The sequence below is a fragment of the Gilliamella sp. ESL0441 genome (assembly GCF_019469185.1).
Taxonomy (GTDB): Bacteria; Pseudomonadota; Gammaproteobacteria; order Enterobacterales; family Orbaceae; genus Gilliamella.
Window position 1 is genome coordinate 1,555,651 of record NZ_CP048264.1, and the last position, 57,671, is coordinate 1,613,321.

The window sequence follows — 57,671 nt, forward strand, 5'->3', positions numbered from 1 at the left end:
TATTTGAGGTAAAGCAGTATTTTCGGCTATAGCTTTAAAATGTTGGTAAAGCCCTTCTTGAGTCGGCTTATTATAATATGGCGCAACCGTTAAACACCCAACCACACCAATATTTTCAACGCGATTGGTTAATTCAATTGCTTCTTTAGTTGCATTTGATCCCGTTCCCGCAATGATATTAATTTTACCATCTGCATAATCAATTGTTCTTTTAATTACATCGATATGCTCATGATGATCAAGCGTTGCTGATTCACCTGTAGTACCAACAGAGACGATCCCTGATGTGCCATTAGCAATATGATATTCGACCAGTTTTTTTAAGCTTACTTGGTCTACATTTCCTTTTGTATCCATCGGGGTAACAAGGGCGACCAGACTTCCTGTAAACATAAAATGACCTCTCATATTATTTATTGATAACTAACTTCAAGAATAAAAAATCTACCGACAAGTATGCGATATTTCTTATTTAAATTCAACTTTTGTTATGCAGGATTATCAATATCAATAAAAATAGTTTCAAGGTCATGTTGCTTGGCTAGCCATTCTCCAAGTTTTTTAATTCCATAACGTTCAGTGGCATGATGTCCAGCAGCATAAAAATTAATTCCATATTCTCGAGCGATATGAATGGTACGTTCAGATACTTCACCAGTAAAAAATGCATCGAATCCTTGTTCTGCAGCAGCTTCAATAAAGTCTTGCCCACCACCACTACACCAGGCAATTCGTTTAATTATTTGAGGGGCATTATCGCCACAAAATAAGACTTCACGATGATTATTATGCAAAACGTTTTCAAGTCTTTTTTTAAATTCTAGAGCGGTTATCGGCTGAGCAAGTGTGCCTTTAAATAAAAGATCGGTGTTATCATCACGTTTATCCACTTCGATTTTGAATAAATCCGCAAGTAATGCATTATTTCCTATAACAGGATGTCCATCTAAAGGTAAATGATATGCATATAAATTGATATTATTTGAAAGCAATGTTTGTAAACGTTTATATTTAATTCCTGTTATCGTTGGAGGTTCATTTTTCCAAAAAAAGCCATGATGAACTAAAATCGCATCAGCATTTAATTTAACGGCTTCATCTAATAATCGTTGGCATGCCGTCACTCCAGTTATCACTTTTTTTATTTGCTTACGTCCTTGTACTTGTAAACCATTAGGTGCATAGTCACGATAGCGTTCAACTTGTAATTCGTGATTGATAATTTGTTGAAGTTCAAAATTTTGCACGTTTTCCTCTCGTATTTTTAATGACTTTTTAAATAACAAAGTGAACTTTTTTTCAAAATCATTTAGTGGATCTCGAACTTATTATAATCGAAATATTGGCAATTTTTTATAATCCTGTCTACATGATTAAGTAGAAACTATTATAAATCATCTCACTTAACGATTCGATCTAGTGACCTTAATGTTAATATTTCAAATAAATTCTTTCATATTTACAAAAGTTTAATAAATAATATTCTGTTTTAAAATGTTTTTTTGATGCTTGAAAACACGAAGTTAAACAAATTAACAATTTTGTTTTTTTTATTATTTATTTGGTTTAGGTTAAATGATACATTACGCAGGTTTATATTAAATGAGGTATAAGATTTGCCATTTTTAGGTATTGGATTAAGTACGATTATCGCTTTATTTTTTGCTGTTCATGCAATAAAAACAAGACAAGAACAATTTTGGTTGTCTATATTATTGGTCTTTCCTTTTATTGGTAGTTTGATTTATTTTTTTGTTATATTTCTACCCGATTTTAGACAATCTCCAGTAGGATATCAAATTGAATCAAAATTATTGAAAGCGTTAGATCCACAACGTGAACTTCGCGAAGCTTTAAGCAATTATGAAATTTCGCCCACTGTTGAAGCAAAAGTCTGTTTAGCTAAAGCATTAATTGATAATGATAGAGCTAACGAAGCATTAATTTATTATCAAGAAGTACTGACTGGCATCTATGAATCTGCACCGGATATTTTATTACAATATGCTTACGCACTCTATCAAGTTAAACAGTACAAAAAGGCAAGAGAAACGCTGGATTATCTAAGAGAAAAAAATCCAAATTATCGTTCAGATGAAGGACACTTACTTTATACCAAAATCTTAGTTGCACTTGAATTAAAAGAAGAAGCTCAAGAAGAATTTAATGCATTAATCAGTTATTATCCAAGTTTAGAAGCCGCTTCTTACTATTTACAAACCTTAATTGAGTGGCATCAAATTTCGCTCGCTAAAGAAGTTTTACAAAAAATTGAATTACGTATAAAGCACTTACCCAAACATGCTAAGCGTATTAATCAGACTTGGATAAAAGAGATTGAAGAAACTAAACAAAAATTAAATAGATAATATTTTTATTGTTTTCGTTAATTATATTTTTTTATGCAATCGACAGTGCTGAATCAAAGGTAAAACTAGGCGAATACGGGAAAAGCTGGCATAATAATTCCATTTTATGCTAAATAAGACCAATATTGTGCCAAATGCAAAATTATGTGAACGTTTCCGTGGTTTTTATCCTGTTGTAATAGATATAGAAACGTCAGGATTTGACCCTAAACTTAACGCAATTCTTGAAATTGCGGCAATCACACTACAAATGACTGATGAGGGTTGGCTAATTCCGGATCAAACCCTTCATTTTCATGTCAATCCCTTTGAAAACTCAATTTTAGAACCAAGTGCCTTAGCTTTTAATGGTATTGATATCGACAACCCATTAAGACAGGCTGTTGACGAAAAAATTGCACTTGAAGAGATATTTAAAATGGTTAGAACAGGGATTAAAGCAAATGATTGCAATCGAGCTGTCATCGTTGCGCATAATGCAAACTTTGACCATAGTTTTTTAATGGCAGCAGCAGAACGTGCCAATATTAAGCGTAATCCATTTCATCCTTTTGCCACCTTTGATACTGCAGCACTGAGTGGTTTAGTCTTTGGGCATACCGTATTAGCAAAAGCATGTGAACTTGCTCACATTCCCTTTGATCACAAGTTAGCCCATTCAGCACTTTATGATACCGAAAAAACCGCTATTTTATTTTGTGAAATAGTAAATCGATTTAAGCGATTAGGAGGCTGGCCATTGCACCAACTGGAGCAAAATCCAATCAATGAGGAATTTCAAAGTAATTAAGAGAGTACTTATACTCTCTTAATTGAATAAAAAATCCATTTTTAAACATGATGTTTTTCAGCTGTTTGTTTTATTAATGTTTGCAGTTCACCTGTTTGGAACATTTCAATCATAATATCACAGCCTCCCACAAGTTCCCCTTCAACCCATAATTGTGGAAAGGTAGGCCAATTTGCATAGTTTGGTAATTCAGCGCGAATATCCGGATTTTGTAAAATATCAACATACGCAAAAGGCTCACCACATTGAGATAATACTTGTACTGCTTGTGCTGAAAAACCACAACTCGGTAATTTAGGCGAGCCTTTCATATACAGAATAATAGGATTTTCTGCAATTTGTTTTTTTATCTTATCAAGTGTTGTCATTTCAGTTGTCATAACGATTTATTCCTTGTTATTTAATAGTTACGTTAACCCATATTTTAACTTAGAATTAAAGCTAGTTATACTATCACCCTTTTAGTTGACGTAATGATAACCTCAATTTTCATCCATTGTTGGTAAGTTACATCAGTAAACAACGGATATATGACTAGATAAATTACTTTAAATTCAGTGAGTAACATCAGTTTATTTTGCATTAAACAAAGCCAAACAAATAAATAAAAGGCTTAACCTATTAGTGTAATAAATGCTTTCATTAATAGCTAAATCTCACTAGTAATGACTTTTTTGTCAATCATCTATTTTGATTTAATTTATTTAACACAAATAATCAAAACATTAATTTTAGCAAGTTGCCTCAGCCCTTTTACAAATTGGCACAATATAGTATGCTACTTACATTTACAGTAACTAACATTCAATTCAAAAAACATCGTGCATCCAATTATCTTAACTTTACGTAAAGTCTTTTATAGTAGTAATCTACTTTTCAGTATTCGTATGTTAATCAGTTTAACAGGTTCAACCTTGGTTCCTTGGTACTTAGGCTATGTGTCGTATGTCATTCCTTTAACACTGGGTGTTGTGGCAGCAGGATTATCCGAAATTGATACACGTTTACTAAGCCGATGTATAAATATTTTATTAACGTTAGTGTGTTTTGCGGTTGCTACTTTTTCTGTTGAGCTATTATTTAATATTCCACTTCTATTCATTATAGGATTAATGAGTTCAACATTTATTTTCATTATGCTTGGTTCTTTGGGGCAACGATATGGCGTTATTGCTTTTGGATCGTTATTAATCGCAGCCTATACCATGTTAGGACATAATTTATTTGATGATAATTACACGCTACCTTGTTATTTATTACTCGGCGCTTTATGGTATAACATTGTTTCTTTGATTGAATCCCTCATTCAGCCAATTCGAACTACCCAACAGACTATTTCAACTTGTTTTGTTAAATTAAGTCATTACCTTGATGCTAAAGCGGCAATGTTTGATCCGGATGAAACTCATGAATTTAAAAGTCAAACATTAGAATTAACCGAATGTAACAATCAAGTAATTAATGTGTTTAATCAAGCTAAACACGCTCTTTTCAATCGATTAAAAGCTTATCAAGGTCAATCATATGTGAAGAAAATGCTTAGTTATTACTTTGTGGCTCAAGATATTCATGAGCGAGCAAGCTCTTCACATGGTGATTATCAAGCGCTAAGTCAACATTTTAAACATAGTGATATTTTATTTCGCTTTGCACGAATTTTGAATTTACAAGCAAAAGCATGTGCCAAATTAGCCGTTTCCATTAAAATGAATCAAACTTATCAGCATGATTCATTATTTGCTCGTCATTTTTCATATTTAGAAGAAGCTATAACCCATTATCAAGCTAAAGATAAAACGGAAGTTTTACTGGTTAAATCCCTGCAAAATCTTTATCAAAATTTGTTATCTATCGACTTATTATTAGCAAATATTGATAATGAACAACATCTATCAAAAGACAAAGAAAATAATGAATTAATTGATGAGGAACTCACAAGTTTCTATGATATCTTTGCTAAAATTAAACATAATTTAACACTCAAATCCGCCCTTTTTCGTCATGCAATACGTATGAGTATTGTTCTGTTTGTTGGCTATATCATCATCTATTTTTCTAATCTTTCTCATGGTTATTGGATTATCCTTACCAGTCTTTTTGTTTGCCAACCAAACTATTCAACGACTAAATATCGACTAAAATTACGTATCATTGGTACTATATTAGGTATTATTGTTGGCATTCCGTTAACCTACCTATTTCCAAGCATCATTGAACAGTTAATTTTAATCATCATAACTGGTTGGCTATTTTTCTTATTTAAAAATTCTCAATATGCTTACGCTACCGCATTTATTACATTATTAGTCTTTTTTAGTTTCAGTTTAATTGGCGAAAACAGTGTAGAAGTTGCTATTTTACGAATTATAGCAACATTGATAGGCTGTTTTATTGCTTGGTTTGCTGTTAGTTTTATTTGGCCAGACTGGAAATTTAGAAATTTAACCAAACTAGTTGATCGTGTTTGCCATGATGATAGTCACTATCTGGCGCTTATTGGAAGTCAATATTTAACGGGTAAAACCAATGACCCAAAATATCGATTAGCAAGACGCGCCGCTCACGATAGTAATGCAGATCTATCGACATTGATTAGCCTGATGACAAAAGAACCTCATGTAAATCGAAACGTGATTGAACAGGGTTTTCGTTTATTAACGCTTAATCACACCTTAATCAGCTATCTTTCAACCTTAGGTTCGCACCGTGATAAGATCATTGCTCGAGATACATTGGATCTATTTGATGATCTATCTGTCTATATCATCAATCTTTTAAACGATAAAAAACTCGATGAAAATGCACAAGTCATGAAAAAAACGATTTCAAATTATATTGAAACCATTTCCATTAATGACGAACAAAACACTAATGATCTTTTGGTTTTACAGCAACTGGCATTAATTTTGGACATTCTACCTGAATTCATTCATTTAGTGGTTCAGTTAGAAGATCCAACCAACTGATTGCTTAGAAAATTTAGATGTTTGAGGATCATTGATGAATCTGGTCAAAATTAATTATATTCTCAAACATCTAATAAAAATTTTTGGTATGCTTCAAGGTAATTTTAATGACTAAATGGATTTTCTTTACCAATGTAAACTAATGGATTGGTAAAATTCTTTAATTTATCAGCATCAATTTCAAATCCAAATATAAAATCGGATTCAAAATAAGGACCACTATCTTCAATAGTGTGATCAGGGCTAATAATCGCTATAGCATTCAACTCATTTAATGCAAATGACTTGAGTTGTTTCGAATCTTTATCGAACACATAGACAAAATCTGAATCTGATAAGCCTGATTTAGCGATAAATATTTCATAATCCCTACCTTCAATACGGTAGTAATTATTTTTATATTCTGCACTTACTGGATCGGTATGATTTTGCTCTGCACGACTTAAGAAGAAAGCGCCAATTGAACGACCACCATGATTAAGTAAATCATCAGTAACAGAGATAAATGCAAAACGTTTTTTTTCTTCTAAATAATCAATATATTTTAATTTATGCAATTCAATATTTTTAGTTATTTGTTTATCATCAGATAGATTTGAAGCTGGGGTAGCTTTTGCATAACACACAAAACTTGACAGTGTAACAACAACTAAAACACCTATTTTTCTAAATGATTTTTTAATACAACTCATACTCCATCCTTGATTATGCGGATATTTAAGTTTATAGGATTAAACTTTATTTTTTATAAAATTATTATTAAACTGTCAAAATACCAAACAATCTAATAAACATATAATAAAACTTTTTGATACCAAAAATAATTGTATTTAATTTTTGGCAATTATACTCTTATTTATGTAACAATAACTCAAAAAAATAAAAAAACTGAATTGTAAATTTTCAATATTCTATATTTTTACCTTTTCAGTTTTAAAATTATCTTACTGATTTAATGAATTTTATAAATATATTATGACCATAAAATGTTTTGAGTGTATTACATCAATTTAATAGTCTGTTAAGTCATATCCAATAAAATCTTGGTGATTATTATTTTTATTTCACTGGTAATACAAGTTTATTAAGACAAATTACTATTCCAGGTTGTCGAGTTCACGGTTTTAGCACATTTAGTGTGCCTTCCTAATACATTTATTTTTATTGTCATTCTTTCAAATACCAACAAACTTTGGTTAAAGTTTAACTGGATAATATCTTGTAAGTCCCATTTAATGACGATTATCACATTTCAATGCTATCCCTTCCTTTTCAGGCACAATAAAATGAAGTTCATCACAGTAAAATGAGAACCATTCAAAGCCAAATACCACTGGCGGTAACGCTTTGAATAGTCGTCCTGCCCATTGGAGTTTGTCTCTACTATCTGTATGAAAATTATTTAATTTAGCAAACATGCCAAGTTCGCCATGATCTAAGTGCTTTTTAAAAATCGTGTGACCTTTATTATCCAAGACTTGTAGTTCTCTTATAGAAGTATCCATATCCGACCCAACAAGATCCTGAACATAAAACGTCATATCATTAGCTTTAGCCATATAGCTTTTTATTAAATTTTTGTCATCACCATAAATTTTATTTGATAATTTATCTGATCCTGTATCCGGATAATTTGCATTTGGAATTAACCGCCAATCAAGTGGTGTAAGTTGTTCTTGTGCAAAAGGATTATCTTTTGTTATAGAAACCAATAAATCATAATCTGAACGAAACCTTGGCAATAATTCTTGCGGTAAGTCGAATCCAATTCGATAATCTTCCGTATCATAAGGAGGCGAACGATCGGATCTAAAAAAATCTAATATCGCCGTTGCTTCTATAGATAAAATTGGATAGGAGTAGAGTTGATTGTTTGTGTAATCATAAATCCAGAAATACGCATCTTCTGCAATCCCTGCCATTTTCATAAACAATTTGCGTTCTTTGTCGGTTAATGTATATTTTTTTGGGGTTAGATTGGCATGTAGTATTTTTTTGTCAGCATCGGGCGGTAAAGTTTCCGATAACGATACATGAAAAAATATCCTATCAGGGTCGAGATATTCGACGCTCTCCACATTATATATCTCGACATCTTTTATTACTTTTATGTTCGATTCAGCAGTTTCAGATTTATCCGAATTGGTGTTGGTGCTGCAATTGCTGAGTAATAACAATGTGATAAAACTCATCAGTAATAAATATAACTGCTTTTTCATTTTATTTCCTATGCACTTTTTATAAGACAACGTTATGCTACTGGTTGTCTGATTCACTGTTTAAGCACATTGAGTGTGCCTTCCTGTTACAGGTATTTTTATTATACCTTTTACTAACAATAAGGCACTTGTGTTAATTTTTACAAGATAATGTCTTGAAAGTTTCATTTAATGGCGATTATCCCCTTTGGTGTTATTTCGTCATTGTAAGGGAAATAAAATCGAAGTCTTCACAGCTAAATGCGAACTATTCAAAGCAAAATACCATTAAAGGTAAATCTTTAAATAGTTGCTCTCCCCATTGGTATTTTTTAATTTAATTTTCTTTACTCTGTGCTTTTAGCCATGCGATTTCTTGTGACCAAATATCCGGATCGATAGTTTCGAGAATCAGCGGGATTTCATCAATTCTTGGATCTTGCATAATATATTTAAAAGCCGTTTCACCTATGTTCCCTTTTCCTAAACTGTTATGGCGGTCAACATGGCTAGCAAGTTCACTTTTGGCATCGTTTAAATGCATGCCTCGTAAATATTTAAAACCAACAATTTTTTCAAATTCGGCGAACGTTTCTTGACAGGCTTTTTCAGTACGTAAATCATAACCAGCAGCAAAGGCATGACAAGTATCGATACAGACACCAACGCGAGTTTTATCTTCCACTTGGTCAATAATTTGTGCCAAATGTTCAAATTTATAACCTAAATTAGAGCCTTGACCTGCGGTATTTTCAATTACGGCAACCACATTGTTAGTTTTATCTAACGTAATATTAATAGATTGAGCAATTCGGCTGAGGCATTCATCAACAGATATCTGTTTTAAATGACTACCCGGGTGGAAATTAAGTAACGTTAATCCGAGTTGCTCACAACGCTGCATTTCATCTAAAAAGGCGATGCGTGATTTTTCAAGTTGTTCACTATCCGGATGACCTAAATTGATAAGATAACTATCATGTGGCAATATCTGTTTACTAGTAAAGCCGTATTTTTCACAGCGCTTTTTAAAGCTATCAATCATAGCGCTTTCAAGTGGCTTTGCATGCCATTGACGTTGATTTTTGGTGAATAGCGCAAAAGCAGTTGCGCCAATTTGATAAGCATTGATTGGGGCGTTATCGACCCCACCAGAAGCGCTGACATGCGCGCCAACATATTTCATACTTTTGAATCCTGATAATTGTGTTAAAAAAGGAATTTATAATTAGTTTGAACCACTATTACGTTGCAACTGATCACGTAAGTTAGGTGGTACACCTTTTATCACTAAAGAATCGGTTTGCGGATCCCATTTAATTCGTTCACCAAGGAGATCGGAATCAAAGCTCAATGTTAATCCCCCGCCACTTCCTGAGAATTTTTTAAGTTGGCGCAAAGCACTACGATCAACGGGAAACGTTTCTTCCAAATCGTAATCACTGTTTTTAACAAATTCCATAAAATTGTTATCACCATTAGTTGGTAATTCATTGGCAAGATTTTTAAGCTCAATTTCTTCACCTGCTTGCAATTGAGCTTGGCAATAATTGTAAACATTTTCACGTGCGTGAACTTTGTCTTGTTTATCAAATTGCATTTCTTGACAATAATCATCAACCGCTTTCACTAAAGTTTTATTTTGTGCTTTAGCATCTAACCCTTCGCTTGCACCTAAGTAATCCATAAAAAAGTCTGATACTTTACGCCCTACTCTTCCTTTTAAAAAGGTCAAATAACGTTTAGAATCATTAGCTGTTTCCCATTCAGTGATATCGATTCGAGCGATAATATCAGCGTGATCAATATCTAAATATTGTGTTTCAGATATATCAAGTTGTTCATTGACTAACATGCTCGAACAACTATTTAAAACCGCAATGATCAGATACTCTACCGCTAAATAACGGTAATGACAAAAAACGACTGTGCCGCCTTCAGCAAAAGGGTATTTAGCAAGTTCATTGCGTAACTGTTTAGTGGATTCTTGACTAAAATGTAAAAAATCTTGGTTGCCAAGCCGTAATTCTTTAAGTGATTGTTCAAATAAACTTTCTTCGTTGAACAGACCGTATGCTTTACTTTTATTATTATAAATACGATTTATATCTTCAATTAAATTAACCACAGCTTGCTGATTACTTAGCATCGAGTCACGCAATTGTAGTTCAATTTCGGTATCGCTTTTTCTAATTAATTTATGCAAGATAACTTTTTCTATTTGTACACTCATTAGGGATTCCTATTTGGATCGCAATATTAAATTATGGTATATTTTACCAAAGCACTGAAAAAGTGCTATCAACAAATGAAAACCTGTTTGACTTATATGAGATAAACATTTCAAAATCGGCAATAACATCTTATCTACTTAAGCTTTCTTACTATTTAAAGCTACAATATATGACGGTGATTCGCTTTCTAAAAATTTTTTTGGCATTAATTGAATATTAATTTTAAATGTTGGTTTGATAAATCTTCAAAGTAACGAATATTGCTAATTCAACTAGCAAACGTCACTGACTTTAAATAATATATCAAACTATATTGTAAACAAATAACCTTTAAAAAAACCTTATGTGGTAATAACAACTATGGCTCACTCCAAAGATATTTATAATGATTTCAGAAATAAAAAAATCAGTTCATTATTTTGGCAATATGCATTACCGGCCGTAATAGGAACTATTGTTAATACGTTATATAACATTATTGATGGTATTTTTATCGGTCATTGGATTGGGCGTGAAGCTCTCAGTGCCGCTGGACTTATTTTGCCAGTCATGAATTTTGCGGCAGGAATAGGTATGTTAGTTGGAATTGGTTCTGCTAGCCGAATATCAATTTTTTTAGGGCGAGGCGAAAATGATCAGGCAGAAAAAGTTGCCGGTACCTCTTTTATGTTAACTGCGCTATTGAGTGGTTTAACATTATCATTATTGCTTTATTTTGTTGATCCCGTTTTACGTTTTGTGGGGTCTAGTCCCGTCAATCACACCTATGCTAGAGAATTTTTAGAAGTCTTTTTACCCGGCAGTATCTTCCTAACATTGACGTTTAACTATAACAATATGATGCGTGCCAGTGGTTATCCGTTTAAAGCGATGGTAACGATGTTTGTCAGCGTGATTGCTAATATAATTTTAGCGCCAATTTTTATCATTGGTTTGGGTTGGGGTATGCGTGGTGCTGCCCTAGCAACGACGCTATCTATGTTGATAAGTTTTCTGTTTGTCATGCAGCATTTTATTAGTAAAAACAGCAATATTAAATTGTATCTACGGAATTTCAGACTCAATTTGAAAATTGTCAAAGCGATCTTATCTATCGGGATGTCACCCTTTGCTATGCAAATTGCCGCTTCCGTTGTGGTTGTGTTTATCAACTGGCAACTCAATCACTATGCACCATTAGCCCATGAATCAAGCGATGATGCTATAGCGGCTTATTCAAATGCAAATCGACTTATTACCTTAATTATCATGATAGTTATCGGCATCAATCAAGGTATGCAACCTATAATTGGTTACAATTATGGTTCTAAAAATTACGCAAGAGTAAAAGCTACGTTTTTTTATGCCGTAAAAGTTGCAACGGTGGTCACTTCAATTGGATTTGTTCTTGGATTCTTTATTCCTGATACATTAGTTAAAGCCTTCAGTTCCGAACAAGATTTAGTTTCATTATCAGCAATAGCGCTTCGTTACACTACGCTATCCTTTGCTTTTGTTGGTTTTCAAATGGTCACAACAAGCTTTTTCCAATGTATAGGTATGGCAAAGATTTCAATTTTACTAAGTCTATCAAGACAAATTTTAATTCTGTTACCCGCCCTCTATATATTACCGTTATTCTTCGGTTTTGATGGCGTTTGGGCTGCATCACCAACAGCGGATCTCTTATCTACTGGGACAGCTTATATAGTGCTTTATTGCTATTTTAAATCAATTAGAAATAGAGATTGTTCCTTAAGACTAAATGAATAGTTTTAATTTTTATTTAACCATTAAAAAGCATCCCTTTGTCAAAAGGATAAAATTGAATAGATAAACAATAAACTTATGACCTATTAAGTAATTACCTTAAAAATTTAGTTATTTTTTTCAGAATGATACTTTTAAGTCAAAAAAAAAGCAGTACTTTTAGTACTGCTTTAAACTTAGTTAGCTATATAAAAAATGTTAGAATGAATAAATTAAACCTAGTTGTCCACCAACTTGTGAATACTTATCAGAACCAAAGCGTCCATCAAGTTGAGCATAAGCGCTTAGCGATTTTGTAAAATTACCACTCACACCTGCTTTAAACTCTGCGAAATTTTTACCCAGATCGGCATCGACATGTTTACCTTTAACTTTAGCTTCTGGTGATGTTGAATCATAAATCCAGTTCGCTTCAACAAATGGTAATATACCTGTAGTCGATTTTGTATTTTGTGCATATAAACGTGCACCTAAGCGTAATTGTGCGCCGTCAGCATTGATATTATCCACTTTTCCAGTTCGACCCAAATTAAATTTATCGCTGTCTTGCCAGGTATAACCAACTTGAGCATGTGGTTCAAATAGCCAATTTGTTTCTTCTCCTTGAAGAGCAATCAAACCATAACCCATTTCGGCAGATAAGCTAAATGCATTGCCATCATACTTACTAGAATAGTTTCTTACATTTGATAAATGTACAGAAGTCTTATGTTTGAACCAGCTATATTGTGCCCAAGTATCGACATAAAGCCCTTCACCATTTGTCTGAGCATTCCAATGACCATACACACCTAAATTATAGCCGTTAACAGTTCCATCACCTTTACGTTGACTATGTTTTTGTTTGGTATCAATTGAACTGTGACCGTAACCACCATAAACACCAACTTTTAATTGATCTGTGCTTAGTACATCAACACCCATTTCTATTACTGATGTTTTGATTTTTACTGACTGTTTGCCATTAAACATATCTGTGCGAGTACGATGATACTTATAACGCATCCAGACATCTGAATCCGGAACATAAATAGCTGCATCACGATCATGTGCACTTTGACGGAACATATTTGACGCGGCTAATTGGTTAGCAAAAACAGAAGCAACAACTGGTGATTTTCTTATATTTGATAATGCACTAGTATATTCAATGGTTAATTTACCATCTTCATCTCGTCCAATAGTATAATCAATTTCACTATCTTTCTTCTCAATTACATTCCAAATCGCTTCATCTTCGCCTTCAACATCAACAAACTGGATTTTTCCGTCATCAACATCGCCATTACCAATTTCAGTAATATCAATATTGGTTTTACCTGAAGCATCACCTTTAATAACAAGTTTATCTGACTGACCGTTTTCGGTATCCAGATAAACATTTAGTCTACCATCATCGCCGTAGTAATCGCCATTTACTGTTAATACAGTATCTGCAGAGTTTTCACCTAAATCGACAGTACCACCATTGACTAGATTTCCAATTGTTTGGTCATGATCTCTTAAATTTAGCGAACCATTTTTACCAATATTGTAATCAGATTTCTCACTGAAGACATTTTTGGCATTTGCATTCCAAGATCCACCTGTTATATTGGTGTTTCCTTCATAAGTATGTTTACCACTAATAAAGTTATCACCAGAGATTACATTGACATTGCCTTTTCCATTTGCTTTGCTATCAATATCCCAGCCTACTTGATAATCATTATTAGTATGATTGAAATTAAGTTCACCCGCTGGTAATGATGGATCTTGATTTACAAAATGGATAGCTGGCACATCAACCGTTCCCGCTTTTTGTGGTGCTTCGTTTGGTTTACCACCAATATTTAATTTACCGCCCTCATTGATGGTTATACCTTCACTTTTGCTTTTGTCGTTTTCAGTTGTGGCTATTTTGGCATCATTAGAGACCGTGATTTCACTTTTGTTACCAATGAATATATCCTTAACCACATTCAATTCAGAATCAGTTCCATCAATAAATACTTTACCGCCATTTCTAACGACTAAAGTACCGTTGACTTTATCACCAATATTGGCTTTAGCACCATTTAAAATATTCAGCTCAGCATGACCTGTATTTGTATTTTTTTCTGGCCCTACACGCATAGTGGCCGCTTTTAATGTTGAATCCTTACCTATAACATTAAAAATTGCGGTACCATTTGCATATCCAAGTAATAAAGTATTTTTTGCATCAAATAAGCCGCCCTCTATTACGTCAACTTTGGCATTACCATTAGAACCAACAATTACTTGAATATTCGCATCTTGAATAAATGCGCTTCCTTTACCTTTCACTGTTAGGGTAGTATTAGAACCAGCTTCACTTCCTATACTTGGCGAAGCCCAAGCAGTATTTGTGAAAGTACCACCATTTGTGATTAATACATTCGCATCACCACCTTGGAAGCCAAAATAAGCAACACCTTGAGCATTAGTAAGATGTCCATTATCAAGAATTAATTCACCTGAATTTCCTGCGCCTCTACCAACTAAAATTCTTGATAACGTTAGTGTACCGCCATCACTAATCGTTAGACTTCCTTTTCCATTTGCCCCTGACCCTAATGAATATTCATCATTGGTTATTTGACCACTTTGAATTGTGCCAGTACCATCACCTTTGATTGTTTCATTCGAATTAATATGTATTGATGCAGCAAGTGCACTTTCAGACATAGCAGCTGTAATCAAGATGGCCGCAGCAATTTTACTTACTGAAGATTTTGTTTTGCCTTTGGCTAGTTCTGATACAGCCAAGCTTATTCCTTGTCTATTTTTTAATACCTTGTATATCTTATTCATTTGTTATGATTTCCTTCATTTTAACGATATTTAAAAAAGCTAATGATATTTTACTAGCTTTTGTAAAAAAATATTATTGATCGGATATAGTGATCAATCAATACCCCATTTATCGAAAATTTCTAACAAATAATGTAATTTTATTTTAATTTATTGTTTTTATTGTTAATTGATAGTTAATTACGTGACAATTAATTAGTGTTTTTTTCGCTAAATTTACAATTCAACCTTGGAAATATGATAACAATTTAATTGTCTTTCTATTTTTTATATGGTGTTGTTTATATGTAATAAATTCGTCATTTAATAGAATTTGCAATCGAGTATTAATCTCCTAAGAAAAATTAATTTAGTCTGCTTTCATTATAGAGTCATTGATCAATTTTAGTTGCAACCTACAGTAGATAAGGAAATACCATATGTTTTACAAACAATTAATCATTTTTAGATTATTTTTACTAGTCTGAAATTAAGGGAAATAATGATCTTTCTTCTTGATTTCGAAGAAAGATTTATTTTGAAGAGGATTTTCACAGGTACCTGATTAAATACCTGATTTTATGTTAGTAATTGACCAAATTAATATTAGATTTGAGATGAAAATAGATGATCGGTTTGCTGGTCAATGTAAGCTTGATTGACAAGTATTCCATCACTCACACCTTCAACTTGAGGACCTTTATCCGTATGTTTTAACATTTTTTTCGTTATCGTTAAGACACTTTTTTGCTGGCATTTTGGACATTGGCAATATTCATAATTTAGAAGAGACACGCTTTCGCCTGTTGTGGTAACAATATCCTTAGTATCCTTATGAAAATCCACATTTGCTAATGCATTGGCATAACTACCTACTCGGCTATTATTAATATTGTCTTCTAATTCTTCATTAGACAAGGAATAGAAAAAATATTTTTTGTACCAAGTTTGGCAATCTTCACAAAAGGCATCTTCTATAAATAAAACTGTTAAAATTGGGTAAAAGAAGACTAAGAATTCAACCAGATAAACGCCAGCTAATAACATCCCTGAAATTGAACCTTTTGATGAGCTACCTTTAGTAATCGTGATTTCACGATAAGGAATAATATCATCTATTAATATAGTTATGGTATCAATTGGCGATAAAAACAGTGAAATCCAATTTGACAAGTAATTAGTGTCAAATAACAAAACTTCAAAAGTAACCAAATTTGAATAATAGGCAAATAAGCAGATTAAAAAAGTCATTAATATATTGATTTTAACGTTACGGATCTTCGCTAATTGAGATAAATTAGATTGCAACATGATTATCAAATAACACATCCCGACAAGAAGACCGATATCAATAAGAATCAATGGAGAAAAACGAGAGATTATGGCATATACTACGCCGAGTATAATAGCCACAAAAATACCAAGCAAAGTTAAAACAATTGTAGAGCCCAGATTGAATTTATTTGAAAATTGATAGTGTTCAGTTGAGGTGTTCATTATTTTTTCCTTATGTTTATAGATATAATCTACTTTGATTATTTCAACAGAAAAATTGAATAATTTATTTTATTGACAGTAAGTAAAACCGTCATTATTTTTATAAAATATATCAAAGCTTATTTTTTGAAGCGGCGTATTTTAATATGAGTAAAAGGAAAGAAAAAGGGGTTTTTTTAATTGTTAAAATCGTACTATTTTTAAACTCATTAACTTCTCAATATTTTGATAATAAAATCAATTGATATTGAGAAGAATTACGTTGTTATATCTAATTAATAAAATTATTCGATATTTTGTACTTGTTCTCGAATTTGTTCTATTAAAACTTTTAATTCAATGGCACTTGCCGTGACATCGGCATTAATGGATTTTGAGGCAATGGTATTCGATTCGCGGTTGAATTCTTGCATCATAAAATCAAGTCGACGCCCAATGGCTTCATTTTTTTTCAAAATTGCATAAGTTTCTTTAACGTGTGTCATCAAACGATCAAGCTCTTCAGCAACATCAATACGTTGAGCCATCATGACAATTTCTTGTTCTAACCTTGAGCTATCTAATTCGATATTGGCTTCAGCTAATTTATTTTGTAGACGCTCTTTTTGCCATTCCAAAATTTGTGGCATCCATTGACGAATTTTTTCAACTTGTTCGGTTATTCCCTCAAGTCGTTGGATGATAAGATCACGTAATGCTTTGCCTTCTCGCTCACGCACAGCAATAAATTCATCAATTGTCGAATCTAATAAAGCTAGAAGTTCTTGTGATATGGTGTCTAAATTTTGCTCTTTAGCTGATAACACACCTGGCCAACGTAAGACATCAATAGGATTCACTTCACCAGATTTGTGCTCTGACTGAATCCAATTAGCTGCATTTAAAATTTGCTTAGCAAGATCTTGATTTAAAGATAATTCTTGATGTTGTGCAGCAGGATCCAATTCAAAACGCAAATGGCATTCAATTTTACCCCGCGTTAAACGATGACGAAGCCGTTCACGAATAATAGGCTCAAGTGAGCGAAACTGTTCAGGCAAACGGATGTAAGTTTCTAAATAACGTTGGTTGACCGAACGAAGCTCCCAAGAAGCGGTCCCCCATGGTTGATTTACTTCTTTTCTGGCATAAGCGGTCATACTGGAAATCATAATGGCTTCCTAAAATTTGTAAAAAACTTGCTGGGCATTGTATCACAAATTCTGTATAATGCGCTCTTAGCTTAGGCTAAACATCAACCTTTTCTTGTTGATGTCCTCCTAAATGGTAAATTCAAAACGATTTTTAAATATAATTGCTGGAGAAATGCATGCGCCCGTCAGGTCGATCTGCGGAACAAGTCCGCCCTATCAAAATTACCCGTCATTACACTAAGCATGCAGAAGGTTCTGTATTAGTTGAGTTTGGTGAAACAAAAGTACTGTGTAATGCAACTGTCGATGAAAGTGTTCCTCGTTTTTTAAAAGGTCAAAATCAGGGTTGGGTCACGGCTGAATATGGTATGTTGCCACGAGCCACTAATTCGAGAACACAACGTGAAGCGGCAAAAGGTAAACAGACAGGTCGCACGATGGAAATTCAACGATTAATTGCTCGTTCATTAAGAGCAATGATAGATCTTAAACTTTTAGGCGAATATACCATTACCTTAGACTGCGATGTCATTCAAGCTGACGGTGGTACAAGAACAGCTTCAATTACTGGCGCGTGTGTAGCCCTAAATGATGCGATCAATAAAATGATTGCCGAAGGTAAAGTAAAACAAAATCCGATTAAATCATTGGTCGCTGCTGTGTCTGTCGGTATTGTCGATGGTCAACCGGTATGTGATTTAGAATATATTGAAGATTCTAATGCTGAAACTGATATGAATGTAGTAATGACTGATGACGGACGAATTATTGAAGTTCAAGGAACTGCCGAAGGTGAACCTTTTAGTCATGACGAATTATTAAAATTATTAGAATTAGCTAAAAATGGCATTGCAACAATTATTGATGCACAAAGACAGGCCTTAAAAGATTAATTGGAGAGGATCGATGAAATCATACAAAAGTGAATTTATTGAATTTGCTTTAAATCGGCAAGCATTGAAATTTGGCGAATTCACCTTAAAATCAGGTCGAAAAAGTCCTTATTTTTTTAATGCGGGTTTGTTTAACACCGGTAAAGATTTAGCCCTTTTAGGTCGCTTTTACGCTGCTGCTTTATTAGATGCCAAGCTTGAATATGACGTAATTTTTGGCCCTGCTTATAAGGGGATTCCGATTGTATCATCAACTGTCGTTGCATTATCTGAACATCACAACGTTGATGTACCCTACTGCTTTAATCGTAAAGAGGCAAAAGATCATGGTGAAGGAGGTAACTTGGTCGGTAGTTCGATTTACGAACAACGTGTTATGCTGATTGACGATGTTATTACTGCCGGAACCGCAATACGTGAATCGATGCGAATATTGGAAGATAATAAATCAAAATTAGCTGGCGTATTAATTTGCTTAGACCGACAAGAAAAAGGTCGTGCCGATCTTTCTGCAATTCAAGAAATTAAACAAACTTATCATTGCGAAGTGATTTCAATTATTACGCTTGATGATTTGATCCAATATCTTTATCAAGATCCAACCAGACAAGATCAAGTTAAACTAGTTGAAGCCTATCGTGCGCAATATGGTATAAACTAAAGTAAACTTTTACACAATCATCAAATAAAATAAAAGCGTTGAAAAACGCTTTTACATCTTTTTAGAATCCCATACATTTTTTAGACATTTAATCTGCTTTTTATCTATAATCTAGACTAGATTTATTTAGCCTTTTATTAGCAATACAACAAGTATTTTTATAAACAAATAAACATTAACTAAGGATAAAAAGATGAAAAAAACAATTTTATTTGCCATGTTACTCAATATTGGTATCGCCTTTAATAGTCATGCTGCTAACTCAGTTACTCAAGAATTGAATGTCAATAATACTTATTTGCAATTACAAGAATTAAAATATGGCAAAAATTTAATACCTGTGGGAGAAGTTGAAGCTAAAATTTCTGAAACCGTCATATTAAAACCTGACACGGTACAATTTTCTGTAACTTTATTAACTGACGCCGCATCACCCAACGATGCCTCAGATCGCAATGTAACGACAATCAAACAATTTAAAGATGAATTAGTGAAATTAGGCTTAACTGAAGACAATTTAGAGACAATTGGTTATCAAAACAATGTGAGAGAGATAAATCAAGAAAATAGTCAAGAAAATTCAAAATATCAAGCAAATATGAATATTGTTATAAAGATTGATAATAACGATAGTTTTGTTGATCTCAATAAAATATTAGATAAATATGATATTAATGATATTCATCAAGTAAAAAGTGATAAAGTTAAGAATCTCTATGCTTTCAATATTCGCGAAACAGCCCAAACTTTAAATAAAGCCAAAGATAATCTTTATAAAAAATATTCAACCATTACCGATGAATTAAAAAAACTTCAATTAACTGATTTCACCATAACCAATTCAGATACGGATAAAATATCACCGGAAAGAATTACAGTAAAACAATATTACGTTCAGCATAATCTTATGGTCAAAACAACTAAGCTTGAACTTATTGGTAAAATTATTGCTAAAGCTCAAGAATTAAAAATGGTCGTCAATGATGATACTCATTACAGCGTTTCGAAAGAAGCTGTTCAAAAAGCAATTGAAGAACATGAAGCAATATTATTAGCTAAACTTAAAAATAAAGTTGAACGACTACTGGCAAAACAATATCTACTAGGTGCCCCTAAACAGCTTAATATAACCGGTGGAGAATTTGATCTGGAATCAGAATACAGAGACGCTCGACGTTATGCGAACAGATTGTATGCTGATGGATACGTGAAGGAGGATGTTAATATTTATGCACCAACAGATTACAGAGTAAAATTGGTTTTATCGGGTACTTTTGAAACACTTAAACCTATACAATAAACTTTTAAGATAAATCTATCATCAATTGAACACGCTCTCCTTAGTTAGCTTTTTAACTAAAAGCTAAATAGTCGGAGAGCGTTTAAACCCAAATATACTTACCATTTTATTTATAATTTAAAGTATTTATTGTACAAATAGTTTACTAAATCAATCATCCATATTTTCAAGCTACTCTTTTAAAACTTCGATTCATTTAGAATGGCTCTGCACATAAAATTTAGCATTGTCGTAATGGTAGATAATTTTCGAAAAATCGAATGGTTCTCCTGCCGATGTATAAAATATCTCTTCAACACATAACGCCGGATCGCCTGCTTGTAAGCCCAAGTATTCTGCTATTTCAGCGTCTAATTTTATCGCTTTGAAATATTTATCTGAAAAACCAATGCTAATTTTACAGATATCTTTCACATAACTAAATATTGAATGCTCAGCAATTTCTTTATTCAAATATGACACCAGTTTTTTGCGATAATAAGATTGTTCAAACCCATATATTTTACCATCAACATATCGCAATCGTTTGACGTAGTAGACTTGTTCACCCTCACAACATCTTAAATTTTCTTTCACTTTTTTATCTGGTTCCACAATATCAACATTAAATACTTGCGATGCTCCAGGAAGATCATTCAAATCCACACTAAACCCATGACTTTCTAAAAAATTGAGATAGCCACTTTTTTTGGGCTGTCTAACAAAAATACCACTTCCTTGTATTTGATAGATGACTCCGTGTCGTTCAAGTCGATTTAATGCTTTAATAATGGTCGTTCGACTTACTTGAAACTGATTAATCAATCCTTCAATATTTGGTAACTGAGTATCTTTGGGTAATTTTTGCTGACAAATAGCTTGTTGAATTTTATCGGCAACGTCCTGATATTTCAGCATTTATTTTCCTTACATTATTAATCAATAGTTAAATCACATTTTATACTTATTATTTTAATATCAAAGCGAGCATATTTAAAATTAGATCTAGATCACAAACAATAAAATTGGTAATTAACAATTTTCAATTTGTCGATAAGATAAGCTAACTGTATTTTTTATAAGGAACTTAAAACGATGTCGTCAAAGATCAGAGACTATAATAAGTTGGCTGTTGATATTTTGAATGAGTTAGGTGGTGAAGATAATATAGTCACTGTCGCTCGTTGTGCAACACGTCTACGCTTAGTGACACAAAAAACCCCCGAAAATGCCAAGGAAAATATTGCTAAATTTCCTGGTGTCATAACCGTTGTTGAAAAAGGCGGACAAATTCAGGTAGTTATTGGCACAAATGTCGATAAGGTCTACAATGCTTTTATACAATTAATTAAAACAGATAATAAAGTTGCAAGTTCCGAAAATAAAAATATATTAAATCTTATCATTGCAACAATGTCAGCAGTATTTGCGCCTTTTGTTTATGTCCTAGCTGCATCAGGAATATTACAAGGGATTCTAATCTTAATTAAATTAGCCTTTCCTGATTTCGGAACGACAGGCACTTACCAAGTATTCAATTTCATTTCGTGGGCACCATTTGCTTTTTTACCTATTTTTATTGCGATTACTGCTTCACAACATTTTCGCTGTAATATTTATATCGCTGTGGCGTGTTGTGCAGCATTGTTATCACCGACATGGGCTGAACTGGCTGCACTCATCAAATCAGGACAAGAAATTAATTTATTTGGTTTGGCATTGTCTGAAACTACTTATACATCTACGGTTTTACCCCCTTTATTCTTAGTTTGGTTGTTATCGTATTTAGAACGATTTTTAGAGCCACGTTTACATAGCATCATCAAACCACTCCTGATGCCTCTTATTTGCTTAGTCATTATGGTACCTCTTACTTTGCTCGCTATCGGTCCGCTGACTGCAAATGCCGCACATTATATTGCTAATGGCTACAATTGGATTGTTAATCTTGCACCATCTGTTGCTGGTGGTTTAATCGGTGCTGTATGGCAAGTATTTGTTATTTTCGGTGTTCATTGGGGAATCACACCAGTTATCATTGAAAATATTAATCAATACGGTCAAGATTCATTCCAAGCTTTCCAAACCATAGCCGTTATTGGTCAAGTGGGCGCAGCATTAGGATTCTATATAAAAACCAAAAATAAAGATATGAAAGGCGTTTCTTTATCCGCTTTTGTTACCGGGATTTTTGGTATTACTGAACCAGCTATATATGGTGTGAACTTACGTTACAAAAAACCATTTATTTACGGCTGTGTATGTGCTGCTTTAGGTGGCATTGTTGCGGGATTCTTTACACCTTATTACTATACCTATGCCGCTTTACCGGGTCCATTAACCATAGTTAATGCAATTAATCCTGAACATCCCGGCTCATTTATAGGCGTTTTAATCGGTTCAGCAATTGCCTTATTTGGTCCGGTATTGTTAATTCAAATTTTAGGTACCGGTGAAACAAAGTCATCGTCAACTGAGCAGATCGAAGATGATACGCCGAAAGTTTTAGTTGATGAAATTAAAATTACAAGCCCGATGACAGGTAAAGCGCTACCATTAAGTGAAGTCCCTGACCCTGCCTTTGCTCAAAAACTAATGGGTGAAGGTATTGCTATTGAGCCAACGGATAATCACGTTTACGCCCCTGATGACGCTAAAATAACTGCTGTATTTGAACGTTCAAAGCATGCTATTGGTTTGACATTAAATAATGGTGTTGAACTGTTAATCCATTGTGGTATCGATACAGTGAATTTAAAAAATAACGAATTTAGTTATCATGTAACATTAAATCAAGAAGTTAAAAAAGGTGATTTACTTATCAGTTTTGATCCAGATGCTATCAGAAAAGCAGGTTATCCATTAATCACCCCAATTATTATTGTCAATAGTGCTGAGTATCAGCAAATTACATTAACCGACAAAATAGATGTTACAACTCAAGATATAGTATTTGACATTAAGCAATAACAAGGAACACAGATATGAAGCAAAAAACTTTTTTATGGGGCGGTGCATTAGCTGCTCACCAATTTGAAGGCGGATGGAATGAAGGCGGTAAAGGTCCAAGTGTAGTTGATGTTATGACAGCCGGTGCCCACGGTGTTCCAAGACAAATTACGCAAGACATTGAAGCAGGAAAATTTTATCCAAATCATACGGCAATCGATTTTTATCATCACTATAAAGAGGATATTAAACTATTTGCGGAGTTAGGTCTTAAATGCCTCCGTACATCAATAGCTTGGACAAGAATTTACCCAAAAGGTGATGAATTACAGCCAAATGAAGAAGGATTACGTTTTTATGATGCAGTATTTGATGAATTAATTGCCAATGGAATTGAACCGGTCATAACCCTATCCCATTTTGAAATTCCTTTACATATTGCACGTGAATATGGGGGATTCCGAAATCGTAAAACGGTTGAGTTTTTTGAGCGATTTGCGATCACCTGTTTTGAGCGTTATAAAAACAAAGTCAAATACTGGATGACATTTAACGAAATCAACAATCAAATGGATACGAGCAACCCTATCTTCTTTTGGACTAATTCTGGCGTGCAAGTCAAAGCTGGCGAAAATCCGCAAGAAGTCCTTTACCAAGTTGCTCATTACGAACTATTAGCCAGTGCTAAAGCCGTTATTGCGGGTAAAAAAATCAATCCAGACTTTCAAATTGGTTGTATGATTTCTCACGTACCAATCTATCCATACTCGTGTAATCCGGAAGATATGATGGCTTCCGAGATTGCAATGCATCAACGATTCTTCTTCCCTGATGTTCATGTCCGAGGTTATTATCCTGCTTATGCATTAAAAGAGTTTGAGCGTGAAGGTTATAAACTTGATATTACGCAAGAAGATTTAGCATGTTTGAAACAAGGCACAGTTGATTACATTGGTTTCAGTTATTACATGTCAACAGTCGTTAAAGCTGATGTCAATAATGATAACCGTGACAATATCGTTAATGGCGCTTTACCGAATGCGGTAGAAAATCCTTATATTAAAAGCAGTGACTGGGGATGGCCAATTGACCCGGAAGGTTTACGCTATACATTAAACCGTTTATATGATCGCTATCAATTGCCGTTATTTATTGTAGAAAATGGTTTCGGGGCAATTGACCAACTCGAAAATGGTCATCAAATACATGACCAACCTCGAATTGAATATCTAGGTGCACATATCAAAGCAATGTTAACAGCAATGGACTATGACGGGGTCGATGTTATTGGGTATACCGCATGGGGAATTATAGATGTTGTATCCTTTACCACTGGCGAAATGAAAAAACGTTATGGTGTGATCTATGTTGATCGTGATAACGAAGGTAATGGTAGCATGAAACGATATAAGAAGGATTCCTTTGATTGGTATAAACAAGTCATTCAGACCAATGGAAAAAGTTTGGAATAAGACTTAGTTAAGCCAAACTCATTTATGGGGATTTTGTGATATTTCAATCATCCCCATAAATTCAGCTTAACGCCTTAATGCTTTAAATAACTAAAAAGGAAAGATTAACTGTTTGTCTAATTGTGGATCAATAAGGGTGACATGAAAGCCGATTAACCTCACTCCCCTATCATTACGCCGTTCTTGCCAAACTTTGTACGCTTGTTCAATCAAATCTTGTTTATCCAACTTTGCCCAGACATGTTCTTGTGTCGTAAGTTGAAAATCATCAAATTTAAATTTTACCCCTTGTCTGGCTATTGATAAATCCGTTCTGACTTTACTTAATCGTTTTTCTAACTCTTCATAAAGTGGATCGAGTTGCATTAAACAGTCATCCCAAGTATGAATATCATCAACTAAAGTACGTTCAACCCCCACTGATTTACGTTGCCTGTCATTACAGACTTCACGCTCATCAATGCCTTGACATCTTTCATAAAGTACTCGACCAAACTTACCAAATTGATTAAGTAATTTAGTTAAATCATATTTCAAGACGTCTTGGCAATTGAACAACCCTAATTCAGCCAGTTTTTTTTCCGTGACTTTACCCACACCTGGAATCTTTTTAAGAGGAAGTTGCTGTATAAATTGCTCGACTTCATCAGGCGTAATCACATATTGACCGTTAGGCTTGTTCATATCTGAAGCAATTTTAGCTAAAAATTTAAGTGGTGCAACACCGGCTGACGCAGTTAATCCCAGTTCATTAAATATAGCTTCACGAATGTCTTTGGCAATTAATGTTGCCGAACCATGACAAAGTTGACAATCAGTCACATCTAAATAGGCTTCATCAAGTGATAAGGCCTCGATTGCTTGAGTATAACGCTGAAAAATCTGATGAATCTGGTTTGAAACTTCTTTATAAACAGCATGTCTTCCCGGTATGACTTTAAGATTCGGGCACAACTTTACTGCTTGAGCCATTGGCATAGCACTATGAATACCAAATTGCCTAGCTAAATAATTGGCTGTCGCCACAACACCTCGTTTACGAGGATCTCCTCCTACTGCAATGGGGATGTTACGGTATCGAGGGTTGTCACGCATCTCAACTGCCGCATAAAAACAATCCATGTCAACATGAATGATTTTTCGCATAATCTGAATGATAGCATCTAAAATATAACTGTATAAATATACAATACCATACCTTAAATGCTTGTGCAATCAGGATATCAACTACTCAAACAATTTATCAAAATCCATTAAACCTTTTTTATCATAAGGATCACCAATCCAACGTACTGATTGTTTAAATTTAGGATTGACTAAACTTTTTTCAGGCTGATATAAACTGTAACTTAAGCCGGCTAAATCAGACCAAGTGTGAATTAAATCTTGTGAGCTAAATTTTCGATCAACGTAAGCTTGATAATCATTAGGATGCGTTTTTAACCAACTTGGTGATTGCCAAAGTATAAACGGAATGGTATACATCGGTTTGGTTGGTGCTTTTTCATTTCGTCCTAAGATATCATACGGTGGTGTTTGATAAACCTCTTCACCATGATCGGAAAAATACAACATAAAACCGTTATTATGGCTCTGTTTAAAAGTATTAAACAAAGTCGTTATTACATAATCATTATAACTCACTGCATTATCATAGCTGTTGTAGACTTTGGCGTTATCATCGTCAATATCGAATGGAATGCCTGTCTTATCTTGAAAAACGTTATATACACTATTTTTCGGATAACGAAATTCATATTTCATATGTGTACCAAGTAAATGAATAACAATAAATTTCTTTTTAGCGGGATCGGTTAACACTTCTTTAAAAGGCTGAATTACAGCATCATCATATTGTCTGGCACTTTGGTTACGATCGTTATTCATATAAAATTGTTTATCTGTTTGCTTTGAAAACATGGTTAACATCGTATTTCGTTTAGTCATTGTTTGTTGATTGGTAATCCAAAATGTTTTATACCCTGCTTGTTTCATAAGATGAATGAGTGACGGTTGCTTTAAATACAAATCGGGATGCTGTTCATCGGCAAAAGTCAGGGCTTGTTCTAAAATTTCGATCGTATAAGGTCTGGATGAGACAACATCGTTGAAAACCAATAAGTTTGGGTTTTCTTTTTTAAATTGTTCAATCATAGGGGTGGTATTTCGGTTATAACCATAAATCCCCATTCTTGTCCGTGTAGTCGATTCCCCAATAATTAAGACTAATGTTCTCGGTGTATCTCCATTACTATCTTTCAAATTTTCGAATGAAGGCAAAGATTGCAAATTGTTCAAAATATTTTCCATATTAGAAAGTTGTGAACGGTAAGCGATATAGCTGCTCATTAATTGCCAAGGTACTGTCGTTTCCATGCGGCTTAATAAATGCGCTCCCGCTCTCTCAAAGGAGGTTTTTTTTACCATTACACTGATTGCTAGTGGCATCAAAGCATAAATAGCAATCAACAATGAAACTATCCACTTAGTTTTATTTTGGACATAAACCGGCTTGACTTGTTTCCAAAGAAATAGCGCCACTAAAACATAGACGACTAATACGGCAATCAATTTAAAACTCAAGTATTGCTGAATATATTCATTAGATTCATTGAAATTTGATTCAGCCATTATAAAAAATACACTTTGTGAAAATTCCTGCCGATAAATCACAAAATACGCTAGCGAAATTAAAGACAATCCGCCAACTATAATCCCAAAGATGGCTGCAATTTTACGAGTATAATTAGGAAAAAATAACACCGGTATCAGCCAAATTAGACTGTAAATAATCGAATCCCTAAATCCGATAAAATTGGAATGTCCCGACAAAGCGATATACAATTGCAAAGCGGATGAAAAATAAGTAAAAAATAATATAATCAAAAATAACGAGGAAAAACTAAATTTCTGATCTGCTTTCAAATTTTGCATAAATATCAATAAAGAATCATGATGAAAAAGTTTTTATAAGATACATTCGGTAGATTAATAAAACCTTAAGCACTCACATTCGATATTGAAAAAACAATAGCCAACTGTAATCATTAATGCATAAAACCAATATTAAGCATATTTTCAATGAATATACTGCTTAGCTAAAGATTAATTTTAGCGGATTAAATCGACTTCAAGCCTAATAGCTGAGCAACATGTTGATGTTCTGAACAGGTTAACTTTTTGGGTGAATGATTAAAAATAATCTGTCCTTCATCGACAACTAAACATCGTGAAAAATAATACAAAGATTCATCCAGATAATGGGACACCATCATTAATGTTAATTCAAATTCTTCACAGATTTGATTAACTAATTCAAGCATTTCAAAACGTAGTGATTGATCCAGTGCTGAAAAAGGCTCATCTAAAAGTAAAATCGGACGACGTTGAATTAGACACCTTGCTAAGGCAACTCGTTGGCGTTGACCACCCGATAATTGTTCAGGGTAACGTTGATTAAATCCTGTTAATCCAACTTTCGCTAAAATATCATCAATAATTTGCATTTGTGAAATATTCAGCTTTAAAGAAGGTTTTAATCCTAAAGCAATATTGTCTTGAACCGTTAAATGGTCAAACAAATTATTATGTTGAAACAACATAGATACAGGGCGTTTTCCGGGAGTGACATTCGTCATATCTTGATGATCGAGTATTATTTTTCCTGAATCAGGTGAAATAAAACCGGCAATCAAACTCAATAATGAACTTTTACCCGCACCACTTGGCCCAACAATGACGACCCGTTCTTTTGCGGCAATACCAAAATTAAAAAACATTTTAAAATTATCATAATGATAATTAATATGATTGAGAGTGATCATCATCCACCAAAACCAATAAACTAAAAGAGATAATTAATAATATTGCCGCTGTGACACTACCATCTTGATAATGATAATGCGATAGTTGCTCATAGAGGTAATAAGGCAATGTGATGACTGACTGCCCACCAAATAGTGCGATAATGCCAAAATCCCCTAAAGATAAGATAGCCGAAAAAACAAAACTTTTTAACATTAATTTGTTTAATGCTTTATATTCAATCAAATAAAAATGATTCATCCCTTCAATATTTAGTGATTGGCTTAATAGCCAATAACGCTTAGTCACATCAAACATAGGGATAGCAAGGCTTTTAATCACAAAAGGTAATGCCATTAAAGCATTACACAATATTAATAAAATGCAGATAAACCAAGTATTACCTGCATACTGATAAAATAATATAAACAATCCTGACGCTAAAATCATGCTGGGAATCGCTAAAATTAACGAACTGGCTAACATTAATCGATTACTCCACGTTATCTTATGATAAATGAGCAATCGACTATTTGTCCAAAGAATAAATAGTGACATTAACAGGGTTACCAGTGCCGATCCCAATGCAATGAAAAGTGAAAACAGTGTTGCATGTTGAAAGGTTGGCGTGAACAGTGACAAACGGAAAAAATAAACACCATCAATCACAATATTTATCAAAGGAAGTAAAATAAATAATCCCCCCATAATAATCATGATTGAACTTAGCAAGACAGCCAAGCCAGAAACAGGAAAACGATAGTTTTGCTTTATAAAACGCATTGTGACTTGTTTATTATTATTAAACTTTTGCATTATTCCCATAAAGCCTACACAACAAAGCAATTGCAATAAGGAAAGCAAAACCGCTTGAATAAAATCAAAATCACGAATGGATTGATAAATCGCTACTTCAATGGTGGTATATTTTGGTCCACCGCCTAAAGCCAACACAATCGCAAAACTTGAAAAACAGAGCATAAAAATCAGCGATGCCATAGGCAAAATTTGCCGACGAAGATGTGGCCATTCAACCAATCGAAAAAAAGTGTAACCTGAAAAATTTAATTGAGCGGCTAGCTGTTTCTGTTCAACAGGCACACTCATCAGCGTTCGGTAAAACAGACAACAAACATACGGAAAATTTAGAAATATGTGAGCTAATAAAATTCCTTTTAAACCATAAATAGACCAAGAAAAAGGCCTGTCTAAATATGTAAAAATACTAGAGAGTAAACCTTGTTGTCCATAAACTGATAAAAGCCCTGTCACGACAACCAGCGCCGGTAAAATGAATGTCACCGGCATTATTCGTAATAATAACCTTTTACCCCAAAACTCAACCATGGATAGAGCCTTTGCCATTAGAATAGCTAAGATAATAGATAGACATGTTGATAGTGTGGCTTGATAAAAAGTTATCCACAAAATATGTAATAAATAGCTATCAATATAACTATTTATCTCACCTGAGGTTATCGCATAATAACAAATGGATAATAGCGCACTCCCCAGAACAACAATTATTCCGCTTGAGGCAATAATACCCGGTATTAATGTTCTAAAATTCAACATGCAACTATCTTGGATTATTTACTGATTGCTGACTGCCATTCACGAATCCAAGATCTTTGTTCTTTTTCAACTTGCTCAGGGTCAAATTCTAACGCCTTTGTGACAGGCTTTATTTGCTGATAAGCCTCAGGTAATGTCGTTTGAATAATCGGGTACATTACATTCTTTTCAGCAATTTGACGTTGTACTTCAGGTTTAAGTAAATACTGTAAAAAATGACGTGCTAACTCAGGTTGCTGACTGTATTTGATAATACCTGCAACTTCAACTTGACGATAATGTCCTTCATCAAAAATTGCTGCTTCATAGCGATGATCATTATTCATAATATGAGCAATCGGCGATGTACTGTAACTTAAAACAAAATCAGCTTCACCTTTCAAAAACATTCCATAAGATTCACTCCAACCTTTCGTAACGGTTACCGTATTTTTTGCGATCTTTTTCCATACATTAGCGGCATCATCACCATAGATTTTTTTGATCCAAAACAATAAACCTAGTCCTGGCGTACTGGTTCTTGGGTCTTGATAAATAATGCGCCAATTGGCTTTATTATCAACAAGTTGTTGCATACTATGTGGGGGAGTTTTTATTTTATCTTTGTTATAAATAAAAGCAAAATAACCAAAATCATAAGGAAGAAAATCATTATCCCACCAATCAGTGTTAAGATTATCAGGTTTATTGATTTGATGAGGAATAACAATATTAGCTAACTTAGCTTGTTGTATGATGTTATTGTCTAATCCCAAAATAACATCAGCATTAGTCTTTTTCCCTTCGAGCCGGATCCGATTTAAAATAGATACACCATCTCCTAACGAAACGATATCCAATTGACAATCACACTCCACTTCAAAACCTTGCTTAATGGCTTCACCAGGCCCCCACTCAGACATAAAAGAATTATAACTATAAACGGTTAAAGTTGGCTTGGCATTGGCAGTAGAAACAATGAAAAAAGATGAAAGAACAATGAATAAAAGAAGATTATTACGAAACATTTTGCCTCCAAAATAGTGAATAAAAGACAAAAGGTTTGAGCAGACATAATAACTCAAATCCCTCCGCTGGCATGATCCAGATCAGGTTCGACGGGTTATGTTAATCAACATTCTCAGCCTTTTGGGCACCCCGTTGAGAACAGGTGATTAGTTTAGTAGGTCGCAGTTTGATTGTAAATAAATATTATCGGTAAAATAAGGAGATTAAGGGGTTCTAGCTTTAAATTTTCAGTCACTTTATTAGCTACAGCAATCAAACTTAAAACCAATATAAACTTCGAGTTTCTTCAAACATCATTCCTTGATAACTCAAAAAACTTATTCAATTTTTAAAAATAAACTTCATCACCATCTTTATAATTATTGTTAGTCATCTTGATGATTAAAATAATAAACTAAATATAATCATAATTTCATTATTTAATTTTTAAGAAATGTGAATAAAGATTAAGTTTTTATTTAAAAAAAAGTAGATGTTACTCTATCGCTTTGTATATAATGATTAAATCAGTTAGTTAATAACGATTAAAGGATTAATTATGTCTCAACTTTCAAAAAAACCTCGCTGGATGCGTGATCTGATACGCTATTTACCATCAAAATCTCAATTTGTTTTAACCGGAAATATCCATGATTTACAAAAATATAAAGACAGTACAGGATCAATTATTTCAGAAAAATTAGAATTATTAATTTTTCAAGTGTTAAAAGATGCGAAGTTTAGCCATGTTTTAATGTGGAATTCAAATTCCGGATTTGAAGAAATTCAAACACCAAGTTTACCTGCTGTTAACAGTGATGAAATATTTAAACGACTTAGATTGAACGCCCTTCATAAATCAGATTCTGCTAAAATAAATCATTTAAGCAATACGTTGGATGAATTAGTCAGTTACAATGAACAACCAGTTGCTTTAATCATCGACTACCAATCTCATTTAAGTAAAGACCATCATAATTTAAGTTTTAGTGAACATCAGCTTTTTGCCCGTAGTCTTGCCTTATCAAAACAAGAAAAACCAAAATTAATAGGTTCAGATAATAAATTATTTTTTAATACGATTATTTGGTTAGTCGAAAACGAAAGCGCACTACCTGATTGGTTACTAATTAATAATCCTAACATCAGGCATATCCCGATAACAACAACCAATTATGCAACGAGAATAAAAACAACTAATGAATAGTATTTATTTGATGTCAATTTTATTGGTTAATCAATTGGTGAAAAACTTACTCAATTAAAAAAATTTATCTACGACAATACTGCACTTGAAACGGCATTAAAACTGAAGAGCGACCAAACGATTAATAGAAACATTGAAAAACTAGGCCAACTGAATCGTTTTTGTACAGTTGCCAATGATTCAAGCAAAAGATAATGATTTGCAATTTTTACAAAAACGAGCTTTGAGTAAAAAACACTCAAACAGCTAATCAAAACCCTGTTAAACTAAAGTAAACGACATCATCTGAGCCGTGACAAGTGTTTACTTTATCGGTATTATATTGGGCATTTATGATAATTGATTAGGTTTAGTGTGAATATTCAACAATTACTAACTCAACGTGTTTCGCAAGCAATGATAATGGCCGGTGCTGATAATAACTGTGATGCCTTAATTAAACAATCAGCTAAAGTACAATTTGGCGATTATCAAGCTAATGGCATCATGGCAACCGCCAAAAAACTAGGAATGCCACCAAGAGCGTTGGCGGAAAAGGTTTTACAACATCTAGATATTGATGACATTGCCGAAAAAGTCGAAATTGCTGGCCCCGGTTTTATTAACATCTTTTTAAAAAATAGTTGGATTGCTCAACAAAATGAAGTTGCACTGAGTAGCGATAAACTGAATATTACCTTACCTGCAAAAGCACAAACGATTGTTGTAGACTACTCAGCACCGAATGTTGCCAAAGAGATGCATGTCGGTCATTTACGTTCAACAATCATCGGGGATGCCACTGTACGAGTTTTAACTTTTCTTGGTCATAATGTTATCCGTGCTAACCATGTCGGTGACTGGGGAACACAATTTGGGATGCTCATTGCTTATCTGGAAAAAATGCAAAATGAACATGCTAATGATATGCAACTATCCGATCTGGAATCGTTTTATCGAGCAGCAAAAAAACATTACGATGAAGACGAAGTTTTTGCTGAAAAAGCACGTAATTATGTTGTAAAACTGCAAGGTGGTGATGAATATTGTCGTGAAATGTGGCGAAAATTGGTCGATATTACCATGACGCAAAATATTGCGACTTACAAACGTTTAAATGTCACACTTTCCGTTGAAGACACCATGGGCGAAAGCATTTATAACAAAATGTTACCCGGCATTGTGGCAGATTTAAAACATAAAAAATTAGCGGTAGAAAGCGAAGGTGCAATCGTTGTATTTTTAGATGAATACAAAAATAAAGAAGGCGAACCAATGGGCGTGATTATTCAAAAACGCGACGGCGGTTACCTTTATGCAACAACCGATATCGCCTGTGCCAAATATCGTTATGAAACACTACATGCCGATCGCATACTTTATTATACCGACTCACGTCAGCATCAGCATTTAGAACAAGTTTGGACAATTGTACATAAAGCCAAATATGTGCCTGATTCTTTAAAACTCGAACACCATATGTTTGGTATGATGTTAGGAAAAGACGGTAAACCGTTTAAAACACGATCAGGTGATACGGTTAAATTAAATGATCTTTTAGATGAAGCGACTGAACGGGCAAAAGTCTTAATTCAAAGTAAAAATCCAGAACTCACTGAACAAGAATTAGCACAAGTCGTCGATGCCGTTGCTATTGGTGCGGTTAAATACGCTGATCTTTCTAAAAATCGTACCACTGATTATGTTTTTGATTGGGACAATATGCTTTCTTTCGAAGGTAATACGGCACCCTACTTACAATATGCTTATACTCGAGTGTTATCGGTATTTAGAAAATCCAATATTTCAGAAGATGACTTATCGGGAAGTATTATTTTAGAAACAGAAAAAGAACGCGCATTAGCCACACGATTAATTCAATTTGATGAAACTATTTCAGTGCTAGCAAATGAAGGCACGCCTCATGTGCTTTGTGCTTATCTTTATGATATCGCAACGCTTTTTTCAAGTTTTTACGAAAATTGTCCTATTTTGACAGCCGAAAATGAAAACCTAAAATTAAGTCGCTTAAAACTGGCTTCTTTGACAGCAAAAACACTGAAAATTGGGTTAGATATGTTAGGCATAAAAACCGTTGACAAAATGTAGCATTTAATAGAATAAATTGAATGGATGCTGAAAAGTAATATGAAAAAGTTTATTATTCGTCATCAAAATAAATTGATGGCTTTTTTATTACTTTTAATAGCCATTATTGCTGTTCGGCTTTATCCGCATCCACCGTTATCGGAATCATTCACCTTTTCAACACGTTTTTATGATGAAAAAGGTGAATTGATTCGTATGACTTTAGCTAGTGATGATCGTTATCGAGTTTGGACTCCCCTAAAAGATATTTCACCTGATATTATAAACGGCTTATTATTACATGAAGATCAATGGTTTTATTATCATATCGGTATTAATCCTTTTAGCTTAGTGCGAGCATTTTCAGCCACTTACTTGGGTGGCGGTAATCGTCAAGGTGCATCAACAATTACGATGCAACTCGCCCGAATGCATTGGCGATTAAATACCAAAAATATATTTGGAAAGCTAAATCAAATAGCCAGAGCGATTCAATTAGAACTAATGTATTCTAAAGAGGAAATACTTGAGGCATATTTAAACTATGCACCTTTTGGACGAAATATCGAGAGTATCGGCGCAGCTTCTTATATTTATTTCAATAAGCCACCTTCAGAAGTTAATTTACCTGAAGCACTTACATTAGTGGTATTACCTCAATCACCTACTTATCGAATTGAAAGAAAAACAGGTCTTGCAGGCAAAGCACTCATTAAAGCTCGGAACAAATTATTTGAACGTTGGCAACAACATTATGAAGTCGATGAAGATATTGCTGCGCTTTTTTCTCAAAAATTGATTTTAAGACAACCCGAAAAACTTCCCTTCAAGGCTCCTCATTTTGTTAATCAAATCATTCAAAATCAAACAAGTAAACCTTACACGATAACAACAACATTAAATAGTAATCTACAAAATATCATTAAAGGGCAAGTTAACTTATTCATTGAGCGTAACCGATCAAAAGGCATACAAAATGTATCGATTATTTTAGTTGATACCCAAACAATGGAAGTAAAAGCATTGCTCGGTTCCGCTAATTATTTTGATCCGCATATTCAAGGACAGGTCAATGGGACATTAGCAAAACGCTCACCAGGATCGACCTTGAAACCTTTCATTTATGCCTTAGGAATTGATCAAGGAATTTTACATCCTCGAACAATTTTAAAAGATGTTTCAACAGACTTTGGGTTTTATACCCCTGAAAATTTTGATCTCAATTTTCGTGGTCCTATATCCGCAACAGATGCATTAATCCATAGTCGTAATATTCCTGCGGTAACTGTAGCATCACAATTACATCATCCAAGTTTTTATCAATTCTTAGTGAATTCTCATATCGCAAAATTAGCCGATGAAAAACATTATGGGTTATCGTTAGTTTTAGGTGGAGGAGAAGTTACTGCTCAAGAACTAGTAGGCTTATATGCCATGCTTGCCAATCAAGGTAACTGGCAACCACTCAAATTTGTAAAATCAGATGATCAAGATAAGCCAGAAAAGCAACTAAGTCCAGAAGCTGCATTTATGACAATGGAAATGTTGAAACAAAACACTCGTCCAAAAGATATATTAAGCAAAATGCAGAGAAATGTTTTACCTGTAGCCTGGAAAACAGGAACCTCATGGGGATTTCGCGATGCATGGACGGCGGGAGTATTTGGTCATTACGCTATGGTGGTATGGCTCGGAAATTTTGATGGAAGTGGAAATCATGCCTTCATTGGTGTAAATGCAGCGACGCCACTATTTTTTAACATTATTGACAGTATCAATGGATATTATCCTAATTTACGTGAACCTAACCGCACTTTGCCGACAAATATGAAACGAGTCGACATTTGTCTTACAAGTGGAAATTTATTAACTAAATGGTGTAAAGCAAAAGGAAAAACATGGTTTATACCCGGTGTTTCACCTATTAAGCCCGATACGATATTTAGACCTATAATGATTGATAATAAAACGGGGAAAGCTGTTTGTCCTCCTTATGATCCCAAAACATCGCACTTAGAAGTTTTTGAATACTGGCCATCAGATTTAGCTGCAATATTTGCTAAAGCAGGACTTCCAAAAAAATCGCCACCTAAAACATCCCATTGTGCTTTAACACAAAACTATTTAGGCGATCCACCTAAGATCACATCACCACTGAAAAATGTGGTTTATCAATTTCGTTCAACTAAACAGAAGAATGAAAAAATTAGCTTTACAGCGAATAGTGATGGTAGTGCAAAATCATTATACTGGTTTGTCAATGACAGTTTTATGGGGGAAACTGAGCCTCATAAAGCAATTGATTGGGTTCCAACTGAAAGTGGTACATTTAAAATAACTGTATTAGACGATATGGGTCGAAGCAATACAAGGAATGTCAAAGTCGAGTTACTCAATTAACTTTTATGAATAGAATCAAGCTAGCAATTTTTGCTAGCTTGCTTTTTATAACACTTGTTTGGCAATACAAATATCTAGTTTTTCAGTATGATCCTTTGCAAATGAAGCAAACGCTTTAAAATGAGGAGTTTGATTATGATTGTTAATTGCCTGTTTAGAGACCCATGTTTCAATGACGATATAAACATCAGGGTCATCAATACTTTGATTAAGCTCATAGCGAATACATCCGATTTCTTTTTGGCTCTCTTCCACTAGTTTTTTAAAAATCGTTTGAAAAGCACCACGAAATTCAGGCTTTATTTTTAGAGTAGCAACTATATTTAACTGGCTCATATAGACCTCTTTTTTGATAACAAATAGTTTAGTGATAATACCAATATAGGTTAATTTAATATCAATAAGTAGACAAAAAAAGATTAATCGACAAATCTCAATTTTTCGACAGCTACTTATTCCTAATAAATAAGCAGTTAAGTTTTTCTTCCTTACAAAATAAATAAAATAAGACTGTGAAGAAGTTAATTTATAGTAATAAAATCTAAAAAATAATACTTTAACTATAACATTTAATTACATATTTACTGAATTTTAAAGCTTGATCTTAATCAAGATATGTTTAGAATTTCTGCCATTAAATAACCAACAAGAGTTTTCCAAACCATGAACCTATGTAAATCAACAATGAGTCGTTTAAAAATTGTTGTTTTTATTTTTAATCCTCCTTTATGGAGGATTTTTTTTAGCTATTATTTTTGATTTTCAAAACAAATTTTAGGTAATTTATCAGTAGAGGCATAATATGACAGACAACAAAAAGATGTTATTAACCAGTCGAGATCAAAGTTTAAAAGCATTTTTAATGAACAAAATCAAGCAAAATGGCGGTTGGGTTAATGCACATATGCACGCTGATCGTGCTTTTACAATTACCGTTGACAGTTTTGACGTGTACCAAAAACAGACATTGATTGAAAAATGGGATACGTTAGACAAAGTCAAAGCCGCCATGACGGAAGAAGACTATTATCGTCATTTTAGTATGGCTGTTGAACGAATGATTGAACAAGGTGTTAGTGCCATGGGCTCATTTGTGGATATTGACCCCATCGCTGAAGAACGTGCAATCAAAGGCGCATTACGGGCACGAGAAACCTATAAAAACGATATCACCATTAAACTGGTGAATCAGACCTTAAAAGGCGTAATTGATAAAGAGGCCCGCTATTGGTTTGATAAAGGTGCCGATCTTGTCGATATTATTGGTGGCTTACCTCGCCGTGATGAACGTGATCATGGTGAAGGTATGGGACTTAAACATCTAGATGTATTAATGCAAACAGGCAAATCTTTAGGCAAAATGGTGCATGTTCATGTAGATCAATTTAATTCATCCGATGAGATAGAAACAGAGCAATTAACAGATAAAACCTTAGAACATGCAATGCATGGTCGTGTAGTGGCAATTCATAGTATTTCAATTACTGCCCATAGCTTAGAATATCGTCAAAAATTATACAAAAAAATGAAAGAAGCCCAAATGATGGTGATTGCCTGTCCGTTTGCGTGGATTGACAGTCCAAGGCGTGAAGAACAAGGCCCAACCCGTAACTCCTTAACCCCTGTTGATGAATTAGCCGCCGCTGGAATTCCTGTTGCGATTGGCACTGATAATGTCAGTGATTATATGCTCCCCTTTTCAACGGGTAACATGTGGGAAGAGCTAAAACTGTTAGTAACAGGATGTCGATATACCGATTTAGATAATGTGGTTAACGTCGCCACTCGAAATGGACGTAAAGTGCTGGGACTTGAGTAATTAACGCAAAGCGTTATAAAGCAGACTATCCCCATGAGATATTAAAAATCCCAACAATGCTGAAATTGTTGGGATTTTTACTATTACTGAACAGCGTCAATGATTAACGACGCTTTAATATTGATAAAAAATTAAGATCCAGCTCGATAATTTGGTGGCTCTTTGGTTATTAGCACATCGTGAACATGGCTTTCTTTCATGCCAGCGCCGGTTATTCGATAGAATTTAGATTGCGTTCTTAGCTCATCGATAGTGGCACAGCCAGTTAATCCCATACAAGAACGTAATCCTCCCATTTGTTGGTGAATGATTTCTTTTAATGGGCCTTTATAGGCAATACGGCCTTCAATACCTTCAGGAACTAATTTATCAGCGGCATTATCAGATTGGAAATAACGATCAGATGAACCTTTCGCCATTGCGCCAAGTGATCCCATACCTCGATAAGATTTATAAGCTCGACCTTGATATAATTCGATTTCACCAGGAGCTTCTTCTGTTCCAGCAAACATTGAGCCAACCATAACACATGATGCACCTGCGGCAATGGCTTTAGCAATGTCACCCGAAAAACGAATACCACCATCAGCAATAACAGGAATATTATGTCGTTGAGCCATTTCAACTGCATCCATAATGGCACTAATTTGTGGCACACCAACACCTGTCACAATACGCGTAGTACAGATAGAACCTGGACCAATACCGACTTTAACTGCATTTACCCCTGCATCGATTAATGCTTTTGCACCTTCCGCAGTAGCAATATTCCCCCCAATAATTTGTAATTCCGGATACGCTTGCCTTGTCTGACGAATCCGCTCTAATACACCTTCTGAATGTCCATGAGATGAATCAATCAATAAAACATCAACACCTGCTTCAACCAATGCCGCAATCCGTTCTTCATTGCCTGCACCAGCGCCCACTGCCGCCCCTACGCGCAAACGCCCTTTTTCATCTTTACAAGCATGTGGTTTTTGTTCTGCTTTATTGTAGTCCTTAACCGTTATCATTCCTTTAAGATGAAATTTAGAATCAACAACTAACACTTTTTCAACACGGTGTTCATGCATTTTTTTCAGCACAATTTCACGTTGTTCGCCCTCTTTTACCGTAACAAGTCGTTCTTTTGGTGTCATGACTGCCGTTACCGGTAACGATAAATCAGTTGCAAAACGAACATCTCGAGCGGTAATAATCCCCACTAACTCTTGAGATTGAGTAACCACAGGGAAACCGGCAAAACCATACTCTTTAGCAAGTTCGATAACATCTCGAATCGTGGCAGTAGGTAAAACGGTCACGGGATCTTGGACGATACCGCTTTCATGCTTTTTCACCCTTTTTACATGGTTAGCCTGAGCTTCGATTGACATATTTTTATGGATAAAACCAATTCCGCCTTCTTGCGCAAGGGCGATGGCTAAATCGGATTCAGTCACCGTATCCATTGCAGCTGACAGCATCGGAATATTGAGTTTAATTGTTTGGGTTAGCTGAGTAGAAATAACCGCAGTGTTGGGTAATACCGTGGAGTGGGCAGGAACTAATAACACATCATCAAATGTAAGTGCTTCTTTAACTATACGAGACATGACAATATTCACCATTGAGTTGAATTGTTGATAAAATATTGCCGATGTATTCTACTGACTTTTGCGATAAAAGACCAGCGGTATTTTGATTCTTGAAATAGTTTGAACAGTTATCCTTCTTATTATTTCATCAAAAATAATTATATCTCATACAAACTAACCTTATAAAAAAAGATTAATGATCAAACAGCCGATTAATCCACTGACAGATATCACTGTTTCGAGTAAAGACCATGATTTCAATGTTTCGGTAATGCTCAGATTAAAATATTCTTTAAATAACCAAAAGCCCGGATCATTTACATGCGAAAAAACGACACTACCCGCACCCGTTGCAATAACCATTAATTCTGGACTAACACCCGTTGAAGCAATTAATGGGAAAACAATCCCACCTGCCGTTAGTGCAGCAACCGTTGCCGACCCTAAGGCTAATCTTAATAAGGCTGCAATTAACCACGCCATAACAATGGGGGAAACAGTCGATCCATGCATTATCTGTTCGATATAAACTTTCACGCCACTATCGACAAGAACTTGTTTAAATGCCCCACCACCCCCAATAATCAATAGCATCATTGCAATAATTTTAATTGAATCAACTAAGCTAGTATTGATGTCTGACATGCTACGGCCACGTAATAAACCAAAAGTGAATATGGCTATTAATACTGATATCAGCGTTGCAATGACTGGATCCCCAAAAAATTCAACATAGGGTAGCAACCAATGCCCATTATTTAACGTCATTTCACTTATGGCTCGGATTGACATTAATATAACTGGAATCAATGCGGTAATAAGACTGACACGAAAACTAGGCATCTGCTGTTCAGTAAATGTTTTAGTATTATATAAGCCTTCTTCAACAGGATGATTAATCAAACGAATAAAAGGTAATTTAGTTAAAATAGGCCCAGCTAGTATGACGGTTGGAATACCTATAATTGTGCCATAAAGTAAGGTTTTTCCCATATCGGCTTTAAATATTTGTGCAATCGCTGTTGGTCCAGGGTGCGGCGGTAAAAAACCATGTGTAACCGACAAAGCCGCCGCCATGGGAATACCAATATATAGCGGAGAGATACCTAAGGTTGCAGCTATAGTTAAAATTAAGGGTAACAATAAAACGAAACCAACCTCATAAAACAGAGCAAATCCAACTATAAATCCCGTAAGTGTCACTGCCCATTGAATCTTTTTATCGCCGAAAGTGGCAATGAGCGTTGTTGCTATCCGCTGTGCACCTCCACAATCAGCGAGTAATTTGCCTAACATTGCACCAAATCCCATAATTAATGCTAAGCTGCCAAGCGTGCCACCGACACCATTTTTGATTGATTTGATGACCTCCATAACGGGCATCCCTTCCAGAACACCGACACTAAGTGCCACCAAAATTAATGCGATAAAACCATTAACTCGCAAAGGTAACATGAGAATCAATAACATCAAGACACCAAAAGCAATAATGATTAATGGCATAATCAACTCCTCTTAATCAACGACATCCCATCTGGTTAAATTTACACAACTAGCCTTAAATACTTTAAACATAATTAGAAAATTGCAATTCAATTAAGATTTGAACACATCGCATTTTATGGGTAAGTACGAATAAATTAACAATAAGTATTTACCCACATAGTATCGATATATGTGGGAATGTTAGAGGAAAATTTACACTATTTATTAGAAATGAGAATAAGATCACACTTTCAAATTTAAAGTTCTTTTTGCGCCATTAAAATATAATTTACATCCACATTGTGACCTAATTTAAATTGATTTTTTAAAAGATGATATTCCATACCAATAATGCCTTTAACCGCTAATTTAGATTGCTCAACTAAGTCCATTAATTCTGAAGGTCGAATAAAGCGATTAAAATCATGTGTTCCTTTTGGTACAAGCCGAGCAATGTATTCAGCGCCATAAATAAGTAATAACTTTGCTTTGGTATTTCGATTGATTGTCGATAAGAATAGTTTGCCACTTGGTTTTAGCAACTTAGCACAAGCATTAATGATGGAGAATGGATCGGGGACGTGCTCTAATAACTCCATACAAGTAATCACATCATAATATTCTGATCGTTCTTCTGCATGCGCTTCAACGGTTTGTTTTTGGTAATCGATAGAAAGACCATTTTGCTCAGCATGCATTTTGGCAACGTTTAAAGACTCCTCCGCCAGATCGATAGCGGTCACTTGCGCACCGAGTTTAGCAAGGCTTTCTGATAAGATGCCACCACCACACCCGACATCTAACACCTTTTTGCCATTAAGTGATTCGCATTGCTGCAATATATAATCAACACGTAATGGATTAATGATATGCAAAGGTTTACATTGACCATTTGGATCCCACCATTGTGCGGCTAATTGTGAGAATTTATTTATTTCGTTAATATCGATATTTTGTGACATGCTGGCGTTTTTAAAGTGTAAAAAATGGGTTTTACTATATGCTAACTCCAATCAATTATCAATAAAATAGCTTACACTGCCCGCTTTTTATTAACAAAAAAATCCACTTAGTTTAAGCGCTCAAATGATATACTTTTTACCAATAAAAAATAGACAATTAATTTAATTCATAAAAACGATATAAATATAATATAAGGAAGACAAATTATGATAATCGCGCTAAGAACAAATCGACCTAGTTTAATAAAAATAATGGATATACCAATTATAGGCAGTTTTATCATGTTTATTTTTGCACTGATTCCAATGTTTATTTTAATGATAACCGATGGTGCTTTTGGATTCAGTTATCAAGATCTCCAAACAAATATAATATATTTTATAGTAGGCGTTTATAACTTCATTTTAGCCTTCTTTTTTGGTATCAGTATTTGGATTATGATATTACCTTCCTGGTTACTTTTTACCCTTATCGGTATATTGAAACTCATCGGTTGGATCTAATAATAATCGAATCATTTGATTCATTTTAATGATTGACGCCAATTCTAGTTAAATTTTTAAACAATATTGTCAATGACTGTAATGATTTCTTGTGAATAGTTTGATTTCATGGCATGATTTAAAGTTTTAATTAAGACATAATTTTACTAAACGCAAATTAAACTATTTATTAAGAATCAAAGGAAAATTCATGAGTACAGGTACTATGAAGAAAAGTCATTCCCAATGGAGCTCACGCATGGGATTCATGCTAGCAGCAGCTGGCTCTGCTGTGGGTTTAGGTAATATTTGGAAATTTCCCTATATGGCGGGTGAAATGGGTGGTTCAGCATTTGTGCTCACCTATTTACTCTTTATGTTTATCATTGGGCTACCTATCCTTGTTTTAGAATGGTTGATCGGGCGCCGAGGGCAAAAAAATCCGATTCATACCATGCAAGATGTGGCCGTTTCTGAAGGTCGTTCAAAATTATGGGGCTGGGTAGGGATAATTGGGGTACTTGGTTCATTCTTAATTCTCTCCTTTTATAGTGTGATTGGTGGCTGGGCAACAGATTACATCGTTCTAGCAGCGCAAGGCACATTTGAAGGTGCGAATGGTGGAATAACCGAAAATCTCTTTACTAATTTTCTGGGCGATGTAAATAGTTTATTAATCTGGCATACAGTATTTATGTTTGCAACGGCCTTTATTGTCGCTCTTGGCGTTGGAGCTGGCTTGGAACGTGGCTGTAAGATTATGATGCCTGGTTTAGGTATATTACTCTTAGTGCTGGTTGGGTATGCCGCATATGCCAGCGGTTCTTCTTTCTGGAAGGCTTGTGATTTCTTATTTACACCTAACTGGTCTGCCTTAAATGGCACGGCAATATTAGCTGCTTTAGGTCACGCATTTTTCAGTCTATCTTTAGGTATGGGAATTATGATGGCATATGGCTCGTATTTAGGGAAAGATGTCAATCTACTCTCAACAGCCCGAACTGTGGTCATTTTGGATGTGATTGTGGCGGTTTTATCAGGATTAGCAATATTCCCGCTTGTTTTTGCTAATGATTTACAACCGGGTTCAGGCCCTGGTCTCATCTTTGTGACACTACCAATTGCATTCGGCAATATGGCTGGCGGTTCAATTTTAGGCATATTATTCTTTATATTCTTAACGTTTGCTGCATTAACCTCGTCAATCTCATTATTAGAACCGACTGTAGAGTTACTCGAAGAAAAAACCCATATGGGACGCAAAACGGCAACCATTGTCACCAGTATTATTATTTGGGCTTTAGGTATTGCTTGTATTCTTTCATTTAATAAATGGGCAGATGTCACATTATTTGGTAAAAATATTTTTGATTTACTTGATTACTTAACCAGTAAAATCATGTTGCCAGTAACCGGTTTAGGTACCATTATTTTTGCTGCATGGATGATGAATCAAAAACGAATTCGTGAAGAACTTAATCTAAACGCTTTCTGGTTTAACATTTGGACAATCTTAACCCGTTTTATTATTCCAGTGGCAATTGTTGCTATTCTTGTTTTTGGATTTTTTCCAGAAGGGAAGTAGTTAATTATCATCTGCAAAGCCTTGATATTTTCAAGGCTTTCTTCCCACCAAGCTAACAAAAAAACAGCAAACAATTACCAAAATTACTTAATCTCTATTGAAAACCTCATTTTCATTCCCATATAACAATACAACAATAAATCAAACTATTATGACAGTGTTATTCATTTAACAGTTATACCCTTTTGCAATCAAATCTGCTCTTGCAGACGTTGAAAGCATGGATAGCTTTATTAATCAAGGTTATCGGTATAAATTGTTAATTGAATCAGTTAAATATATTAGAGGAACTAGTCAATGAGTAAGCAAGGTACAGAAACTCGTGGATTTCAATCCGAAGTTAAACAAATTCTTCATTTAATGATACATTCTTTATATTCCAATAAAGAAATATTTTTACGAGAGTTAATTTCGAACGCATCCGATGCGGCTGATAAATTACGTTTTAAAGCACTTGAAAATCCTAGCCTTTATGCTGGTGATGCTGAGCTTGGCGTACGTATTTCTGTGAATAAAGAAGCAGGAACTTTAACCATTGCCGATAATGGTATCGGTATGACACGTGATGAAGTTATCGAAAATTTAGGTACGATTGCCAAGTCTGGCACCAAAGCATTTTTGGAATCAATCGGTAGCGATCAAGCTAAAGACAGCCAACTAATTGGTCAATTTGGTGTTGGTTTTTACTCTGCATTTATAGTAGCAGATAAAGTCACCGTCAAAACTCGTGCTGCAACTGCTAACGCTGATGAAGCGGTTATGTGGGAATCGGCTGGCGAAGGTGAATATACGATTTCTGATGATAATAAAGAGACACGTGGTACTGAAATTATTTTACATCTAAAAGAAGATGAAAAAGAGTTTTTAGATGACTGGCGTTTACGCTCAATTATCAGTAAATATTCTGATCATATTTCACTCCCTGTTGAAGTACAAACCATCGACGAAGAAAGCAAAGACGTAAAATGGGAAAAAGTAAACAAGGCTCAAGCCCTTTGGACTCGGAGTAAATCTGAAATTACCGACGAAGAGTACAAAGAGTTTTATAAACATATTTCTCATGATTTTGCCGATCCACTCAGTTGGAGCCATAACCGAGTAGAAGGTAAACAAGAATACACCAGTTTACTTTATATTCCTTCAAAAGCACCGTGGGATATGTGGAATCGTGATAACAAACACGGTCTAAAACTTTATGTACAACGTGTCTTTATTATGGATGATGCAGAGCAATTTATGCCAAACTATTTACGCTTTGTAAAAGGTTTAATTGACTCTAATGATCTTCCATTGAATGTATCACGTGAAATATTGCAAGATAACAAAATCACCCAAAGTTTACGCAATGCATGTACAAAACGTGTATTACAAATGTTAGAAAAGCTGGCTAAAGATGATAAAGAACAATATCAACAGTTCTGGAGCGAATTTGGCTTAGTGTTAAAAGAAGGAACGGGTGAGGACTATGCTAACCGTGAAGCTATCGCGAAATTGCTCCGTTTTGCTTCTACGCATTCTGATAGCAATGCGCAAACCATCTCTTTAGACGATTATATTAGTCGTATGCAAGAAGGTCAGGATAAGATCTACTACATTACCGCTGATAGTTATGGTGCGGCTAAAAATAGCCCACATTTGGAATTATTCAGCAAAAAAGGCATTGAGGTCTTACTATTATCTGATCGTGTTGATGAGTGGATGATGAGTAATTTAACTGAATTTGAAGGAAAACAGTTCCAATCAATCAGTAAATCTGACGAATCGATTGAAAAACTTGCCGATCAAGATAGCGAAGAACAAAAACAAGCAGAAAAAGAGCTTGAACCATTTATTGAACGTGTCAAAGCAGTGTTAGGTGATAAAGTAAAAGAAGTTAAATTAACGCATCGTTTAACCAATACACCTGCAATAGTGACCACTGCAGCGGATGAAATGACCACGCAAATGGCAAAACTTTTTGCGGCTGCCGGTCAAAAAGCGCCTGAAATCAAATATACGTTTGAGATCAACCCTGATCATAAGTTAGTAAAACGTATAGCTGATACACAAGACGAAACGGCATTTAGCGACTGGATTGAATTATTATTAGATCAAGCATTACTGGCAGAGAAAGGATCATTAAGTGATCCAAGTAAATTTATTCAAACCATGAATAAACTGCTTGCAGAATAATCAATAAATAATAAAACCCGATATTAGATAGTAATATCGGGTTTTTTGTTAACTTTTATTTAAGTTAGGTAATCGAAATTTACTAAAAATATGATGCCTATCACATTTTCTTATATTTCTTCTTTTCATTTTCTGCTGTCTATTCATAATACCTAAAGTTTTCAATCAGACGGTGACAGATGAAAGTTTATAAAATTCTTAATAACAATGTAGTCGTTACACTTGATTCCAAAGGCAATGAACTCATTGTCACTGGTCGTGGCATTGGATTTAAAAAACGTGAAGGAGACTTGATTGATCCTAAACTGATTGAAAAACAATTTTCCCTTAACAACCAAGAAACGCTACCAAGATTTGCTGAATTACTATCTGAAATACCCATTGAAATATTCACTACTTCAGAAATCATCATCAATCACGCCAAGCAAGTCCTGAATGGAAAACTGCAAGATAGTATATATATTTCACTCACAGATCATATCCATTTTGCTATAGAGCGCCATAAACAAGGATTTGATATTCCGAATAGTTTTTTATGGGAAACAAAAAAGCTCTATCCTAAAGAGTTTCAAGTAGGTTTATTTGCTTTATCGGTCATCAAAAAACGTTTATCCATTGAGTTACCAGAAGACGAAGCGGGTTTTATTACCTTTCATATTATTAATGCTCAACTTAATGATACGATGCCCAATATCGTTAAAATGACCAAAATCATGCGTGAAATTCTTAATATCGTCAAATACCATTTTAATTTTGAGTATGATGAAGATTGTCTTTCTTATCAACGTTTTGTGACACACTTAAAATTCTTCTCACAACGCATTTTGAGTCAAACTCAACTGGTTCAACAAGATGCCTCATTATATGAATTAATTCGTAAAAAGTATGAGCAGGCATATCTATGCACAAAACAGATTGATCTCCATTTAATTCAACAATATCAACATCCACTTACCGATGATGAAAGTCTGTATTTAACCATTCATATTGAACGACTACGCACTGAGCTCAAAAAATAATGTGATGCAGTTCACAATTTGAACATCTCAAAATGAGAAATCATATTCACTTTTTTTTATTTATGCTAGCCTAAGCGAATAAATTTTGGATTGTTATTGCATAGCATTTTATGTTGTGTAAGCAAAACCTAATCACCTCAACTTGAGGTGGTTAGGTTTTTTTTTGCATTTAAAAAAGGATAAGGTATGAAAAACAAACAACTTGCCGAATCAATTATTGAATATGTTGGTGGTCAAGACAATATTATCAGTCTGGTACACTGTGCAACTCGTCTAAGATTTGCATTAAAAGATGATAATAAAGCTAATGCAGATATCCTCAAAAAACAAAAAGGGGTAATAACTGTTGTGCAAAGTGGTGGACAATTTCAAGTTGTCATTGGTAACAATGTTGCTGACGTATTTAATGCAATTATGGATATCACTAGCCTTAATAACACCCCTGCTTCTCAAGAAGCGGGGCCTAAAAAAGGGATTGTGTCACGACTGATTGATTTAGTATCAAGCATTTTTATTCCAGTTTTAGTGGTACTGGTTGCTGGCGGTATTTTAAAAGGGATTGTGTCTCTATTACAAGTATGTGACATTGTTCAGGAAAATACGCCAACATTTACTTTTTTAACCGCTATTGCTGACGCGCCATTTTATTATTTACCGATCATTTTAGGTTTTTCTGCAGTTAAAAAATTTGGTGGTAATCCTTATGTTGGAATGGCGATCGGTGGCGCATTAGTCTATCCGGATATCACCGAGATGCTAGGAAAAGCAATTGAATTACAAACTGAATTTTTCAATATCCCTATTAAATTAATTCCTTATAAATCTTCAGTCTTCCCGGTAATTTTAGCAGCATGGTTTTATTCATTGCTTGAACGTAACTTCAACAAAATCATGCATGACTCATTTAAAAAATTCATTTCGCCCCTACTCGGTATTATCATTACTGTGCCATTAACCTTTGCGCTTATTGGTCCAGTCGTTGCATTTTTATGTAACACTGTAGCTAGTGGCATTATTTATGTTTATGAACTTAATTCTGTTATTGCCAGTATGATTTTAGCCGCACTTTGGCAAGTCATGGTAATATTTGGTATTCATTGGGGACTTGTTCCATTTGCCTTAAATAATTTATCGGTATATCAAAATGATTTTATGTTACCGATTCTGTTTCCTGCTGTGTTCGCGCAAGTTGGTGCCGTATTAGCGGTAAGATTACGAGCCAAAGATCCTGAATTTAAAGCTTTAGCAAGTTCTTCGGTACTATCGGGTATTTTTGGGGTAACTGAACCCGCAATTTACGGTGTCAATTTACCGTTAAAAAGACCATTTGTTATTGGTTGTCTTGCTGCAACTGTAGGTGGTGGAATTGTTGGTTATTATCACAGTGTCATTTATTCGTTTAGTTTTATTAATATTTTCTCCTTTTTACAATTAATTCCACCTACAGGCATAGATGAAAAATTTTATGCTGTCGTCGTTGGTTGTATCCTTTCATTCATCTTGGCACTAATTGCAACCTATCTATTTGGAATGCCAAAAACAAAGCAAACAGATCAAGATGAAACTTCATCGACAAACAATCTTAACCTTTCAGATACTGTTAATACGCAACCTGTCACAGTTTACAGCCCGTTAACAGGAACTATCATTCCACTAAATCAAGTTAATGATCCTACTTTTGCCAGTGAACTAATGGGTAAAGGCATTGCTATTATTCCAACAGAAGGGAAAGCTTACGCTCCTGATGACGGTGAAGTCGTATCACTGTTCAGAACCAAACACGCTATCGGATTTCAGACTGATTCTGGCGTGGAAATATTAATTCATATCGGGATCGACACGGTTAAATTAGACGGTCAACATTTTCAAGCACATGTTCAAGCCGGTAACAAAGTCAAAAAAGGCGATTTACTCGTCAGTTTTGATATCGAGGCAATCAAACAAGCAGGATTTGAAGTTTCCACGCCGATCATCATTACTAATAGTGATGACTATCAGAAGATCCAGACTATTCATCAATCAGAAACTATTGAAAAGGGTGACGTTTTATTAACGTTATCAGCAAATAAGGAGTAACACATGTTAACACAATTTCCGAAAGATTTTCTTTGGGGCGGAGCAATTGCCGCCAACCAAGTTGAAGGTGCCTATCGTGAAGATGGCAAAGGTTTATCTACATCAGATTGTACACCCAACGGTTTATTTGGTGACATCATCGATCGTAATAAAAACACAATTACCGGCATTAAAGATCGTGCCATTGATTTTTATCATCGCTATCCTGAAGATATCGCTTTATTTGCTGAAATGGGATTTTCATGTTTAAGAACGTCAATTGCTTGGACTCGAATATTTCCAAATGGTGATGAAGAACAACCAAATGAAAAAGGACTGGCGTTTTATGACAAACTGTTTGACGAAATGTTAAAACACAACATTACCCCACTTGTCACCTTATCGCATTACGAAATGCCCTACTACCTTGTCACGCAATATGGTGGATGGGGAAATCGTAAAGTCATCGAATTTTTTACTCGTTATGCCAAAACCGTATTTGAACGCTATAAAAATAAAGTAAAATATTGGTTAACGTTCAATGAAATCAATATGTCATTACACGAACCTTTTACCGGTGTCGGATTGGATAGACACAGTAGTAAAGAACAGATCTATCAAGCCATTCATCATCAGTTAGTCGCCAGCAGTCAAGCGGTCAAACTATGTCATCAAATTATTCCCGATGCCAAAATAGGTAACATGCTATTAGGTGCTGTTGCTTATCCTTTAACACCTAAGCCTGAAGATGTTTGGGCTACACTTCAAGAAAACCATGGTTGGCTATTTTTTGGTGATGTTCAAGTTCGAGGTTATTACCCGACTTATATGAAACGTTTTTTCAGAGAAAACAATATTAATTTAACGATCACCGAACAAGATCGACAAGATCTTAAAGAAACGGTCGATTTTGTATCGTTCAGTTACTATATGAGTTGTTGCGCAACCGCTGATGAATCACAAAAAACAAAAGGCAATATTTTAGATATGGTACCAAATCCTTATCTAAAAGCATCGGAATGGGGTTGGCAAATCGATCCAACAGGCATCCGTTACCTGTTAAATATGCTTTATGAACGTTACCAAAAACCATTATTTATTGTTGAAAATGGCTTAGGTGCAAAAGATAAATTAGAAGCAGATGGCACGATAAATGATGATTATCGTATTAACTATATGAACGATCATTTAGTGAAAATTCGTGAAGCTATCGATGATGGTGTCGAAGTGATGGGGTATACCAGCTGGGGGCCAATCGATTTGATTAGTGCTTCAAAAGCCGAAGTAACTAAACGTTATGGATTTATTTATGTCGATTTAAACCAAGACGGCTCGGGAACGCTAAAACGCTATAAAAAGAAAAGTTTTTACTGGTATCAATCTGTGATTGCATCAAAAGGCGAAGTTTTAAAATCTTAACTTTTGTGTCAAACCTAAAATTGGAAAGTAACTGCGTATAGCAGGCAAAACCTAAATAGCTCATCAAGCATAACTGACTATTTAGGTTTTAATAAATAAAAAAAGGATATAAAAATGAAAATAAGATATTTAACCTTCGCATTATTCAACATCATGTCTTATTCCGTTCTTGCAAACCAAATATCCGATAATCATCTACAACAAAGCCTTTTTGATAATACTTTTATTAAAGATAGTAAACTTGATTTCTCTACTCGCAATCATTGGAAATATCTGAAAGAAAATGCCGCTCAACCAAAAGAAGTGCATAGTGCTTGGGGGCAAGTTTTCACGTTAAATTATAAATCAGGCTATCTGTTTGATACACTTGGATTTGACGTCACTTATGATAATGCGATAAAGCTTGGTGCAAGTGATTATTTTGCAACCCGTAATCTACTGTACAACCATGGTAAAGGTTATAGTAAACACAATGCGCATGGCTTTAATAAATTTACTCAGCGTTATATAAAAATAAAACTGGGTGATGAAAGGATAAATTTTAACGGTAAAGTGGGATGGCATAGTGTAAAAGATTTAGGCATCATTAGCTCTTCACAACATTTAACACGAAACAGCTATCTCGGATTTAGTGGCATATTAAAATATGATGACTTTGCTTTTTCATTTGGTCGTTTAGACAGTGCCCTACCCCGTGAATCCGCCCAAAAAGTTCACTTTTTAACGAACGATCGCAAAAAAGTCATTGATCACATTTCTACAGTTGAAATTGCCTATAAAGATACTGATACTAAAATCGATTATTCTTACGGTGTTGCCAAAGATTATTTAAAAAGACATGCGATAGAACTGGCATACAAACCGATTAACAAATTAACAATCGGTTCACAATTTTATGGCAGCTACGCAATGAAAAATTATGATGCCATGAAACAAAATAAAAAAGAGTTTGATTCACATGCATGGCATTATGCAGCAGACATTGAATGGAAAGAAAAAGATTGGAGCATTAAAGCTGGTCTAGCTTATACTGATGCAAACAAACACAATGCCATAGGGTATTATGGACGCCATATCGGTAAGAATAACCGTGGTCGTTTTAATGGACTTGCCGCCGCAGCAGCAGATTACATGCGCGATGGGGAACTTGTGTTCACAACCGTATTAAATTATGATTTTATTAAAGATAACACAACTGGTTTATATATGAACTATGCTGAATTTAATTATAAGCATGAAAGACTAAAAAATGGTGAAATCAATATTTTCAATATTTGGAAACCTAGCACTGGTATGTTTAAAAACCTCTCTATCTTATCAAAAGTAGGTTATGGATGGTCTTACAAAACAATGAGTGCTTCTGATGCCACACCAAATCTAAAACACGGAAGAGCACAACGTTCCCCAACGTTATCAGCTGAAACCGTCATCGATTATCGATTTAATTTATTTTAAATATTTTGTTTAATAAAGGATGAAACATGAAAAAAACAATTCAATTTATTAGCCTATTTTTTGTTATGGTTGTAACTATTTCACAAGCTTTTGCCAGTGAAGTCACAATCTATTTAACCCGTCATGGTAAGACCATGTTTAACAATGTCCATCGTGCCCAAGGATGGTCAGACACCCCATTGATTGAATCGGGTATAAAGGTTGCTGAACAATTAGGACGAGGCTTAAAAGATGTCGAATTTATAACGGCTTATTCCAGCGATTTAGGTCGTGCCCGACAAACAGCACGTATCATCTTAGAAAGTAAAGGCGATACCATTGCTATTAATGAAATGGAAGCCCTGAGAGAAGCCTGCTTTGGCGATTTTGAAGGCGATCTAGATCCCAATATGTGGAATCCTGCTGCACAACATTTAGGTTATTCATCTGACAAAGAATTAATGGCTGATCTTGCTAAAGGGAATATCACTTTGAAAAAAATGTTAGATGCAGTTAAAGCTGTTGAAAAATCGGGACACGCGGAAAATTATCAGCAAGTTAAAAAGCGAATGGAAATCGCATTAAAAACCATCGCTGAATCAGCAAAAGCACAAGGTGGTGGTAACGTATTAGTCGTTTCACATGGTATTGCGATTATGTCTATGGTAGAAGAGCTGCTAGACACCCCTATTACTACCCCATTAGGCAATGCCAGTGTAACGAAAATTCGCTATACCGAAGAAGGTAAATTTGTTGTCGAAAGTTTTGGTGATATGAGTTATGTCGAAAAAGGAAAACAAATTACAAAGTAACATTTCAAACTTATTTGGCTTGCTTAGGTAAGCCAAATAACTGAATAAAATTGGGTGGATAACGGAAAAATGGTAGAAATTAACCTAAAAAACAAGCATAATTTTATACCATTTTTGAGTGCAAATTTTTTAAGGTTTATATGTTTTATTCATCTGATTACTCATCACCATTAGGATTAATTACACTGGCAAGTCGAAACGATCAACTTGTTGCTGTATGGATTGAAGGACAAAAATATTTTGGTGATACCGTAAACGAACCGCTTGAAAACAAACCAAACTTACCCATTTTTAACCGCACAAAAAAATGGTTTGATCACTATTTTTCAGGAAAAAATCCAGCAATCAATCAACTTGATTTAGCCCCTATAGGTACACCTTTTCGTCATCAAGTTTGGGATATTCTTTGTAAAATTCCTTATGGTGAAATCATCACTTATGGCGATATAGCTAAACAAATTGCGAAAACTAATCAGCTTACCAGCATGTCTAGCCAAGCTGTCGGCGGTGCAGTTGGTCGTAATCCACTATCCATTATTATTCCTTGTCATCGAGTCATTGGCAGTAACGGCAGTTTAACCGGTTATGCAGGTGGCATTGATAAAAAAATAAAGCTTCTGCAATTAGAAGGAATCGATACCCAAAGGTTCACTATTCCCACTAAAGGTACTGCACTTTAAATATCCCACTGCTTTTGCTGTAAAGAATATAAAAAATTCAATACCTAAAGTGAATAGAAAACGCCTTAAATAACCTTGAATTCTAAATAAACCAAATTTTTATAATGATTTACTCGATAGCCATTACATTTAGTAAATCATTTACCTATTTGAGCCTATAAACAATGAACATGGATTATTTAAAGTAATTATCTTCTTAAATAAAATTGATTTAAATCATCTTGGTTTAGTTTTTCAAACAGAATGATTTTTATTATAGAATTCAATCGGTAAATGAGGGTAAAGGATTAAGCACTGCATACATTTTACTCTTTAAATATCCATTATTATTCAAACAAACTCTCATTTTATTTTGAACATCGATACGATTGTTTTCCAAATAATCCAATAAACCATCAGCATATCTTTTTGACTCAGAAAGAACATCAAAATGCATTTTTAAGCAACTACTTGCTCCAATATGCTTAAGATTCAAAATATATAAGAAAGCAATATCGCCCTTAGTTAACTCGTTATTTTTCAACTTGGTCGGTAAATAAACCCACTCTTTATTTTGAATACTATTAAGGACAACTTCTAACTTGTCATCATCATATTTATTGTTAACGAAATATTCGTCAATAACAAAATCATCAATGTTACTATCCCATGTTAACTGAGTATTGTTTCCATAATAAATTGTTTCAATATTCTGTAACTTTTGAGGCGTTGAGTTTTTGGGTTCAACCCTTCCAAACTCAAAAGTAATTGTATCATCATCCTCAATAGCTAAGAATTTTTGTGCTTGAATTGCAAATGACAAGTTTGTAAATAATAATAAAAAAATGACTAATATTTTTTTCATTGATAAATTTCCTTTTCCAAACGGTAGTAATTATTTTTATAGTAATTAAAATGTTGTTTTCACGATTGCTATCTTTCTGATATTTAACTATCTCAAAACGATACAAATCAAAATAATTAATAACGAAGAATTTATTAGGATTTGGAAATTCATTAAATCAATATTCAATGAATAAATTTGAATATTATCTTCTTTATGTAAAAATGAATGACAACTATGCGTAGTTATAAACTTCTTATTTCCTAATTCCATGATAAATTTTCTTTTTTATAATTAATTTCAATTAACTTTGTTAAATTAACGTTTTTATTGTTATTTTTTAAATTATACCGACAAGTGACCAATATTATTTTATCTCTCTGATAATATTGGTGACAGTCCCATTATTAAACTAGTTAAATACGATATCTTAAAAAGATACTTTTCAATTTAAATGGCTAACCTCACTAAATTAAATAAAGTATAGAATGATTTTATAAATCTTTTTGTACTAGATATATAAGATTACTCACACAAACAATTTTATATTATACATATTATCGGTATGAATAATAAACATTTTTATCACCATTATTTTTTCATAAAAATAATCAGCTATAAGTCCGTCAGTTTCGAATATTGTATCCAACTGATTTTTACATTATTCGTTTTTATAATTAGATTTTCAATCACTAGGAATTTTTTAAGTTAAATGCCCCAGTAAAATAATTAAAAAAAATTATCTTTTTTTCAAATTTTTATAAAGATGTCTAAATGCCATAATAGGATGATGAATTATCATTCTTGGTCCAGAAAATCGCATAACTTGTTGTATTTTTTGTTTATAATCTTTGCGATAACAATGTTTTGGGCAACGTTCACAGGTTGACTTCTCTTCGCCAAATCGACATAACGTTAAGCGTTGCATTGCATATTTCAATAAATCTTCACATTCATCACATAAATGGCTATGTGGTGTATGGTGTTGCTTATTACAATATAGATATATCATTGTGCTGACGGTAACTTTTTCTTGCTGAATGTTGGGGCCCGTATTTTTTACTACCATAATTTAATACTTATATAACGAGAAAATGTTAAAATTAAAAAATAGTTGATTATAATCCCAAGGAACAATAAAAATGGCAAGAATTATCAATAAGGATACCATTGTTTGTATGTCGCTATCGGCAAGACCTAGCAATTTCGGCACTCGATTTCATAACTATTTATATGAGAAACTTAATCTTAATTACCTGTATAAAGCTTTTACTACCAATAATTTAAAAGATGCCATTTTTGGTATTAAAGCGTTGGCAATTCGTGGTTGTGCAATCTCTATGCCCTATAAAGAAGATTGTATAGCATTTATTGATGAACTTGATGAATCGGTAAAATCAATCCAATCAGTTAATACTATCGTTAATACAAATTATCATTTGAAAGCCTATAACACTGATTATATAGCTGTAGAAAAACTTATTACGCTACATAATATTGATAAAACAACACCATTTGTTTTAAAAGGAAGTGGTGGTATGGCTAATGCAGTGGTTGGCGCTTTTTACGATGCAGGTTTTAAAAACGGCACGATTGCCGCACGTAATCAAGCAAAAGGAGAGGCTTTGGCAAAACGTTATAATTATCATTGGGTAAAAAATGAAACCGAGCTATTACCCGAACAAGCTAAACTGATTATTAATGTTACACCAATTGGTATGCGAGGAAGTGTTGAAGAAAACAATTTAGCTTTTTCTGAAAGCATGATTCGAAATGCCGATATCGTTTTTGATGTAGTTGCAATGCCAGTAGATACACCTATGATTAGGTATGCAAAAAAATTAAATAAACCAATCATTTCTGGAGCAGATGTCGCTGTACTACAAGCACTTGAGCAATTTATTCTCTATACTGGGGTCAAACCAAGTGAAGAATTGGTTAAACAAGCATCCGAATTTGCCAGACAAGAATAAGTGTTATATCTTCCACCGATGTTATTCGGTGGAATCATTAATATTACTGGAATAAAATCTATCACATGGTTTGATGTAATTTTTGATACACTGAAAGTAATTTTTGATGCATGGTAAACTGATCAAGATTCTCATTAGATGATTGAGTTGTAGTTGAAAAATCATTTAGACCATAAAACGTTTTCTCACCAATTGCATATTGCCACATTTTCTCAACACTAGTTTGACCATACATTTTGTTAAATGCCATTTGATAATCATTAAACTTATTCACATCGCGTTGAAGAATAAAATTAACCAAAGTTTGTAAGCAACGATAATTATGATTTCTTTCTGGTGACAAAATG

The 57,671-nt window shown here is 34.2% G+C and carries 46 protein-coding genes and 1 riboswitch (2 of these 47 only partly in view); of the genes, 23 read left to right on the forward strand and 23 right to left on the reverse strand.

Features of this window, described 5'->3' with window-relative positions:
* On the reverse strand, window positions 1–393 hold the 5' end (the start) of the coding sequence (gene dapA / locus GYM75_RS07045) for a 4-hydroxy-tetrahydrodipicolinate synthase (RefSeq protein ID WP_220215268.1). Its footprint begins 486 nt before the window's first position; 393 of the gene's 879 nt are visible here — the first part of the coding sequence; the start codon lies at window positions 391–393; its stop codon lies off the left edge, out of view.
* Window positions 394–488: 95 nt separating this feature from the next.
* Entirely contained in the window at window positions 489–1,247 is a 759-nt protein-coding gene (locus tag GYM75_RS07050; RefSeq protein ID WP_220215269.1) for a Nif3-like dinuclear metal center hexameric protein, read from the reverse strand.
* A gap of 369 nt (window positions 1,248–1,616) precedes the next feature.
* On the opposite strand from GYM75_RS07050, the gene GYM75_RS07055 reads away from it, so the two are divergent.
* Together GYM75_RS07055 and rnt are read left to right on the forward strand one after the other, a co-directional pair.
* Window positions 1,617–2,369: a tetratricopeptide repeat protein gene (locus GYM75_RS07055; protein WP_220215270.1), complete on the forward strand. Its 753-nt coding sequence runs from the start codon at window positions 1,617–1,619 to the stop codon at window positions 2,367–2,369.
* Between the two features lie 106 nt (window positions 2,370–2,475).
* Window positions 2,476–3,159, forward strand: coding sequence for a ribonuclease T (gene rnt, locus GYM75_RS07060; RefSeq protein ID WP_220215271.1), 684 nt, complete (start codon window positions 2,476–2,478; stop codon window positions 3,157–3,159).
* 41 nt (window positions 3,160–3,200) lie between these two features.
* Here the strand turns inward: rnt and GYM75_RS07065 are convergent, their stop codons facing one another.
* On the reverse strand, window positions 3,201–3,527 hold the full coding sequence (locus GYM75_RS07065) for a Grx4 family monothiol glutaredoxin (protein WP_220217295.1): 327 nt from the start codon (window positions 3,525–3,527) through the stop codon (window positions 3,201–3,203).
* Between the two features lie 453 nt (window positions 3,528–3,980).
* Between GYM75_RS07065 and yccS the strand changes: the two genes are divergently transcribed.
* Window positions 3,981–6,125, forward strand: a complete 2,145-nt coding sequence (gene yccS, locus GYM75_RS07070; RefSeq protein WP_220215272.1) for a YccS family putative transporter — start codon at window positions 3,981–3,983, stop codon at window positions 6,123–6,125.
* A gap of 104 nt (window positions 6,126–6,229) precedes the next feature.
* Here yccS and GYM75_RS07075 read toward each other — a convergent pair whose 3' ends face one another.
* The 4 genes from GYM75_RS07075 to yejK form a co-directional block, all read right to left on the reverse strand.
* Entirely contained in the window at window positions 6,230–6,817 is a 588-nt protein-coding gene (locus GYM75_RS07075; RefSeq protein ID WP_220215273.1) for a hypothetical protein, read from the reverse strand.
* Window positions 6,818–7,357: 540 nt separating this feature from the next.
* Complete coding sequence (locus tag GYM75_RS07080) at window positions 7,358–8,344, reverse strand: hypothetical protein (protein WP_220215274.1); 987 nt, start codon at window positions 8,342–8,344, stop codon at window positions 7,358–7,360.
* Between the two features lie 316 nt (window positions 8,345–8,660).
* The gene (gene nfo / locus GYM75_RS07085) at window positions 8,661–9,509 is read right to left on the reverse strand and encodes a deoxyribonuclease IV (RefSeq protein ID WP_220215275.1); all 849 of its coding nucleotides are present in this window, start codon (window positions 9,507–9,509) and stop codon (window positions 8,661–8,663) included.
* Between the two features lie 42 nt (window positions 9,510–9,551).
* Window positions 9,552–10,556: a nucleoid-associated protein YejK gene (gene yejK / locus GYM75_RS07090; protein WP_220215276.1), complete on the reverse strand. Its 1,005-nt coding sequence runs from the start codon at window positions 10,554–10,556 to the stop codon at window positions 9,552–9,554.
* Between the two features lie 361 nt (window positions 10,557–10,917).
* Here yejK and GYM75_RS07095 point away from each other — a divergent pair, with 361 nt between their 5' ends.
* Entirely contained in the window at window positions 10,918–12,309 is a 1,392-nt protein-coding gene (locus GYM75_RS07095) for an MATE family efflux transporter (protein WP_220215277.1), read from the forward strand.
* A 195-nt stretch (window positions 12,310–12,504) separates the two neighbouring features.
* Here GYM75_RS07095 and GYM75_RS07100 read toward each other — a convergent pair whose 3' ends face one another.
* The 3 genes from GYM75_RS07100 to GYM75_RS07110 all read right to left on the reverse strand — a co-directional run bounded on the left by GYM75_RS07100 (window position 12,505) and on the right by GYM75_RS07110 (window position 17,747).
* Window positions 12,505–15,120, reverse strand: a complete 2,616-nt coding sequence (locus GYM75_RS07100) for an autotransporter outer membrane beta-barrel domain-containing protein (RefSeq protein ID WP_220215278.1) — start codon at window positions 15,118–15,120, stop codon at window positions 12,505–12,507.
* A gap of 585 nt (window positions 15,121–15,705) precedes the next feature.
* A complete protein-coding gene (locus GYM75_RS07105) occupies window positions 15,706–16,596 on the reverse strand; it encodes a hypothetical protein (RefSeq protein ID WP_220215279.1) in 891 nt (296 codons plus the stop codon).
* A 284-nt stretch (window positions 16,597–16,880) separates the two neighbouring features.
* Window positions 16,881–17,747 (reverse strand): YicC/YloC family endoribonuclease, encoded by an 867-nt coding sequence (locus GYM75_RS07110; RefSeq protein ID WP_220215280.1) that lies wholly within the window; start codon window positions 17,745–17,747, stop codon window positions 16,881–16,883.
* 158 nt (window positions 17,748–17,905) lie between these two features.
* On the opposite strand from GYM75_RS07110, the gene rph reads away from it, so the two are divergent.
* The 3 genes from rph to GYM75_RS07125 all read left to right on the forward strand — a co-directional run bounded on the left by rph (window position 17,906) and on the right by GYM75_RS07125 (window position 20,583).
* Window positions 17,906–18,622 carry a ribonuclease PH gene (gene rph / locus GYM75_RS07115; RefSeq protein WP_220215281.1) on the forward strand — a complete coding sequence of 239 codons (717 nt, stop codon included), beginning with the start codon at window positions 17,906–17,908 and terminating at the stop codon, window positions 18,620–18,622.
* 13 nt (window positions 18,623–18,635) lie between these two features.
* Window positions 18,636–19,283 (forward strand): orotate phosphoribosyltransferase, encoded by a 648-nt coding sequence (gene pyrE, locus GYM75_RS07120; RefSeq protein ID WP_220215282.1) that lies wholly within the window; start codon window positions 18,636–18,638, stop codon window positions 19,281–19,283.
* 193 nt (window positions 19,284–19,476) lie between these two features.
* Window positions 19,477–20,583, forward strand: a complete 1,107-nt coding sequence (locus tag GYM75_RS07125) for an SIMPL domain-containing protein (protein ID WP_220215283.1) — start codon at window positions 19,477–19,479, stop codon at window positions 20,581–20,583.
* A 192-nt stretch (window positions 20,584–20,775) separates the two neighbouring features.
* On the opposite strand, the gene GYM75_RS07130 is transcribed toward GYM75_RS07125, so the two are convergent.
* Entirely contained in the window at window positions 20,776–21,480 is a 705-nt protein-coding gene (locus GYM75_RS07130) for a GntR family transcriptional regulator (protein ID WP_220215284.1), read from the reverse strand.
* A 177-nt stretch (window positions 21,481–21,657) separates the two neighbouring features.
* Here GYM75_RS07130 and GYM75_RS07135 point away from each other — a divergent pair, with 177 nt between their 5' ends.
* Both GYM75_RS07135 and GYM75_RS07140 read left to right on the forward strand, forming a co-directional pair.
* Complete coding sequence (locus GYM75_RS07135; RefSeq protein WP_220215285.1) at window positions 21,658–23,532, forward strand: glucose PTS transporter subunit IIA; 1,875 nt, start codon at window positions 21,658–21,660, stop codon at window positions 23,530–23,532.
* Between the two features lie 14 nt (window positions 23,533–23,546).
* Window positions 23,547–24,983 carry a 6-phospho-beta-glucosidase gene (locus tag GYM75_RS07140; RefSeq protein ID WP_220215286.1) on the forward strand — a complete coding sequence of 479 codons (1,437 nt, stop codon included), beginning with the start codon at window positions 23,547–23,549 and terminating at the stop codon, window positions 24,981–24,983.
* 90 nt (window positions 24,984–25,073) lie between these two features.
* On the opposite strand, the gene dinB is transcribed toward GYM75_RS07140, so the two are convergent.
* From dinB to thiB, 5 genes are all read right to left on the reverse strand, one after another.
* Window positions 25,074–26,129: a DNA polymerase IV gene (dinB, locus tag GYM75_RS07145; protein ID WP_220215287.1), complete on the reverse strand. Its 1,056-nt coding sequence runs from the start codon at window positions 26,127–26,129 to the stop codon at window positions 25,074–25,076.
* Window positions 26,130–26,210: 81 nt separating this feature from the next.
* Window positions 26,211–27,917 (reverse strand): phosphoethanolamine transferase CptA, encoded by a 1,707-nt coding sequence (gene cptA / locus GYM75_RS07150; RefSeq protein WP_220215288.1) that lies wholly within the window; start codon window positions 27,915–27,917, stop codon window positions 26,211–26,213.
* Window positions 27,918–28,102: 185 nt separating this feature from the next.
* Window positions 28,103–28,762 (reverse strand): thiamine ABC transporter ATP-binding protein, encoded by a 660-nt coding sequence (gene thiQ, locus GYM75_RS07155; protein ID WP_255556760.1) that lies wholly within the window; start codon window positions 28,760–28,762, stop codon window positions 28,103–28,105.
* A 22-nt stretch (window positions 28,763–28,784) separates the two neighbouring features.
* Window positions 28,785–30,362 carry a thiamine/thiamine pyrophosphate ABC transporter permease gene (gene thiP, locus GYM75_RS07160; protein WP_220215290.1) on the reverse strand — a complete coding sequence of 526 codons (1,578 nt, stop codon included), beginning with the start codon at window positions 30,360–30,362 and terminating at the stop codon, window positions 28,785–28,787.
* Window positions 30,363–30,376: 14 nt separating this feature from the next.
* Entirely contained in the window at window positions 30,377–31,369 is a 993-nt protein-coding gene (thiB, locus tag GYM75_RS07165; RefSeq protein WP_220215291.1) for a thiamine ABC transporter substrate binding subunit, read from the reverse strand.
* 40 nt (window positions 31,370–31,409) lie between these two features.
* Window positions 31,410–31,512, reverse strand: a riboswitch (TPP riboswitch).
* Between the two features lie 396 nt (window positions 31,513–31,908).
* On the opposite strand from thiB, the gene GYM75_RS07170 reads away from it, so the two are divergent.
* The 3 genes from GYM75_RS07170 (at window position 31,909) to pbpC (ending at window position 37,023) form a co-directional block, all read left to right on the forward strand.
* On the forward strand, window positions 31,909–32,556 hold the full coding sequence (locus tag GYM75_RS07170; protein WP_220215292.1) for a hypothetical protein: 648 nt from the start codon (window positions 31,909–31,911) through the stop codon (window positions 32,554–32,556).
* A gap of 354 nt (window positions 32,557–32,910) precedes the next feature.
* Window positions 32,911–34,644 carry an arginine--tRNA ligase gene (gene argS / locus GYM75_RS07175; protein ID WP_220215293.1) on the forward strand — a complete coding sequence of 578 codons (1,734 nt, stop codon included), beginning with the start codon at window positions 32,911–32,913 and terminating at the stop codon, window positions 34,642–34,644.
* Between the two features lie 39 nt (window positions 34,645–34,683).
* Window positions 34,684–37,023, forward strand: a complete 2,340-nt coding sequence (gene pbpC / locus GYM75_RS07180) for a penicillin-binding protein 1C (RefSeq protein ID WP_220215294.1) — start codon at window positions 34,684–34,686, stop codon at window positions 37,021–37,023.
* Window positions 37,024–37,068: 45 nt separating this feature from the next.
* On the opposite strand, the gene GYM75_RS07185 is transcribed toward pbpC, so the two are convergent.
* On the reverse strand, window positions 37,069–37,359 hold the full coding sequence (locus GYM75_RS07185; protein WP_220215295.1) for a putative quinol monooxygenase: 291 nt from the start codon (window positions 37,357–37,359) through the stop codon (window positions 37,069–37,071).
* A gap of 466 nt (window positions 37,360–37,825) precedes the next feature.
* Between GYM75_RS07185 and GYM75_RS07190 the strand changes: the two genes are divergently transcribed.
* A complete protein-coding gene (locus tag GYM75_RS07190; RefSeq protein WP_220215296.1) occupies window positions 37,826–38,842 on the forward strand; it encodes an amidohydrolase family protein in 1,017 nt (338 codons plus the stop codon).
* Window positions 38,843–38,973: 131 nt separating this feature from the next.
* Here GYM75_RS07190 and guaB read toward each other — a convergent pair whose 3' ends face one another.
* The 3 genes from guaB to ubiG form a co-directional block, all read right to left on the reverse strand.
* A complete protein-coding gene (gene guaB, locus GYM75_RS07195) occupies window positions 38,974–40,440 on the reverse strand; it encodes an IMP dehydrogenase (protein WP_220215297.1) in 1,467 nt (488 codons plus the stop codon).
* A gap of 162 nt (window positions 40,441–40,602) precedes the next feature.
* Window positions 40,603–41,925: a gluconate transporter gene (gntT, locus tag GYM75_RS07200; protein ID WP_220215298.1), complete on the reverse strand. Its 1,323-nt coding sequence runs from the start codon at window positions 41,923–41,925 to the stop codon at window positions 40,603–40,605.
* Between the two features lie 239 nt (window positions 41,926–42,164).
* Complete coding sequence (gene ubiG / locus GYM75_RS07205; RefSeq protein ID WP_220215299.1) at window positions 42,165–42,869, reverse strand: bifunctional 2-polyprenyl-6-hydroxyphenol methylase/3-demethylubiquinol 3-O-methyltransferase UbiG; 705 nt, start codon at window positions 42,867–42,869, stop codon at window positions 42,165–42,167.
* Between the two features lie 207 nt (window positions 42,870–43,076).
* Here ubiG and GYM75_RS07210 point away from each other — a divergent pair, with 207 nt between their 5' ends.
* The 9 genes from GYM75_RS07210 to GYM75_RS07250 all read left to right on the forward strand — a co-directional run bounded on the left by GYM75_RS07210 (window position 43,077) and on the right by GYM75_RS07250 (window position 54,528).
* A complete protein-coding gene (locus tag GYM75_RS07210; RefSeq protein WP_220215300.1) occupies window positions 43,077–43,373 on the forward strand; it encodes a hypothetical protein in 297 nt (98 codons plus the stop codon).
* A 190-nt stretch (window positions 43,374–43,563) separates the two neighbouring features.
* Window positions 43,564–44,937 (forward strand): sodium-dependent transporter, encoded by a 1,374-nt coding sequence (locus tag GYM75_RS07215; protein WP_220215301.1) that lies wholly within the window; start codon window positions 43,564–43,566, stop codon window positions 44,935–44,937.
* 297 nt (window positions 44,938–45,234) lie between these two features.
* Complete coding sequence (htpG, locus tag GYM75_RS07220; RefSeq protein WP_220215302.1) at window positions 45,235–47,109, forward strand: molecular chaperone HtpG; 1,875 nt, start codon at window positions 45,235–45,237, stop codon at window positions 47,107–47,109.
* Between the two features lie 179 nt (window positions 47,110–47,288).
* A complete protein-coding gene (gene licT, locus GYM75_RS07225; protein WP_220215303.1) occupies window positions 47,289–48,128 on the forward strand; it encodes a BglG family transcription antiterminator LicT in 840 nt (279 codons plus the stop codon).
* Window positions 48,129–48,314: 186 nt separating this feature from the next.
* A complete protein-coding gene (locus tag GYM75_RS07230; RefSeq protein WP_220215304.1) occupies window positions 48,315–50,204 on the forward strand; it encodes a beta-glucoside-specific PTS transporter subunit IIABC in 1,890 nt (629 codons plus the stop codon).
* A 3-nt stretch (window positions 50,205–50,207) separates the two neighbouring features.
* Window positions 50,208–51,602, forward strand: coding sequence for a glycoside hydrolase family 1 protein (locus GYM75_RS07235; RefSeq protein WP_220215305.1), 1,395 nt, complete (start codon window positions 50,208–50,210; stop codon window positions 51,600–51,602).
* A gap of 114 nt (window positions 51,603–51,716) precedes the next feature.
* Entirely contained in the window at window positions 51,717–53,057 is a 1,341-nt protein-coding gene (locus GYM75_RS07240) for an OprD family outer membrane porin (RefSeq protein WP_220215306.1), read from the forward strand.
* 26 nt (window positions 53,058–53,083) lie between these two features.
* The gene (locus tag GYM75_RS07245) at window positions 53,084–53,848 is read left to right on the forward strand and encodes a histidine phosphatase family protein (RefSeq protein ID WP_220215307.1); all 765 of its coding nucleotides are present in this window, start codon (window positions 53,084–53,086) and stop codon (window positions 53,846–53,848) included.
* A gap of 140 nt (window positions 53,849–53,988) precedes the next feature.
* Window positions 53,989–54,528, forward strand: coding sequence for a methylated-DNA--[protein]-cysteine S-methyltransferase (locus GYM75_RS07250; protein ID WP_220215308.1), 540 nt, complete (start codon window positions 53,989–53,991; stop codon window positions 54,526–54,528).
* A gap of 262 nt (window positions 54,529–54,790) precedes the next feature.
* Here GYM75_RS07250 and GYM75_RS07255 read toward each other — a convergent pair whose 3' ends face one another.
* Window positions 54,791–55,372, reverse strand: a complete 582-nt coding sequence (locus tag GYM75_RS07255) for a hypothetical protein (protein WP_220215309.1) — start codon at window positions 55,370–55,372, stop codon at window positions 54,791–54,793.
* Window positions 55,373–56,090: 718 nt separating this feature from the next.
* The gene (locus GYM75_RS07260) at window positions 56,091–56,420 is read right to left on the reverse strand and encodes a nitrous oxide-stimulated promoter family protein (protein WP_220215310.1); all 330 of its coding nucleotides are present in this window, start codon (window positions 56,418–56,420) and stop codon (window positions 56,091–56,093) included.
* A 73-nt stretch (window positions 56,421–56,493) separates the two neighbouring features.
* Here GYM75_RS07260 and GYM75_RS07265 point away from each other — a divergent pair, with 73 nt between their 5' ends.
* Window positions 56,494–57,324 carry a shikimate 5-dehydrogenase gene (locus tag GYM75_RS07265; RefSeq protein WP_220215311.1) on the forward strand — a complete coding sequence of 277 codons (831 nt, stop codon included), beginning with the start codon at window positions 56,494–56,496 and terminating at the stop codon, window positions 57,322–57,324.
* A 61-nt stretch (window positions 57,325–57,385) separates the two neighbouring features.
* Here the strand turns inward: GYM75_RS07265 and ycaO are convergent, their stop codons facing one another.
* A protein-coding gene (gene ycaO / locus GYM75_RS07270) for a 30S ribosomal protein S12 methylthiotransferase accessory factor YcaO (protein WP_220215312.1) crosses the window boundary here: on the reverse strand, window positions 57,386–57,671 show its end. Its footprint extends 1,478 nt past the window's final position; 286 of the gene's 1,764 nt are visible here — the last part of the coding sequence; its start codon lies off the right edge, out of view — the gene reads right to left on this strand; its stop codon occupies window positions 57,386–57,388.

Coding starts and splice junctions, on each gene's coding strand:
- GYM75_RS07170 (WP_220215292.1), top strand. CDS start 31,909: ATGTCTCAACTTTCAAAAAAACCTCGCTGGATGCGTGATCTGATACGC.
- GYM75_RS07185 (WP_220215295.1), bottom strand. CDS start 37,359: ATGAGCCAGTTAAATATAGTTGCTACTCTAAAAATAAAGCCTGAATTT.
- nfo (WP_220215275.1), bottom strand. CDS start 9,509: ATGAAATATGTTGGCGCGCATGTCAGCGCTTCTGGTGGGGTCGATAAC.
- GYM75_RS07075 (WP_220215273.1), bottom strand. CDS start 6,817: ATGAGTTGTATTAAAAAATCATTTAGAAAAATAGGTGTTTTAGTTGTT.
- GYM75_RS07245 (WP_220215307.1), top strand. CDS start 53,084: ATGAAAAAAACAATTCAATTTATTAGCCTATTTTTTGTTATGGTTGTA.
- GYM75_RS07230 (WP_220215304.1), top strand. CDS start 48,315: ATGAAAAACAAACAACTTGCCGAATCAATTATTGAATATGTTGGTGGT.
- yejK (WP_220215276.1), bottom strand. CDS start 10,556: ATGAGTGTACAAATAGAAAAAGTTATCTTGCATAAATTAATTAGAAAA.
- thiB (WP_220215291.1), bottom strand. CDS start 31,369: ATGTTTCGTAATAATCTTCTTTTATTCATTGTTCTTTCATCTTTTTTC.
- GYM75_RS07140 (WP_220215286.1), top strand. CDS start 23,547: ATGAAGCAAAAAACTTTTTTATGGGGCGGTGCATTAGCTGCTCACCAA.
- GYM75_RS07110 (WP_220215280.1), bottom strand. CDS start 17,747: ATGATTTCCAGTATGACCGCTTATGCCAGAAAAGAAGTAAATCAACCA.
- gntT (WP_220215298.1), bottom strand. CDS start 41,925: ATGCCATTAATCATTATTGCTTTTGGTGTCTTGATGTTATTGATTCTC.
- ubiG (WP_220215299.1), bottom strand. CDS start 42,869: ATGTCACAAAATATCGATATTAACGAAATAAATAAATTCTCACAATTA.
- GYM75_RS07095 (WP_220215277.1), top strand. CDS start 10,918: ATGGCTCACTCCAAAGATATTTATAATGATTTCAGAAATAAAAAAATC.
- GYM75_RS07135 (WP_220215285.1), top strand. CDS start 21,658: ATGTCGTCAAAGATCAGAGACTATAATAAGTTGGCTGTTGATATTTTG.
- licT (WP_220215303.1), top strand. CDS start 47,289: ATGAAAGTTTATAAAATTCTTAATAACAATGTAGTCGTTACACTTGAT.
- GYM75_RS07190 (WP_220215296.1), top strand. CDS start 37,826: ATGACAGACAACAAAAAGATGTTATTAACCAGTCGAGATCAAAGTTTA.
- rnt (WP_220215271.1), top strand. CDS start 2,476: ATGCTAAATAAGACCAATATTGTGCCAAATGCAAAATTATGTGAACGT.
- GYM75_RS07080 (WP_220215274.1), bottom strand. CDS start 8,344: ATGAAAAAGCAGTTATATTTATTACTGATGAGTTTTATCACATTGTTA.
- GYM75_RS07265 (WP_220215311.1), top strand. CDS start 56,494: ATGGCAAGAATTATCAATAAGGATACCATTGTTTGTATGTCGCTATCG.
- GYM75_RS07215 (WP_220215301.1), top strand. CDS start 43,564: ATGAGTACAGGTACTATGAAGAAAAGTCATTCCCAATGGAGCTCACGC.
- thiQ (WP_255556760.1), bottom strand. CDS start 28,762: ATGTTTTTTAATTTTGGTATTGCCGCAAAAGAACGGGTCGTCATTGTT.
- GYM75_RS07260 (WP_220215310.1), bottom strand. CDS start 56,420: ATGGTAGTAAAAAATACGGGCCCCAACATTCAGCAAGAAAAAGTTACC.
- GYM75_RS07250 (WP_220215308.1), top strand. CDS start 53,989: ATGTTTTATTCATCTGATTACTCATCACCATTAGGATTAATTACACTG.
- GYM75_RS07210 (WP_220215300.1), top strand. CDS start 43,077: ATGATAATCGCGCTAAGAACAAATCGACCTAGTTTAATAAAAATAATG.
- GYM75_RS07100 (WP_220215278.1), bottom strand. CDS start 15,120: ATGAATAAGATATACAAGGTATTAAAAAATAGACAAGGAATAAGCTTG.
- GYM75_RS07125 (WP_220215283.1), top strand. CDS start 19,477: ATGAAAAAAACAATTTTATTTGCCATGTTACTCAATATTGGTATCGCC.
- dinB (WP_220215287.1), bottom strand. CDS start 26,129: ATGCGAAAAATCATTCATGTTGACATGGATTGTTTTTATGCGGCAGTT.
- cptA (WP_220215288.1), bottom strand. CDS start 27,917: ATGCAAAATTTGAAAGCAGATCAGAAATTTAGTTTTTCCTCGTTATTT.
- guaB (WP_220215297.1), bottom strand. CDS start 40,440: ATGTCTCGTATAGTTAAAGAAGCACTTACATTTGATGATGTGTTATTA.
- thiP (WP_220215290.1), bottom strand. CDS start 30,362: ATGTTGAATTTTAGAACATTAATACCGGGTATTATTGCCTCAAGCGGA.
- GYM75_RS07255 (WP_220215309.1), bottom strand. CDS start 55,372: ATGAAAAAAATATTAGTCATTTTTTTATTATTATTTACAAACTTGTCA.
- GYM75_RS07105 (WP_220215279.1), bottom strand. CDS start 16,596: ATGAACACCTCAACTGAACACTATCAATTTTCAAATAAATTCAATCTG.
- GYM75_RS07235 (WP_220215305.1), top strand. CDS start 50,208: ATGTTAACACAATTTCCGAAAGATTTTCTTTGGGGCGGAGCAATTGCC.
- GYM75_RS07065 (WP_220217295.1), bottom strand. CDS start 3,527: ATGACAACACTTGATAAGATAAAAAAACAAATTGCAGAAAATCCTATT.
- pbpC (WP_220215294.1), top strand. CDS start 34,684: ATGAAAAAGTTTATTATTCGTCATCAAAATAAATTGATGGCTTTTTTA.
- rph (WP_220215281.1), top strand. CDS start 17,906: ATGCGCCCGTCAGGTCGATCTGCGGAACAAGTCCGCCCTATCAAAATT.
- GYM75_RS07240 (WP_220215306.1), top strand. CDS start 51,717: ATGAAAATAAGATATTTAACCTTCGCATTATTCAACATCATGTCTTAT.
- pyrE (WP_220215282.1), top strand. CDS start 18,636: ATGAAATCATACAAAAGTGAATTTATTGAATTTGCTTTAAATCGGCAA.
- GYM75_RS07130 (WP_220215284.1), bottom strand. CDS start 21,480: ATGCTGAAATATCAGGACGTTGCCGATAAAATTCAACAAGCTATTTGT.
- htpG (WP_220215302.1), top strand. CDS start 45,235: ATGAGTAAGCAAGGTACAGAAACTCGTGGATTTCAATCCGAAGTTAAA.